The following is a 56,772-nucleotide window of genomic DNA, read 5'->3' as shown; positions in this document are numbered from 1 at the left end:
CGTCCGCGGCACCGCGCTGCCAGTCGACACTCACGCCGGCACCCCTCTGCAGAACGTGTTCCGCCAGCTGGCGCCGGCGAGCCGGGAGCTCCTGCTGGCCGACGAGACTGAGCTGCGGGCCCGCATTCCCTCCGATCTGCCCGAGCTGTTGAGGCTCGACGAGTGGAACCAACCGGACGACTTCTGGGACGCCATGCCCAGCGGGCATGAAACCTTCCAGATGATCGCCGAGGTATTGGCCTCCGGAGACCCGGCCCTATACCGGCCGACGCTCGCAGCGAACACCCACTGGTCCCATTGGCCGGACGCCGGGACTCTGTGACGCCTGCCTGACCACCGCCGACACAACCGCGCTCCCGGCCCTGCGGGCTTGCGACACCCGGTCACCGTCACCCAGGATCGCCACCCGCCCGCAGCGGCGGTCGAAATCGGCAGCGCGCAGCACCCGGGGCGGAAGGCGTGCGGTGCGGCGAGCGGCGTCGCATGTTCGGCAGGTTCGGGTGTCGTCCCCCGGACCAGACCGCCGGCGGGGGCACGTGCAGGCCGGTGCGTGGTGAGTCCCGGACTCGGTCATCGGACGGCCCTCCTCGTGCTCGAGTCTTCCCGGTGCCCGGGCCTGCTGCGCCCATGTGCTGTCTGCGAGGCTGCTTCGGGGTCAAGGGGTAGCGTGCCGACTGACCCGGGTGGGTTCGCTCGGCAGCGCGGTGGGCGCGGGCAGAAGCAGGTTCAGGTGGCTGTAGGCCAGATGTGCAGCAAGGGTCGGTCAGTCGTGCAGGCGGGCCCGCAGAAGGAGGCCGCGCGGGCGGTGCGCCTGCCCTGGCACGGTGACGGGGAGATGGCCGAGCGCCGGTCCCCTCACGGACCAGAGCGGACGACTTCCGCCAGTTCGCCGGCGGCCTCGGGAGTCAGGCGGTAGAAGCCCTGAAGGCTGATCGATTTTTCCAGACGCCCATCGACTATGTACTTCAGGCCGCGGGTCTGCCCCCGGCGATTTCGCCAGGTAAGTCTGGTGAGCAGTTCACCGGATACGGGTACATCGAAGCGCACGGGCGTCGCGTCCACGTGCACGGCCTGCGCCCCGCATCCGCCCGCGCCGAGCATCGACCAGGTCTCGTGGCCGGGATAGGCCGGGTCCTCCCAGGTGGCGGGAGCTGCCCCGCAGCAGTCGCGACGCTCACGGTCGACCACTCGCATCCGGCTCACCACGAACACCTCGCGTTGCTTGACGTGCAACGCGTACACCTCGTCCCCCGCACGAGCGCCCGACCACGCCGGCAGGGAGGAATGCACACCGCTGAAGGCAACCGGCGGTCGCTCCCCCACCCTCCCCGCCTCGCGCAGCGCTCGGCACGTGTCGTGGGTCCACAGGACGGTGAAAGCATCAGGCACGCCGTGATCGTACGATCATGGTCTGACAGGCCTGCGGGAAGCCGTCCGCGACCGCCACAACACCGTCAAGTACTGCCGTTGATGACCTGCAGGGCGCTTCAGCGGCGCCAGATGGTCGACCAGGGCCTGGGGAAGCAGGCAGAACGCACTCTGTATCACGGTGACCAGCAGCATGAGGGGCAGTTAGTCCTGCGTGCCGTGGCCGGCAAACATGTGGGCCAGGGACGCATGAGCAGTGGAGTTCCGGCCGCTTCAAGAGCGGGAAGCGGCAGTCTGGTTTCGGTGAAGGTAGCCGTCACTGGGGCACCCGACATCCGCGTCCGCGGTCGGACACATCCCAGGATCGTCTTCGTCACCGAAGAGGTAGGCGCCCACTTCGCAGTCTCCGGTGGAGAAGATCAGCGACAGGACGGTGCCGCGGGTTGCGGTCTCGTCAGCAGTGTGGAACCGGTCGGCTTCCGTCGGGGCATAGAACGCCCAGCGGCCGGACGACAAGGCCGAAGGCTCCTCGCAGTCATGTGCGACGGGCAACTCGTTGAAGTGCTCGGCGGTGAACGTGTGATTCTCGTGGAAGACCAGGGATGTGCCCGCCTCGCTGGTCCATCGCCCCTCGACCTGATCCGCTGAGATCTCTGCGGCATAGATCGCCGCGGCCCAACCGCAGGACACCGTCAGGGCCACCAGCGCCCCGATAACAGCGATTCTGCGGCACAACTGTCGGCCCATGCCACCCCTTCCCGCACCTCCAGGCAGATGCTCTGCGCCTGCCTCTTCTGAACACGAAACCATATTTGAACGCGCTCAAAATAGCGTAGTGGGTAGCCGTTCCCGGGCAGCAGCGCGCAAGCTGCCCGCCCCTCGTCGTCCGCCGCCCGAGCGGCGCGTTCGCCCGCTCGCAGCGTCTGACCGAACAACTCGCCATACGGGAGGGGCGGCTGCCGCCGCTCAGCTGCCACCGAGGGGGGTGTGTCAGCCCGGCAGCGCAAGCGCGCCTCGACAGCATCGGCAACGGACCCCGGGGCGTAGACGCCGCGGGGAACGGCGTGGCCCGGCTTGCCGGGGCATACGGCAGCCACCGACGTAGGCCGGCCCCGGCGGCACGCCGGAGGGCCGGCCCGAGGACAATGGACAGATGACCAGGTTCGACGTCTACGGCACCACTTCCTGCTCGATTGAAGAGTTGTCGGCCGTGCTCGCCGACAGGCTCGCCGTGACCTTCACCGAGCGTGAGAGCGACTACCTCGGCAACTACCTCGTCACCGCACTGGCCGACGGGACCAGCCTGAAGATCCAGCCCAACACCATCCCGGGAGACGACGGCGCAGACGATCTCTACGAGGTCGAGCACCCCGACGTGCCCGTCCTGGTGCTCGTCACCTCACCGACTGAAGACGGGCCGCTCAGCGAGAAGGTGCTGGCCGCGGCTGGGCTGACTCTGCTGAGGTCGGAGCTCAACGGCCGCACCCGGCTGGCCCGGGGCAGTTGGCGCGCCTCGCTCTGACCGGTTCCCGCGTTCGCCAGGGCCCCGCTGCCGCGGCGACGGGCCCTATGTCGTGCGGCCGAGGTGGGCCAGCGCTGCACGAAAAGTTCTTGTTCGCCAGCGTGACGACCAGGCCGCCGTCCCGGAACACGTTCACGACGCGGCCCGCGGAGACACCAGCGCCGTCGCGACCCCACCCAGCACAGCCCCTGACCAGGCTGCTTCCATCGCGCCCCGCATGGCTCCCCTCCGCCCCGGGCGGACCGCCCTCGGTCGGCGCTGCGCCGGGGCGCCCGCCCTGCGTCCCTGAGAAGATCCCACTCGGTATCCGGCCTGGTCCGGTCCGGGCCTCCGCTCCATTTGCTAGGTGCCGGTATCGGCATGTAGCTCGAGTGAGGGGTACGGGCAAGCAGACGAACATCCGCCTGGACGAGGTCGTGAAGGCGGCAGCCGAGGAGCGGGCCAAGAGCCGGGGCCTGAGCCTGCAGGGGTATGTGGCCGACCTGATCGAGGCGGATGTGAACCAGTCCCGCGCGGCCTTCTTGGCCGGCGCCGCCTCGTTCCTGTCCGCGTACGCGGAACGTGCTTTCCGTGGACAGCCTGCGGTCGTGGGGGCCATGGGCGAGAATGCCTATGGTGGGTGGCCTTGTTGTGGCCTCGTGGTGGTCCGGACCAGCCACGGAAACGGGGAGGGCGGATGGAGTTCCGGTTGACGTTCGCGCACGGCGGGAGCGAGAAGGACGCCGGGAGCAGCGACTGCGCTGACTGCGCTAGCTCACTTTACCGTTGGCTGGTGGCAGATCCTGAGCTGCGAGGCCTTGCCGAGATCACCGTCGTGCCCTCCCAAACGCGCCCCGGGCACATGGGGGACGCACTGGAGATCGTCAACGTCGTGCTCAGCAACACGATCGCTCTGAGCAGCCTGTTGGTCGCTGCGGCCACATGGCGCGGCACACGTCCCCGACCGACTGAGGTGCGGCTCGAACGTGACGGCGTCATCGTCACAGTCCGGGACCCCTCGCCCGACCTGCTCGACCGGATCCTCAACGCTGGGGACGAGGACGACTCCGAGCGCAGTCCGGATGACGAGGGCGCGGAGTAGACGGTGGCGGAGTTACCGGACCCGGCTGTTTCCCAAGCTCTCCTGATAGGGGTGCACTCGTATAAGAGTTTGGCCGATTTGCCTGCGGTCGCTCAAAACTTGAAGGGCCTGCGCAGTGTACTGACCGACCCCGCGGTGTGGGGTCTGCCGGCCGAACACTGCCGCGTGCTTTCTCAACCGCTCAGTGCCGAAATGGTGCTGGGTGCAGTGCAGGAAGCGGCCAGCCGAGCAAGAGACACCCTGCTGATCTACTACGCCGGGCATGGTCTAACCGATCCCTACACCGATGAGCTCTATCTGGCCCTGCCCGATTCGAGACACGACCGCGAGTACACGGCTCTGCGGTACGAGTATCTGCGCCGAGCCGTGCTGAGCTCGCAGGCTACTGCTCAACGGACCGTGGTGATTCTGGACTGCTGCTTCAGTGGACGAGCACTCGTCGGGAGCATGAGCGCGAGTGAGCAGGTCGCCGACCACGCGATAGTGGAGGGAACCTGCCTGCTCACGGCGTCCGCCGAGACGCGCGCAGCCGTCTCCCCGCCTGGAGAGCGATATACGGCGTTCACCGGGGAACTGATCACCGCGCTCGCCGACGGAATCCCGGGAGCACCGGACCCGATCGACATGAGCACCCTCTACCGGCACCTCCACCGCTCGCTCGCGGCAAAGTCCCGGCCCCTGCCGCAACAGCGCAATCGCAATAGCGGAGGGCTCATCGCCTTGGCGCGCAACCGCGCCACCGCACCCTCCGCTCCACCACTGCATGGCGACGCGCCCTCTTCGCTGGAGGTGCCGTCCTCCGGCACGGACGGCAACAGTCGGCAGTCCGACGTAGCTGCCGACGGCGAAGCGTCCGAGGAGTCTCTCCTGAAGCAGGTCGTGGTGGACCGCATCCGTGTGCTGGGTCCTGATCACCCCGACACCTTGGAGGCTCGGCACAAGCATGCCTACTGTCTCGGGGAGTCCGGCAGTCGTGAAGAGTCGGCCCGTCTGTTCGGTCGCCTCATCGAGGACCGCATCCGCGCGCTGGGCCCCGATCACCCCGACACGTTGTCCACGCGCCATCAACATGCCCACGACCTCGGCGAAGCCGGTCAGCGGCTGAAGGCGATAGAGCTACAAGAACGCCTCGTCGAGGACCGCACCCGAGTGATCGGCGCGGACGACCCCGAGACCTTGAGGACCCGACACAACCACGCCCACAACATCGGCGAAACCGGCCGATGGAACGAGGCCGCATCACTCTTCCAGCGCCTGATCGAGGACCGCATCCGCGTGCAGGACCCTGAGCACCCCGACACCCTCGACGCTCGGCACAAGCATGCCTACTGTCTCGGGCAGGCCGGCAACCGCCAGCAGGCCGCCAGCCTGTTCGGTCACCTCGCCGAGGACTACTCCCGTGCACTGGGCCCCGACCACCCAAAAACCCTGTGGGTTCGGCAAAGCCACGCCTTCTACCTTGGGGAGGCGGGTCAGCGGCTGAAGGGGGCAGAGCTGCAGGAAGGCCTAATCGAGGACCGCACCCGAGTGATCGGCGCGGACGACCCCGAGACCCTGAGGACCCGACACAACCACGCCCACAACATCGGCGAAACCGGCCGATGGAACGAGGCCGCATCACTCTTCCAGCGCCTGATCGAGGACCGCATCCGCGTGCAGGGCCCTGAGCACCCCGACACCCTCGACGCTCGGCACAGCCACGCCAGCTGTCTCGGGCAGGCCGGCAACCGCCAAGAGGCCGCCAGCCTGTTCGGTCAACTCGCCGAGGACCACTCCCGTGCACTGGGCCCCGACCACCCGAAAACCCTGTGGGTTCGGCACAAGCACGCCGAAAACCTTGGGGAGGCGGGTCAGCGGCTGACAGCGATAGAGCTACAAGAACGCCTCGTCGAGGACCGCACCCGAGTGATCGGCGCAGACGACCCCGAGACCCTGAGCACCCGACACAACCACGCCCACAACATCGGCGAAGCCGGCCGACGGAAGGAAGCCGCATCACTCTTCCAGCGCCTGGCCGAGGACCGCGTCCGCGTGCAGGGCCCTGAGCACCCCGACACCCTTGGGGCTCGGTACAACCATGCCTACTGTCTCGGGGAGTCCGGCGGTCGTGAAGAGTCGGCACAGCTGTTAGGTCGCCTCGTCGAGGACTACATCCGTGTACTGGGCCCCGATCACCCTGACACGTTCTATACGCGCCATCAACATGCCCACGACCTCGGCGAAGCCGGTCAGCGGCTGAAGGCGGCAGGGCTACAGGAACGCCTGATCGAGGACCGCACCCGAGTAGTCGGCGCGGACGACTCCGAGACCTTGAGGACCCGACACAACCACGCCCACAACATCGGCGAAGCCGGCCGATGGAACGAGGCCGCATCACTCTTCCAGCGTTTGATCGAGGACCGCATCCGTGTACTGGGCCCTGAGCACCCCGACACCCTTGGGGCTCGGCACAAGCATGCCTACTGTCTTGGGCAGGCCGGCAACCGCCAAGAGGCCGCCAGCCTGTTCGGTCAACTCGCCGAGGACCACTCCCGCATACTGGGCCCCGACCACCCCGACACCCTCGACGCTCGGCACAGCCACGCCTGCAACCTCGGCGAGGCCGGCAACCGCAGACGAGCCGCACAGCTGCTTGAGCATCTCGTCGAGGACCGTACTCGTTTACTGGGCCCCGATCACCGCAACACCCTCGACGCTCGGCACGACCACGCCTACAACCTTGGGGAGGCGGGTCAGCGGCTGACAGCGATAGAGCTACAAGAACGCCTGATCGAAGACCGCACCCGAGTGATCGGCGCAGACGACCCCGAGACCCTGAGCACCCGACACAACCACGCCCACAACATCGGCGAAGCCGGCCGACGGAAGGAAGCCGCATCGCTCTTCGGGCGTTTGATCGAGGATCGCATCCGTCTGCTGGGTCCAGCTCACCCTGACACCCTCGGGGTTCGGCACGCCCACGCCTACTACCTCGGGCAGGCCGGCAGCCGTGAAGAGTCCGCCCGCCTGTTCGGTCGCCTTGTCGAGGAACGCACCCGAGTGATCGGCGCGGACGACCCCGAGACCCTCAGGACTCGACACAACCACGCCCACAACATCGGCGAAGCCGGCCGGCGGAAGGAAGCCGCGTCACTCTTCGAGCGTTTGGCCAAGGACCGGATCCGTCTACTGGGTCCCGATCACCCCGACACCCTCGGGGCTCGGCACAACCACGCCTACTACCTCGGCGAAGCCGGCAACCGCAGACGAGCCGCACAGCTGCTCAAGCATCTCGTCGAGGACTGTACCCGTGTACTGGGTCCCGATCACCCGGACACCCTCAGGGCTCGGCACGACCACGCCTACAACCTTGGCGAAGCCGGCAACCGCAGACGAGCCGCACAGCTGTTCAAGCGCCTGTTCGAGGACCGCGCCCAGGTGCTGGGTCCTGATCACCCCGACACCCGAAGTGCCTGGAACAACCAAACATACTTCTCCCGCATCACATGAGGTGAGCCCAGCCCGCCGACACGACGTCCAACGACTTCACCAGCCGCAACGATGCGCTCAGCCAGACCGGAGCCCGCGTCTACGAACGGCGCCAGCTCCAGGCACGAGGCAATCGGGCCGGGCGCTGTGAGCGGGGGTGGCCAATACGGCGGCGGGGTCTGGGCACGAGCACGGGTTTTCTCCGATCCGGGTGGGCAGGGCTGTGCCCGCCAGCGAGGTCGTGCCGGCGGGCCGCTGGTTCAGGAAGGACGGGGTGCCGGTTGTGGCCGGGCTGCGTCTCGTGCTGCGGAGCAAGGGCGGGGCGCTGGGTCAGCGGTTGCTGATGCGGCCGAACAGGCCGCGGACGATCTGCTCGGTGTGGGTCGAGTGGTGGGTGACCGGGGCGTTGTAGTGGTGCGTGTGCGGGGCTGCGGCAGTGCAGGCGTGCTGGACGGCGCTACCGATCGCGGGGGCGAGGGCGGCCAGGGGCAAGGTGACCATGAGGACGGAGGTGAGGGTGACGGCGGCGAGGCCGTGCAGCACGAGCCAGGCGCCGCAGCTGACGCCGGTGACTCCGGCGCCGATGCCGATGGAGGCGTTACCTGTCTGCATCAGCACCAGAAGCCCGGGCTCTTCTACCTCATCGCTATTCATCGTTCCATCGAATCCCCAAACCGCCTTACTCCGCTCACCAAGTTTAGGGAAACCCTCCACCCTCTTGGCGCCAGGCAGCGGCTTCACGTGCGGGGCATAGTGAGCCTCTTCCAACCTGAAGTGCCATCTCAGGGGCCTCAGCTGGCGTGGGCTCAACCCTGAAGAAGCCTCCGTGGACGGTCTCGCCGTAGGGAGTCGCCATCACATACCCCCGTCCGGTTGTGTTGATGTGGGCCAGACCCTCTGGCAGGGTACGGATGTCAAACGGGGAGGGACCCATGCTGAAGCAAGTCGCCGAGGGTGTGCTGATCCACCGGAGTGAGTTGCTCGAGAACAACACCGTTGTCGTGCAGGGCAGGGACGGCGTGCTGCTCGTGGACGCCGGGATCACCGGCGCCGAAATGACCTGCCTGGCGAACGACCTTCGTGAGCTGGGCCAGCCCGTGGCGGCGGGTTTCTCGACGCATCCTGATTGGGATCACGTGCTCTGGCACGCCGAACTCGGCGATGCGCCTCGCTACGGCACAGCCCGCTGCGCGGCCTTCATGCGGGAGGTGTTGTCGAACGCAGACTGGAAGGTCGGCGTCACCGAAGGGCTGCCGCCGGAAATCGCCGAGGACACATCGCTGGACCGGTACGGCCTCATCACTGGCCTGCCCGCTGAAACCACGCAACTCCCCTGGAACGGCCCCACGGTGCGGATCATCGAACACACGGCGCATGCCCAGGGCCATGCGGCATTGCTGATCGAAGAGCGCCGGGTTCTCATCGCCGGCGACATGCTCTCCGATGTCTTCGTTCCCATGCTCGACGACGCGGATAACCCGATTAAGGACTACCTCGTCGGGCTGGGACTGCTCGAGGGCGTAGCGGGCGACGTCGATGTCCTCATCCCCGGACACGGGTCCGTCGCCAAGGGCGATGAGGTACGCGCGAGGATCAAACTGGATCGGGCGTACGTGGAGGACCTGCGTGACGCCCGGGTCTCCAGCGACCCACGGGTCGTATCACCCAAGCCCGGCTGGGAGTGGGCAAGCGCCATTCACGAAGGGCAGACCCGAAGCCTCGCCCGAGGAAGCGAGCGCGAGGGGACGCCTGACTAGTGCCGTAGCAGGCAACGTTTGCCCTGTTGTGATGTGACGCGCCGTCCTGGTGCTGTGCTGGGCGGCGCGTGGCCGTCACTCTGTCCGAGTGGCAGAGCGAGTACGGGTACGCGAGATCGACGATGACGAGGGCAGACGGCTGCTGAGGATCATCCGCAGGGGCACGGGGTCGGTGGTGACCTGGCGGAGGGCCCAGATGGTGCTGCTGTCCGCGCAGGGCATGCCGGTGGCGAAGATCGCCGAGGTGTCGTTCACCAGCGATGACCGGGTCCGGGACGTGATCCACAACTTCAACACTGACGGCTTCGACTCGCTGTATCCGAAGTACAAGGGCGGCCGGCCGAAGACCTTCACTCTGCCCGAGCGGCGCGAGATCAAGAAGATCGCCAAGTCCAAGCCGACCGAGCACGACCTGCCGTTCTCGACCTGGAGCCTGACCAAGCTGGCGGACTTCCTGGTCGCCGAGGGGGTGGTCGACGACATCAGCCACGAGGGACTGCGCATCCTGCTCCGCGAGGAAGGCGTCTCCTTTCAACGCCTGAAGACCTGGAAGACCTCCCGCGATCCGAACTACGCGGCCAAGAAGGCCCGGGTCGAGCACCTCTACGCGATCGCCGACGGCGAGGTCATACCCGAGGACCGCGAGCCCGAAGTCGTCTTCTGCATGGACGAGTTCGGCCCCCTCAACCTGATGCCACACCCTGGACGGCAGTGGGCCGAACGCGGTGGCAAGCACAAGGACCCGGACCGCGAACCCCGCCGACGGCGCCGGGCGACCTACAACCGCTACGGCGGAGTGCGACACCTGTTCGCCGCCCTGGACCTGGCCAAGGACAAGCTCTACGGCCACATCAAGCCCATCAAACGGCGCACCCAGTTCCTGGAGTTCTGCCGCTACCTGCGCACGCTTTACCCGCCTACGGTGCGGATCGCGATCGTCTGCGACAACTTCTCCCCGCACCTGACCACGAAAAGATGCCAACGGGTCGGCACCTGGGCGGCGGCGAACAACGTCGAGATGGCCTACACGCCGACGAACTCCTCCTGGCTGAACCGGATCGAAGCCCAGTTCACGGCCCTGCGCTACTTCACCCTCGACGGCACCGATCATGCCGACCACAAGGAGCAGGGCAGCATGATCCGCCGCTACATCATCTGGCGAAACCGCCACGCCGACGACCGGCGCCTACACGCCGTCGTCAACAAGGCAAACGTTGCCTGATCCGGCACTAGAGAGCTGCTTCCGCCACAAGACGCCCCTGCCAGTGAGCCTCTTCTCAGCTGGCGGCGCTGATGGCGAGTTGGACCGTCCTGCGCAACGACGAAGCTCCCGGTAGACGGGTTCTCGACCAGGAAATCCCGTGTCCGCCAGGAGCTTCGCGTGCTTGTCTATCCGTCCTCGATCGACTTGTCCACCCGCACCCTGCGGTTCCTGACCGGACAACTGACGGCCAGGCGCCGGGACATCGGGACGCGGTGGCGGCGGCTTCCCGTGGCACGTCAGGCCCTGCTCGCCCTGGCCCACCTTCGGTGCGGTGACACCTACGCCCAGCTCGCAGCCGGGTTCGGCATCGGGATCGCAACCGTCTACCGCTACATACGTGAAGCCATCGAGGTTCTGGCCACCCTCGCCCCGACCTTGACCGAGGCGATGAAGACACTCCGGACCAAGGCGTTCGTCATCCTCGACGGAACCCTGCTGCCCATCGACCGCATCGCCGCCGACACCCCCTACTACTCCGGGAAACACAAACGCCACGGCATGAACGTCCAGGTCCTCACCGATCCGCTCGGACGGCTGCTCTGGGCCTCGCCGGCTCTGCCCGGCTCGACCCACGACCTGACCGCCGCCCGGCAGCACGGGATCATCGACGCCCTCGCCGCAGCGGGCCTCAAGTGCTGGGCGGACAAGGCGTACCAAGGAGCCGGTGGGCACGTCCGGGTCCCGTTTCGGGGCCGCCGCCTCAAGCAGTGGAAGCGCCGCCACAACACCACCCACGCCAAGATCCGCTGCCTTGGCGAGCAGGCCATGGCCACCCTCAAGGGCTGGCGGCTCCTGCGGAAACTCCGCTGCAGCACCAACCGCATCACCAACGTCGTGAAGGCAGTAGTCGTCCTTCACCACGCATCAGCGTGAGGTTGGAAAACGCTCAGTGGTGCCATCCTTGAATAGCAGCCTCACGAGTTGGGAAAACTACGACACTCACACCTGGCGGAGGTCACGAACGACGGAGCATGACGCAAACGTCGGAGAGGCCCCACCGCCCGTGCGGTGAGGCCTCTTATTTGTCGGACGCCGTGGCTACTTCCCGATGCGCACCTTGTCGTTGTCGAGCAGCGACGTGTGTGTTGCCGCAGCGACGATCAGCATGATGATCAGGAAGCCGACGAACGGGGACTCGCTGTCCGGGTCGGCGAAGGCCGTGCTGATGCCGAGCACGAGCACCTCGGCGGCGACGTACACGCCGGCCAGCCAGGGCTTGATGACGCCCTTCACCGCGGCCACGACGAACGGGACCGCTGCGCCGACGCTGATGGTGACGATCGGGACGAGGGTCCAGATCACCTTCGCTGCGGTGGTGTTGAACATGCGCGGCCGCCCGGTCGGGAGCGGCGTGTTGACGTACGGGCTGGGCTGCGGCTGGTACGGGTTGCTCATGGGCTGCCCTCGGTTCGGATGCCTGGTGGTCAGTCGTCGTCGCCGAGGTTCACGATGAGGACCTTGACCTTGCCGGACGTCGACAGTTCGGCGTAGACGTGCCGGCTGCCGTCGACTTCGTTGGCCCGGGCCTTCTGTACGAACGCCTCCAGCTCGTCGAAGGTCATGTCCTTGTCCTCGCCGGTGAACCTCAACTCCAGTGCCATGGCGGTAGTGTGCCGCGCCGGCATGGCCCGTGTGAGGGAAATGACGGAGCCGTTGCCGCGGGGTGCGGCAGGGGCTCGGGGCGGGTGCGGTCAGTGGCTGTGCGTGGACGGGTACCACCAGCCGCAGGGGACGCAGTAGTACATCGGCGCGTCCGCTCCAAGGGCGGCGAGGAGTCGTAGGATCATCGGTCAGTCACCTCCCCACCGCGTGATGCCGTTGGACGTCGGCAGGGTCGTGGACGACTGCACCGGCCTGGCCGATGGCTACTACACGGAACCCCTCTCCAACCCCCTTCTCCGGAACGTTGTTGGCGTTGTCGTTGTCGCCTGACCTGCAACAACAACCCTCAACAGGAGTCGCGGCCACAGGAGGGGGAGCGGTCGGGATGTCGTCCATGTGGATGCCGGGCGGCCCGTTAACCGGGCGCGGCGAGCCCGCACCCCTCCCCCGCCACCTCACCGGTCCCGCCCTGCGCCGCGCGCGGGTGGCGCAGCGGATCGCCGTTCGGATCCGGCGCGAGGCACGGCACCTGCCGCTCGGCCCCCGAGGCTGACACACCCGGGCGCCGGGTGCCGTCGGCGGCGGGTCCCGGCGCGGATATGTCTCGTGCTCCTGGTGCCCGTCACCGGCGGCGGCGCAGGAAGACGGCCGCGAGTTCGGGCAGCGCGCGCACCACGGAGACGGTGTCCGTGCGACGTGCCCGCAGGAGCGCGACGACGCACACCACGGTCAGACAGATCACGCCGAGCGCGAGGATCAACGGCACAGCGAAGAGCATCGCCGGGTCAAAGGTCATGGAGTCCTCCACAGGTAGAAAAAGCCGTCCCACCCGGACAGGCCGGGGCGGAACCCCCACTGCAGGACCAGCGAGTCGAATGCCGGCAGCCGGGCCTCTCTCCTCCCTCTGCAGTTCTTGCGGTTGTCGCCCGGGACCGGTGACGGGGCCGGTGCAGGACCGCGGCCAGAAACCCGGCACCCGGGTATCGCACCGGCACCCAGGTATCACAGGGCGGCTCGGCGGACACGGCTTCCGCAGGCGGTGCGGCCGGCCGGTCGCCGGGAACGGCTGTCCGTGGGCTGTGCGGGGGCGGGGGCCGGCGGATCTCCTTCTGCTTCTGCCGGCCCCCGGACAACTCGTGATAGCGGAAGGCTGCTGCCCGATGGTCAGGTAATACCGAGGGCCGCGTCGACGCCGCAGTGCGAACACGCCTCGACGCCATCGGCCGCTGCCTGGGCCGCGGCCGCCAGCAGCGCTCGACGGCGGGCAGTCCGCGGATCGCCGACGAGCACTACCCCGACGCCCCGCGGGGCGAGCGCACCCCGAAGCCCATCAACCCGGCCGAGGCCCAGTTCCTGACGATCGGCCCCGAGCGGGGCCTGGCTGGTCGAGGCCGCGGCGACGGGCATCCGCCGGATCAGGGCGAAGATGACCGACGCGGTCGCGCTCGCCAAGCTCTACGGGACCGCCGACGTCGACCGCGCACTCGGCACCGCCGCGACGGTCGGACGCTTCGCCAGCGGTGACCAGCTGTCGATCCTGGACCGCCAGGGCGAGGACAACCGCACCGAGCCGATCCGCCGCAGTGAAGCCCACAGCCTGCAACTGGGCACCTCCGCCTGGTCGGGCTTCGGTAACTGAGCTCGCCGGCGCGTCAGGTCGCAGAACTGGGCGGATCCAGGTCCTCGTCCGGGAAGCCCCAAGCAGGCCTGCGGCCCCACTCAGGGCCAGCGAGAACCCGCACGTCGAACGGGCTCATGTCGTTGTCGTGGTCCCGGGCGGTGAATCCGGCCGCGGACAGGATGGCGATCACTGCGGCGGCCATCGCGATCTGGGTCTCGCCGGACTGCCGGATCGCCGGGGTCACCCCTTGGTGCTGCCGCGCGTCTCGCATCGCGTTGCTCCGCAGCCGGGAGCTGACCTTCCAACTCACGACAACCTCGATCTCTTCGCCGTGAAAGTGGTGATTCCACGCGTCGACACGGACCATCGCGCCGATGGCCAGTTCAGGGGCAAGGCCGGGAGAAGCGACGGGCAGGCCGGCCGCCGTGAGTTCGTCACGGACCTGCTCGGCCAGCCGCTCAGCCTCGGCCACCCCGTTCTCGGGCCTTGACCCCGAATCCTGAACACGGGTTATGCGGCTTGGGCCAGCGTAGTTGGTGTGAGCTGGAGAGCTTCCTCGAAGGCGATCGGTGATCGTTGCCCGAGGTAGGAATGTCGGCGTCGGGTGTTGTAGCGGTGGAGCCATCGGAAGGCGTCGAGCCGGGCCTCGCGCTCGGTGGACCAGCTTTTCCGTCCCTGCAGGGTCTCGCGTTTGAAGGTGGCGTTGAAGGACTCGGCGAGTGCATTGTCCGCGCTGGACCCGACCGCGCTCATGCTTCGCCGCACCCCTGCTGACCTGCATGCTTCAGCGAAAATTCTGCTCGTGTACTGGGCTCCGTGGTCGGTGTGCATGATCGATCCGGCGAGGCTGCCGCGGGTGCGGATCGCCGCGGCCAGGGCGTCGGTGACGAGGTCCGCGCGCATGTGGTCGGCGATCGCCCAGCCCGCCAGGCGTCGTGAGGCAAGGTCTATGACGGTCGCCAGGTAGCAGAACTTCCCGCCCTCGATGGGCAGGTAAGTGATGTCGCCGACGTACTTCGTGTTCGGTTTGTCCGCGGTGAAGTCGCGGCCGATCAGGTCCGGGGCCTTGGCCGCGGCCGGGTCTGGGACGGTAGTGCGGTGCCGGCGACGCAACCGGACCCCCTCGATCCCGGACGCCCTCATGATCCTGGCGACCCGCTTGTGGTTGACCACCTCACCGTTCTTCTCGCGAAGCTCGGCAGTGATCCTCGGGACTCCGTAAGTGCCGTCCGATTCCTGGTGCACCGCCCGTATCCGGGTCGCCAGGCGGGCGTCGGCTGATTGCCGGGCGGCGCGGTCAGCGGCTGTCCGGCGCCAGTAGTAGAAGCTCGAGCGGCTGACGCCGAGGATGCTGCACAGCCGCTTCACGCCGTGACGGCGCTGGAGGTCGGCGACACACTGGAAGCGGTTCACCAGCGCGTCTCCCCGGCGAAATACTTCGCCGCTTTGCGCAGGATCTCGCGTTCCTCCTCCAGCTCACGGACCTTCTTCCGCAAAGCGGCGTTCTCCGCCTCCAGCGGGGCCGGCGGCGGATAGGGTTCCTGCGTCCGCCGGCCCCGGGGACGACTCACGCCGGCGGCCCTCACCCAGTTCCGCAGGGTCTCCGGATTGATCCCCAGATCGGCGGCGACCGACCTGATCGTCGCTTCCGGCCGCGACTCGTACAGCGCGACCGCGTCCGCCTTGAACTGCGGCGGGTAGTTCTTCATGACCACGAGATGTCCGTTCTCAGATCCTCAGGATCCAGTGTCTCGTGTGTTCAACATCCGGGGTCAAGGCCCCTCCTCACTCGTCTCTGCCATGCCCCGCAACCTATCCGACCCCTCCGACACGAAAGACAGCACCAATGACCAGCACTCCAGCAACCACGACGCCAGCCCCGGCCCGGCTGGCGGCACCTGTGTCGGCGGTCGCCGCGACGTCCGGCGCCGCGTTCGAGGAGGCGATCACCCTGACCCGAAGGTTGGAGCTGCCACCATCCGCCGAGCGATGGCGGAGATCATCCCCACCGCGAAAGCCCAGCGCTGGGATCCTGCCGAGATCGTCCTGGCCCTACTCGCGGAGGAAGCCGCTGGCCCACCGCGGCCAATCTCCGCACCCGCCGCACGCCGGCTGCGTTCCCCAACCGGCAAGACCTTCCGTGACCGGCGACCCTGACCGAGCCCGCCGTCGGACGGCGCAGCCCTCACATGGCAGTCAGCGTGGTGGTCTTGCCGGCGCCGTTGGGGCCCACTATGCCGTAGAACATTCCGGGCGCTGATCGGTCCCGGCGGTGAACGTGATGAGGACAATTGGCCCCGCATTGACTGTCTGCGGGGGGCTGACGTGGGTTTGCTCCGATGAGGAGCCTCAGTCTCCGCAGGGCCGGAGGCTCGTGGAGGGGCCTCTGTGAGGCGGGGTGGGCCGGCAGCAGCGATCCTGCCGGCCCACCTGCGGCTCCTCTACGGCTTGGGAACGGTGCAGGTCAGTGTGGCCTTGGGGGCGCCGCAGTGGCCGAGCTGGGGGATCACGCAGTAGGGGTCCTTGTCGAGCAGGCGGTACTTGCCGGACAAGCCCGAGCTGAACGCGCCGCCCATGGAGGTGTAGTTGATCCAGCTGGACATGGCGGAGCGACCGCAGACCTCCGTCCACGTCGGTGCCGCACGACGTTCGTCGTCATACAGGTGCCACTCGCCGCGCTTGACCCGGGTGGCGTAGGTCTGCACGCACCAAGCGCTCGTGTACGGCAACGCGCCGACCATCCGGACCGGGTGCGCCGGTATCCGTCGGGCATGACATACGCGGAGTGGGCGGCTGGCGTACGAGCACACTATTTCGGGCGGCCGGAGCGGGAACGACGGGGACGGGACTGTCGGAGGCCTCGCGTAGGTTGAGCGCCGTCGCAGTCGAACGGAACGAACGAGGAACAAGGTGAAGGCATACAACCTGGGGTTCGGAGAGTCCATGGACGCCCTGTCGGTCCGGCCGGGCAAGCCCGTCGAGATCGATCTGCCCGGGGCCCGCGTCGCCGGTTGGTGTGGCGGTCGTGCGCCCGGAATCGGAAAGGCCTCCTGGCCCCGGAGCCCTGTCACGGGGCTGCCGATGACCCATGTCATCACCCTCGAACTGCCCGAGGACTACCGGCGCAAGGGCCAGGACCTGGTAGCCGTCTCCTTCTTCCACGCCGACGACCACGTCGCCGACGACGTCGAGGGCGTGGACGAGCTGCTGGCGGGCACCGTGCCCACCCCGGAACAGGCCGCCGATCCGTTCCTCGCCGCGGTGGCCGCGACGGCCGCAGCCCGCCACCCCCGGCAACAGGACCTGCAGGACCTGATCGGCGGCGCGCACGCGCTCATCTGGCTCACCGCCGAGGAGTTCGCCGCGCCCCGAGTAGATCCCCCGGCCGACATCCGGCCGGACGGCCTCGGCGACGAGTACAGCCGCGGCCAGAACGCCTGGGACGACAGCGCCCCCGAAATCACGGTCTGGATCGGGGAGCGCACCGGCGACCCGAACACCGGCATCGCCCCGGCGGACCACGGCGAGGGCGATTACGTGCAAGCCTGGTCCTCGAACGACAAGGATCTCGAAGCGTTCTGGCCGTCCGTCGAGGGCATCTCGCACCTCGGCGGAACGGTGATGCCCTGCCAGACGTTGCCGAAGGGGCTGACACCGTACGTCTTCGAGCTGGAGGACGGCGTCGGCGGGGTCAACTTCGGCGGCGGCAACGCCCAGATCGACCTGGAGTCGGGCGTCTTCGACTGGGCGCAGTAGCGGACAGCGGAGCCCGCTGCCCACGACGGCGCCGAGCGTGAGCGCGGCTGCGGGCAGCCCCGCGCGGAACCGAGCAGTACGCGACGAGCGGCGCGCCGAGGGCGTATGGACGTCGGCTGGATGCGCCGGGCAGGCGGCCGCGAAGCAGCGGGTGGACGGTGTGCGATGCCCGAAGCCCGCCCCCGTGGCGAGGTCGGCGGGGGCGCAGGTGGGGGGGGGCAGGGTGACGCCAAGGTAGGCGGCCGCCGAGGTCGGAGGCCATCCGGTTTCTCGCGTCTCAGAAACGTCACCAGCTTGCCGGACTGTCCCGGGCTCGCCAGGACGGTTCCGTCGCCGTGATCACTCCAGTCACGGTGAGACCTTCTCAGGGCGGATCATGCCCCGGCCCTTTACTCGGCCAGTGCGGCACTTACCCGGGCCAGGCCGTCGCCGGGCAGGGCGAAGTCATTGGCAGGGTTGCGGAACGAGTACCTGCCGTCGTTGCTCCGCGTGCCGTTGTCGGTCGTTGCCCAGCGCACCGGACCGGTGGGTCCTTGCTCTTCGAGCATGGCTGTGGCGAGCGGCGCGGCGGACTGCACGCCCAGGCGGGCGTGCAGGGCCGCGGCCAGGCGGTCGACTGCCTCCGGAGGTGTGGCCGAGTCCGCGAACGCGGGCAGCAGGAGGCGGGCGTGGGGGTCTGTGACGGTGCCGCCGGGCAGACCATTGTCCGCAGCCGCGACCAGGTCCGGCCAGGACAGTCCGGGGCCCATGAAGTGCCCGTCGGTGCGCGCGAGGAGTTCGGCACGGTCCCAGTCTGGATGGTGCACCAGGCAGTCGACCCCCTCCTCGTCAGGAACGGCGCGGTAGACGACGTGGAGCTGGTGGCCGCCAGCGAGCGGGATGGTGAAGAGGGGCCATTCAGGCCGCCGCCACAGACGCTCTCGGTGGGCCCGGTGGTCAGCCCAGGCGTAGCCGGGGCCGAACATTAGCGCACCGGCTCTGCCCTGGGCGCAGGGGTAGAGGTGCCCCATCCAGAACAACCTCTCGTCCAGCAGCTCGGGGCTCAGACCGAAAGGACCGTCGTAGAAGCCGGCTATCCGTATGGGGTGTGCATGCGCGTCACTGCTCACGCGGCCATCATGCAGCGTCACCGTCAGGTCGGCGGAGCTGAGGCCTGAGCGGGAGATCTTTGCGGGACAGGGACTCCAGCTGCAGATCGTGATCCTGATCGCGGTGCGGTCGCCGGGCGTTGAGCGGTCTCATGCTGGGGCGGGGGTGGCTGCTGGGACACTTCATGGACGCCTCCGATCCTCGCGCAGCGAGGACCTGGAGATCAATGGCGTTCACCCGCAGCGCGATGAGCGGGCTCGGTGGGTGACCGGCGAAGGGCGCACCACCTTGCTGACCTTGCCCCCGGGATCTCTCCGCGTTGTTGAACGGCGAAGCGAGTGGTACGTGGGGCGTCCTCGGCCGGCTTGAGTGCTCGGGCCGTAGTTTCATGAGTGTCGGTGTCTTCATGGCGAGTTCTGATGCTTGTGCAGTGCCGTGGCGGCCCGGAAGCGGAGCCGTCCGCAGCGGTCCTTGTCCTCGTCGGTCGCGTCGTCGGCGCAACAGCAGTGCCACGCGAGCCGACGCAGGTCCTCCGGGTCCAGCCAGAGAGCGATGCGGCCTTGCACGGTCTCGGCCTGCGGGTCCGTGGGTTGTGGTGATTCCATGGGTCAGGACTGTACGGCCGGTCCCGGAGCGCCATGGCCGGGCCGCGGTGGAGTTCGTACGCGGTGCCGCGATCGCCACTCGGCGACAGCGCTCTCTCGTCGACGGTACTCCGTTTCGTGGCTCCGGGAGGGAACGGACGGGCCGCCGGTGGATTCACCGGGTTACGGATGCCTGCGGAGGCGATCACGGCGAGGACGGGAAGCCGGTTCGCCCGTGCGGATCACCGCAGTTCGAATGCCAGATCTCGCGACCGCACACGCTCGCGTGGACCGGCCGCACGCAGGACGACGTCCAGCACCCGTGCCGGATCGGCTGCGTAGGCGTGCGAGAACCACGCCATGTTGGCCTCCACCACGGCCCAGCGGTGTCCTGGGCGGTACGGGTCCAGCAACTGCCCGACGTCCACGACGACGGCGCTCGGCAGCGTATGTCCGGCTGCTGCGGCCAGCCGGTCGGCGAACTCGGTGATCTGCGCGGTGACGGCACGGTCGGCGCGCTCCGTGCCGAGCGGGCGGGGGTCGAGCCGACCGAACACCGCGTACCGGCTCGCCGTGACGATCCGGCCGTCCAGAAGGAACAGCCGGTACTCGGCCGCGAAGGTCACCACATCGGACAGGAGCACCGGTGTCGTCGGGTCCAGTGAGAAGGGCAGCCGGGAGCCGTCGGTGTACACGTCTGGCGGGAAGGACTTGTCACGAGGCGGCTTGATGAACGTCGGCCGATCGATAGCCCATGCGTCCGCGACGGTCCCGGCCCGTACCCGGCGGCCGGTGAACTCCTCCGGCAACTCGGCGAGCCAGTCGTCCACCGGCTCCAGCAGGGCGAACCCGAGCCGGCCTGCCAGCTGGGCACCCGCGACCGGTCCGCCGTACCAGTGAGCGGGGCCCGCGAGGCCGGGCTCCTCGGCCTCCCTGACCGGCATCCCCCGGTCCGTCGCCTCAACGGCCAGCAGTTCCATCGTTGACGTCCGCCGCCCGGGCATGACCAGCACCGCACTCCCCTTGCACTCCGCAAAACCGCCATGCTACGGGGCTGGTCGTCCAGTGCGATGGTGGACCTGACCCGAGGCAGGCTCGGCAGTGTCAGGGCCGCAGCCGACGGAAGAGGATCGTTCGATGGCGACATACGACCTGGGACCGGCTGACCGAGTCGGCCGGTCCGGGTCCAGTCACGCGAGTAGGACGGGACGTCGTGGCAGGCCGACGGATCCGGGACTTCGGGCCGAGGCTTGCGGGTGACACACGCGGTGCGCCGAGGATGGCCGCCAGCCGCTGCGGCTGAAGTGGCAGGTACCGTACGGGGCGATGCGTACCGCCCGCGCCCGAGATGGGCAGGTCGCCGTCGATGACGAGCCAGGTGCGGATGCGGTCCAGTTCGTCTCACAGCCGGCGCGGGCCGCCCTAATGGACGGTGGGCAATTCCCGGGCCCTGGGCGCCGTGGCGCAGGCTCAGGAGCCGTCCGGGTGCAGCATGTAGGTGGTGCGGGTGCCGTCCGCGGGTGTCTCCATGCGGTGTTCGATGCCAGGGACGGTGAGCTCGAGGGTGGAGCGTACGTCCCAGGTCCGGCTGATCCGCGTCACCGGGTAGCGGCCGGTGGTGTCGCTTTCGCCGTCGGCGTTGCGCGCGGTCGCCCACAGACCGGCGTTGTCGACAGCGGGAGGTAGTCGTCGCCGTGCGCCAAGCGATGTGGTTGTAGGCTGCCAGACCCCGACGAGGCCGACAACGCCGCCTTCGCGCCCGCGGATCCCTCGTACCCGCCGCCACCGGGCGGGGTGAAGGGGAGCGTTTTCGGGATGACGGCGACCTGGTTCGCCTGGTGGATGCTGTGGCTGGTCCGCGCGTCCGTGCTGGTGGAGGGGGACGCTCGTCGTCGTCCGGTACGTCGGACCGGGAGATCTGTTGGAGTGACGAGCACGGCCGGCACGAGTGCGGCCGGCACGAACGCCGTCTGCAGCTTTTGAAGGATTCCTGAAGGAGGCAGCCGCACCATGGCGCTGAACGGAGTCGCGCGGTACGGAGGGCGGAGTTCTGGACGAGGGGCGACCGCACCGGCCCGGACCGGCCGCCGTCCCGGTGCGCGAGTGCGGCGAGAGGCTGGTGGATCTGCGTGACGTGCCCGCCCTGCTGATCACGGGGCGGGGGCCGGTCTTGCTGCGACTGGGCGTGGTGGACCGCCTGGTCACGGCACAGACGATGCTGCCCGAAGGGCTGCGGCTGCTGGTGATCGGCGGCTACGGGACCGGTGCCGGACTCCGGTGCGCCGGGCACGAGACAGGTGCCGCGGCGGACCTGACCCTGTGCCGCGCGGACGGCGCGGAGCTGTGGCCAGGAGCGGCGGACCCGGTGGCTGTGGAGCAACGACACACCCTGAGCAAGGCGTTGAGCATCGCGGGACTGAGCACATACGCTCAGACCTGGTGGCATTGGTCCCACGGCGACTGTTCTTGGGCGTATCAGCGGAGTGCCGGGCATGCACGGTACGGTCCGGTCGAGCGCTGAGTGACACCGTTCGTCGGCGTACGCCGCCTCACAGCGTTGTTGAGGGGGCAACATGCTGCACGTGCGACTGCTCGGGCCCATTGACGCCGTGGGGGCGCGGGGCCGGATCGACCTCGGCGGGGCGAAGCCCCGCGCTCTGCTGGCGGCCCTGGCACTGGAGCCGGGCCGGGTCGTGTCCGCCACCCGGCTCGTGGACGTCGTGTGGTGCGACAACCCGCCGGCTAGTGCCCGCGCCCTCATCCAGACCTACGTCTCCACCCTGCGCAGGGCCTTCGCCGAAGCCGGGCACGACGGCGTCATCGTCACCCGGGCTCCCGGCTACGCCCTGCGCTCCGAGGCCGTGTCCGTCGACGCCGACCGCTTCGCCCGGCTGCTGTCCCGGGCCGGTGAGGCAGCCACCGCCGAGGACTTCGCCGAAGCGGCGGCCCTGCTGCGCGAGGCCAGGGCCCTGTGGCACGGTCCGGCACTCTCCGGCGTCGCGGACCCGCCGCTCGCAGGGGAGGCCCGGCGGCTGGACGAGATGCGCTTGTCGGCCGCCGAGCAGCTCTACGCCGCTGAGCTGGCAGGGGGCCGACTGGACCATGTGGCGGAGCTGACCGCCCTGGTTGACGCGCATCCGGTCAACGAGCGGCTGCGCGGCCAGTTGATGGTCACGCTTCACCGCCTGGGCCGGAGAGCTGACGCCCTGGCCTGCTTCCGGACGGGCCGGGACGCCCTCGTCGGAGAGCTGGGCATCGAGCCCGGACCGGAACTGCGCGAGTTGCACAGATCGATCCTGCAACCGCCCGACGGCCCGCCGCCCGGCGAGCCGGACCGGACGGCAGGCGCGGCCAATCGCCAGCCGCCGGCCCATCTGCCTCCCTCCCTGCCGGACTTCACCGGCAGGGAAGGGGAACTGCGTCTGCTGGCGGAGGGCCTGGCCTCCACCGCTCCGGTCCATGTCGTCGCCGGGCCGGGAGGCAGCGGTAAGTCCGTCCTCGCCGTGCACGCCGCCCACCAGGTGGCGGCCCGCTTCCCCGACGGGCAGCTGTACAGGGAACTGCGGGGCATGACCGGCAGCCCGGCCACCACCGGTGAGGTCCTCGGTGGCTTCCTGCGCGCGCTGGGCGTACCGGAACGGCGGTTGCCGGAGTCCGACCAGGCCAGGGTCGAGCTCTACCGCACCCTCGTCGCGGGCAGGCGGCTGCTCATCGTGCTCGACGACGCCGCGAACGAGCAGCAGGTGCGCCCCCTGCTTCCGGCCGGCAGCGGATGCGCGGCCCTCGTCACCGCACGGGACCGCCTCGGCGGCCTCGCCGGGGCCCGGCTGACCGAACTGGGCGCGCTGGTGCCGGATGAGTCCATGGAACTGCTCACCACCATCGTCGGAGCGGACCGGGTGCGTGCCGAGCCCGACGCAGCGGCCCGCATCCTCGCGGCGTGCGACCATCTGCCGCTGGCCCTGCGCATCGCCGGGGCCCGGCTGGCGATGCGCAGCCGGATGCCGCTGGCCACCCTCGCGGAACGCCTGGACGACGAACGCCGCCGTCTCGACGAACTGTGCGCCGGCGACCTGGCGGTACGCTCCACCATCAGCCTCAGCTTCGGGACACTGAGCGAGCAGGCCCGCACGGCGCTGGGCCGTCTCGGCCACCTCGGGCTGCCGGACTTCTCCGCCTGGGTCGTCGGCTGGCTGCTGGAACTGTCGGACTCGGGCGCGCAGCGGGTCCTGGACTCACTCGTCGATGCCCAGCTGGTGGAGTTCACCGGGGTGGACACCACCGGCACGGACCGCTACCGCCTGCACGACCTGATACGCCTCTTCGCCCGCGAGTACGCGGAGAAGACGGAGCCGGCGCACGTCCTGAGGAACACCGTCGAGGCGCCGCTGCACGGCTGGCTGGCGCTGCTGCGGGCGGTGGCGGCGACCCGGCCGCCCGCGGCACTGATCTGGCAGCCGTCTGCGACCGTGACCGTGGCCAAGCCCCCCGCCGAGCGGACCCGGCGCGTCCTCGCCGGTGTCGCCGACTGGATGGAGGGAGAGGAGCCCGGCCTCGCCCACACTCTCGAACGCGCCGCCGAACTCGGACTCGACGTGCTGGTCTGCGAGGTCCTCTCGGCGCACACCGCCGTCGAACTGGGCGACAGCCGCTACCGGTTCGGGGAGCGGATCACCTCCCTCGGCGTCGCGGCCGCCCAACGCGTCGGCGAGCAGGGCACCAAGGCCGCCATGCATGCCGAACTCGCCCGCCTCCGCTACGCCCAGGACCGGTTCGCCGAGGCCCGCGCGCACTACGGCGAGGCGCTCAGCGGCTTCAGGATCGAGCACGACGTGCGGGCCCAGGCCGCCGCACTGGCCGGTCTGGGGGCCGCGTGCCGCGAACCGGGCCACCTCGCCGAGGCCCTGCACTTCCTCGACCAGGCCAGCATCCTGGTGCGAGCCCTCGACAACCAGCGCGGCATCGGTCACGTCCACCGCATCCGCGGCTCGGTCCGGCTGGAACAAGGGGACTACGAGGGCGCCAGGGACGACATCGGCACAGCCCTGTCGGCCTACCGGGAGGCGGGCAGCAACCGCGGCATCGCGCTGGCCCTGCGCACCGAAGGGCTGTACCACCGGGCACGCGGCGACTACGAGGCGGCGCTGGGCGCATGTGCGCAGGCAGCGGACCTCTTCGCCGCGCTCGGTGACCGGCTGATGCGCTCCTATGCCGTACGGGCACATGCCAAGGCGCAGTTCAGGCTCGGGGCGCACCAGGAGGCGCTGCCCCGGCTGGAGTGGGCGCTGGGCGTGGCGACCGCGTCGGGCGACCGTTTCGGGCAGGCGGTGGCACTGCGGTCGATCGGCCAGCTCCACCTGGCGCGGGGACGACTCGACCAGGCGCTGAGCCGCCTCGACTCCGCGATGGTGCTGTGGGAGGCGATGGACGTCCAGGTGTGGCGGGCGCGTACCGAGTACGACCTGTCGCTCGTGCACGCGGCCCGCGGTGACGCGACGGCGGCGCAGGCGTGCCGCACCCACGCCATGGGCGTGTTCCAGGAGCGCGGAGCCCGGGAGTTCGCCGAGATCAGCGGTTCTGCAGAAGCAGGTGCAGAGCGGCTGAAGCACAGTTGAAGGAGCTTCTCCCAGTGTGGTCGGCACAGCGAACGACCGACTCCCGAGGGGGAACTGTCCATGCGTATCAGCCTGCGCCGCCCGGTCACCGTGCTCACCGGTGCCCTCACCGCGTCCGTGCTCGGCCTCACGGCCGCCGTCGTCAGCGAGGTGGCCGCACCGTCCACCGCGTACGCCTCCTCAGTCGGAGGGGCGATCAGCCGCGCCGAGATCCTGAACCGTGCGGAGTGGTGGATCGACACCTACGGTGCGATCTACAGCCAGGACCAGGCCGACGCGAAAGCGTCCGTCACCGGGGAGAAGTACCGTCCGGACTGCTCGGGCTTCGTCTCCATGGCCTGGCGCCTGCCGAAGGACGGCGGCTGGGACCGCAACACCCGCAACCTCACCTCGTACGGGGACACCGCCGGTGTCTCGCTGGACGACCTCAAGCCGGGTGACGCGATACTCGACTCCGTCGACGGGCACGTCGCCCTGTTCCACAAGTGGACCGACTCCAGCAAGACCAACATGTGGGTCTACGAGGAGTACAGCACCGGCGACGCGGGCCGGCACGTCGTCAAGTCCAAGTCGGCCTATGCCGACTCCGGTTACCGCGGGATCAGCTACGACGAGGTAGTCGGCTCGACGGGCTCGGCCTCCGTCTACGGCACCATGAGCGACGGCCGGCTCACCTACACCCGCATCGACACCGAGACCGGGCGGCGGAGCCACGGCGCGGTCGTCTCCACGGCGAAGCTGGGCTTCACCCCCAAGGCCATGGCCACTCTCAACTTCAACACCGTCCTGGTCACCTCCACGGCCGGACAGCTCTACCGGGTCGACGTCATCACCAACAACGACTCGCTCAGGTTCGAGACCCCGGTCCACCTGGGTGGCGGCTGGACCCACGACCTGCTCACCTACGACGGCAGCGGCCACCTGTACGGCATCGCCGACGGCACCCTGCGCCGCTACACCATCGGCGCCGCCAAGCCCAACGCCTCGCACATCACCGGGAACACCATGATCGACACCGGCTTCGCTCTGAGGACGCTCACGTCCACCGGGCCGGACTGGCTGCTGGGCACCACAAGTGCCGGTGAACTCCTCTCGTACCGCATCCGAGGCGCCGGTGACTGGTCGCGCTACGAGCTGCGCTCGTCCACCTGGCAGACCATGGACAACCTGATCGCCCCCGGCGGCGGCGCGTTCTACGGCCACCGGGCCGATGGCGGCTCGGTGCACGCCTACCTGGACACCCTGCCGGATAACGGCAGCGGCGCCGACCTGACCGGCACCGGTACTGTCGACGCCAGTGGCTGGACGCAGACCCTGCTGTCCGCCCAGCCCCGCACCGCCCAGTAGGCACACGGCCGGCGACCGGACGCCCCGGCAGCCGGGAGATTCGTCACCGCACGCGCTGTCGGGGCCAACAGGCTCCGGCAGCGCGCGGCGGTGTCAGCCGGGGGGAGCGGCGCGGCGGAACTCCGGATGCGGAGACTCCGCGAACGTCGAGGAGGCGCAGACCGGGGGACGGAATCACCCGTTCGATGAAGCCGCTCTGTGAGGACAGCCGGTTTATGACCGGATCAGCGGATCCTCTTCGCATCCTCAGCATGCTTGTCGCGTGGGTCGCCACGCCGTGGCACTCGCCCCGCCCTCCCTGGTCCTTGCCGTCGGGTCGGTGATTGTGCTGGTCACCGCACTGGCAGTCTTCGTCACCCCTGGAGACAACGGGATGGAAAGAGAAAGGATCCTCGTCCCGGTCCCGGGAGCGGTGACCATCTGCGTGGTCCTGATCCATCTCTTCGCGGCGATCCTTTCCTCCTGGGTGGCGTGGCCGACGTGGGCAGCGGTCGTTGTGACGGCCCTGGCCGCGACAAGTCTGATCGCCGAGCAGCCCCGCTGGCGAAGCCTGCTCGCCGGCCAGGTGTCCAACGACGAGACCCGGCACAGCAAGACGCGGGGGGAGACACACTGGTCTCGGAGCAGGGTCAGGAACCGGACGATGAAGGCGGCACAGAGGGCGACGGCGATCGAGCCGAACGCCGGCGGACAGGACGCTGCGGTCGGGGCGGTCGCAAGTTCCGGCTGCGGGCGCGCCCCCTGCTGTCGCCACGGCACGGCTGATGGCATCCTGACCCGGACAACTGCTGCCGGTGCGGCTGACGTTCACCAAAGCGGCACCCCGGGCGGGACCCGGGGGGCCGTGGGGCGACCGCACCCCGGCAAGCGACGAACGACGGGGGACTGATGAAGGCACGCCTGACCTGGGCCTGGGCGGCACTGCTGACGGGCGCACTCGCCGCCGGCGGCTGCGGAACGGCCGAGCGAAGCAGTGGTCCGGCCGGGGGTCCGTCCCCCGGAGCCACGGCGTCGAGCACCTCTCCCCCGGACCCCGCCGCCACGCTCGTCGAGCTCTCGGTCACGGGCGGGTTCGCCGGTGTGCGCGATGTCGTGGTCGTCCGGGAGGACGGCACGTACGCCAGCTACCGCAAGCAGGGCAAGGGCGACTCGGGACGGATGGAAGGCGCCGAACTGGACCGCCTGAAGGACGCACTCGACGCGGCCCGGTTCACGGCCCTGCCGGCGGAGGTGACGTCCGCGCCCATCGCGGACGGCTTCACCTACCGCATCACCCACCGCGGCCACGCCGTGACGACCTCCGACCCCGTGCCGCTCCCCGAACTCAAGGCTGTGCTCGCCGCCCTCCCGACCCGCTGAGCGCCGCCTGGCGGGCCCCAGCCCTACCCGCGCCTGCACCAGGCGTGGGACCTGATCAGGATGCAGGTTAGGCGCCGGGGTGAAGCCGAGAGAGGTAAGCGCGGTGGGTAGCCGGCCTGCTGGCGACGACCGGCCCTGCCTGGTTGGTGTCGGCAAGGTGCAGCGCCTGGTGGACGAGGCGGCCGTCTGAGACGGGGGCGACCAGGCGGTGCTCTCGGCGAACCAACCGCCGGTGCTGACGGCCTGGAGCTGGAGCGGGCCGCCGATGGCGACGACCTGCGTCCTGAAAAGCCGGGCGGCTTCGGCAAGAGCCGGGCGGCGGCGCGGTTCGTCGACCATGGGCGCCTCGTCGACGGCCAGGACGTCAATGCCGCGCAGCCCGTCGCCGAAGTCGATCGCTCCAGCCGGGAAGCGACCGTGCCCGTCGGGATCCCGCAGGCATCACCGAGCCCCTGCGCTGCGACCGCTGGTGAGCGTCACGCCCGCGTGTGGTACTGGTCGCGTCCCAGTCGACCCTGCACTCCTCCATGAGTGAGGACCCGCCCGCGCCTGCGGCGCCCATGACCTACTCCACGCCGTCCCGGCGGTCAGCACCCGCTCCACGACGAGCCGCTGACCGCCGGAGAGGACGACACTGATCTCCCCTGTATGCGGTGCTCGGTCTGAGCCAACCGTCGTGCGGCTCCACCGACCACGGCGACGTCCGCATCAGCGCGGCATGCTCGGTGGCGACCCGGGCTCCTCCTCGTCCTCCTCCCGGACGTCGTCCCCACCCCCGCCCGTGCCGTCGTCCTGTTCCTCTCCGCGTTCAACCCCGCACACGACGACCAACCCCCGGCCTTGCAGCTGCGACCACCAGGTCCTTCATCGTCGCGTGCCGAATTCGCGATGCGGCCGGTGCGAACGCTGCCGTCCAGGCTGTCCCAGGCGGCCACGATCGCGGGGTCGGTGAGCATCCGGACGAACGCGGTGAGCGAATTCGGGCGGCCGGAGTCGAGGAGGGCGCCGGTGGGAGTCATGGAGAACGTGTCGGGTTCGTGCTCCTCCAGCAGGCCCATACCGGCGAGGGCGCGCAGCAGCTGTGTCATGGGCGGGTGCGCTGTCCGCGCCTACCTCCAGCCGTTCGCACCATCCCGGCCGCACCGGCTGCCCGACCGCCATCGCCGCGGACCGTCGCCGGGTGGATCCTGACCCACCCGGAAGCCCTGCCGGAGAGCGAACGACTCAAGCTGAAGTCAGTGCTCGCGCACTGCCCTGAACTGGACGCTCTCGCCAGTCATGTCCAGACGTCCGGGAGGATGATCATCGCACTCCAGGGCGACCGGCTCCCGCAGGGGATCAAAGCGGTCCGCGCCACCGACCTGCCCAACCTCCAGGCCTTCGCCAACGGCCTCGACCGCGATCTCGCCGCCGTAACCGTCGGCCTGACACTGCCGTGGAGCTCCGGCGTCGTCGAAGACCACGCCAACCGGATCAAAACGATCAAGCGCCAGATGTGCGGCCATGCCAGCTTTGCGTACCTCGGAAGGGAGTCCTACTCGCCAGCTGAGTTCTCAGCTTCTGCGCGCAGGTCGTGAATGTCGTGAACAGAGAAGGTCACCGGCGAAGGGTTCGCGTCGCATTCCCGGCCGTGCAGATCCTCCGGGCGCAACGACCAGGCGATGGCCTCGTCGGGGCCGCAGTACGACGGGTCCAGCTGGAATGTGGTCCGTGTACCGGAGGGCTTGGATGTGGCGAACTCCTCCCAGTCACCCGCCGACAGCGCCCCGGCCAGTTCCTGGCGGAAGCCTCGCCCGTCCAGCCGCACCTCAACAACGGTACGGACGCTGAGGGCCGCGGCCGTTGCGGGCGCCCATCGCTCCTCGTCGAGGAGGGATCCAAAGAATCCAGGGAGAGGCTTTCCCTGCTCGTCGCCAGGGCGGCGCTGGTCATCCTCCACGCTGAAGACCAGGTCCGATTCGATCTCCACTCTGACCTGGCCATGCGTACCGTCGCGGTGATGCAGCGCGTCCCACACCACCTGCTGAAGAATTTCTGTCGGCAGCTCAGGACTTTCCCGGGCGACCCGGAAGTACATCGCAGGACGCGCCCGCACGTGCTCCTCGAAGCTGAATACCTGGATCTGTTCAGCCGTGTAGCGCTCCACGGAGCCGATCATCGCACCCCGGGCGCTGCGCATCATCGGTCGCATCACCATTCCTCCCCACCAGGCACGCGCTGTCGAAGCGCTGACCGCCGTCCTGGCAGCAAGCACGACCCCGCATCCAACCCATCGGACAGGAACGCTGGGAGATCGAGCTCGCCTTCGACAAGATCAAGAACCACCCCGGGCCGGGCGGCCCGATCAGATCGCGGACACCGGAGGTCCTCCGGTGAGCCGTTTCAGGGGTGGGGTGGCGGATGTGCGGAGTCCGGCCGTACAGGGCCATCCCCGGGACGACGTTCACGCAGGGCACGATGCTGGTACAGCAGGCCGCAGAGAACTCCGGCGCTCCGCGCCTCCGGTCAGGGAAGGCCTTCGCCCCCGCCCTGAAGGGCGAGCACCGGCCAAGATCAGAGGTAGAGTGGACTGTCGAGATCGCCATTCGAAAGAAGAGTCATGCCCCGCAAAACGGCGGCTGCTCTACGTCTAGACACTGCCTGCCGGTCCCATCTTCGGGACTACCGGCGCCGGTCCTCACAGTTCTCACCCCATACGCGTCGTCAGGCGGCCCGGTTTGAGGCCGAGCGCGGCCTTCCTGTTCAAGCGCTTGAGCACGCCGTCCAATGCTGGCGGGGCTTCGTGCACCGTCCAGGATGGCCGCTCTACCTGCCCAGACCGCATCTACCCGGCTACGACATCTGGGACGACCGCCTTCTGATAGAGCGAGCGATCGGCGCTCTCGACAGACGAGCAGCCCGGGAAATCGCGTCAGCCGTCAAAGATGCCGACGCCGACTTCCTGGCACGTACACTCCCCGACCCTCACGCTCCTCCTGCCTGGCCATGGTGGCGTGGCAGATGCCAGGACCTGGGCGACATCATGCATGTTCCATCACAAGCGCATGTTCCCGCTCGGCCATCGGCTGGATCGACTAGCGCCGACCATCCCGCATCAGCCCCCGCAGATAACACCCGCCCCACCGCCGCTGATCCCGCCGCGCAACGACCCGAACACATCGGCAACGAACTACGCCATCTCCCCCCTCCCCGGAGCCGTTCCACCTCCCCCAGTCTCAGGACCAGAGGATGCCCTCCACCAGGCATGACCGCCCCACGTAGCGAAGACCAATAAGGGCTGCCGATGCGGCGGGGGAAGCACGCGGCGGCCCTGGCCGATGGTCCACGGACCCCCAGCGCACCGTGGTCCCCTTGTCTCAGCGGTGCCCCGAGACCGGTTCATATCCCGATGGTGGCGCCCCGCGGCGGCACCTTGGCGCTATACGGCGGGCCGTCCGACGAAGCGCCTGGACCCAGCACGCCTGCGCCGACCGGTCCGTGATCACCCGCGTCGGGCCGCACCACGCGGACCTGGCCGAGTACGCCGACGGCCCGGCCGGGCTGCCTACTTTGTCCGCGACGCTGCCCAGCCTCATCGTCCGTATGTCCGGCGGCGGTCTCGCCGTCGACGAGGCTGGCATGTCAGCCCCTCGGCCCAGGCCCGGGAGGCCAGCTCGTCGATCAGTCGGTCACCCACCACCCTCGCCGGCTGAGGCTCGTCCGTCTCGCTGCTCTCGCCTCGGTCACATCTCACTGGTCATCGGCGCATCCTTCATGATCGGGAGTTGCACCGACCGATTTGCAGTCCCGCCCTGCGTCAGAGGATTCACCGATCGGCGGCAGAGGCATCGCTCCTTCCGATTACCCTCTCGGACCTGGGTAAAGGGCAGCGTGCCGTCGTGTGGCGGGGTTTGCGAAGGCTGTGATCGCCGGGCCTGCTGCGTCGAGCCGCGTCTGGACGCCGGGGATCAACCGAAAGTAGACGAGAGCAGCAACAGCAGCACGAACACGGCCATGGGCGAGAGCAACATCGTCGACACGTGAGCGAGCAGAGCTTTCGGTAGGCGCAACAAGGCAAAAGACGTCGCACCTATGACGAGCCAGGCGAAGTACAGCTGACCGGCAGACTGCCAAGCAGCGGTTTCCTCCTCCCGGGTGGTTGGCTCCGTGCCGATGACTCCTATGGATGCTAGGAGCAGCGCGGCACACACCAGCAAGTCGCCAAGAACGACGATCGCAGCCGCATGCTCGCCCGCAAGCTTGGCCTGGCCCCAGGGCCGTTTCACACTCATAGGATCCGGAGCCTACCCATCCCCAGAACGGCCCGTCAGTCGAGCACGCTGAACTAGAGGTCCGGAGCCAGCACGCGATGCACGCGGCAACGTCTTTGGCGGTCACGCGCCATACCTCGCCGACGGTGATGCACCCCGCCTGGCCGACGGGCACGAGACGTCGGTGGAGGAGCCACACTGGGACCGCACCAGCGAGGGCCGGCCGTGTGGGTGGGCAGCGCGCCCGACCACTGGTGAATGCAGCGGCCTGACGCTGCAAGCGCCGGACCTGCGGGCATGTTCTATGGGGCTTCGCGGTCCAGGAGTCACCCGATCCACGGAGCCCGTTCCCTACCCCGCGTCGGGGAATAGCGGTCCTGTGCCTGTCCGCCGAGCAGCAGGTCGTCTTCCACCAAGGCTACGGGCCCGCTCAACGCGACTGGCAGGGCATGGCATGGCTGCGCACGACCTTCGGCGGGCCCATCGGCTTCTGACGGGCTACCAGAGGGTGGTGAATCCCAGCCGGAGGCGGGCGTTCGCCTCGCTCTCGGTCAGGGAGCCGCCGCGCACGCTGTTGATCTGGGTGGGATCCAGCGCCGTGTTGTAGAGGCGCACGTCGTCGATCGCGCCGCCGAAGTGCTCCAGGCGGTCCGGTCGGGTCCCGAGGTGGATGTCGTAGGGCCCGTCGGGGCTGACGTCCCCGGTCCTGCCGCTCGCGATGGCGGTCGTAGCGCCGTCGACGGTCAGGCGCAGCGACTCGCCCTGGCGGACGAGGGCCACATGGTGCCACTGGCCGTCGCGGTAGGAGGAGTCGAGCCTCGCTTCCAGGTATCCGACGCTCCCGCTGACCACACCGCGGAGGGCCTCGGTTCCCGTGGCTGCGTCGCGCTCCGCTTTGAGGAACACCTGCTGCGCTCCGGTTCCGTTGCCGTAGGCCCAGAAGATGGGTTGGGCTCCGCCGGATTCGGTGTGCCGGAAGTGGGCGGTGACGGTGAAGTCGCCGGCCGACAGATCCAGGTCGGGTGAGCAGCTGGAGAGCCGGAGGTGGTCGTCCTGGCCGTCGAGCGCGATGGCCGTGCCGGAGCCGCGGGGAGTCAGCGCGGCACCGCCGTGGACGGCCGCGTCGTCACGGTAGGCGCCGACCGGGTCCGAGGTGCGGGGCAGACGCACCTGGGTCGTTGCACCGGTGACCTGGGACGGGCTGAAGGTGGTGAAGTCGATGTTGCCGTGCGAGGTGTTGACGGCCGTCTCGTAGACCAGGGCCACCGAGTCCGCGCTGATGAGGCTCATGTCCGAGTACCCGGCACGGTCGGGGCCGACCAGCAGGCCGGAGGCCGACCAGTTGGTCCCTTCGTCGCCGGACGAGCGGATGGCGAGTTGCTGCCGGTCCGACACGCTGCCGCCGGAGCGGGACGGAGCCGAGAACAGTATGCGGTCCTGGGTGCCGCCGAGGTCCTTGGGCGGCAGCCTGAGCAGGGAGCCGAACACGGGCGGGGCGTCGAGGACGGACACCGGCACCCGGTCGAAGGGTGCGCGGACCGAGCCGGGTACCGAGGGGTCGGAGAGCCCGGAGAAGGACTGGCCGCCGTCGGTGCTGAGCGCCGCGAGCCGGCGCTCGTCGTAGCCGCAGGCCGCGCTGCTGCGGGCGTTCACGTACAGCGACCCGTCGGTGCGTTCCACGACCGCGAGCTCGCCCGGGTTCGTCACCGTCACGGTGGTGCTCCTGATGGAGGTGGCGTGGCGGGCGCCGAGGTTCCAGGTGAGGCCGCCGTCGTCGCTGTAGTACAGCTGGCCTCCTCCGATGTCGTCCGACGCGTCGAGCGGGGTCCCGAGGTCGTCGCGGTGGTCGCCGGTGACGACGAGCCTGCCGTGGTGGGCGCCGCGGGTCAGCTGGATGCCGTGGCCGGGGCCGGTGGAGACCCAGTTCCAGGTGTCGCCCTTCAGATGAGGGAGCGGTCTGTCGTCGCGCCAACCGGCACCCTCGTCGATGCTGGAGACGACGCGTAGGTTCCGTACACCGCGGTCGCGGGTCCCGTTTTCTTTCAACTTCCAGTCGCTGGTGGCGTAGAGCACGCTGATGCGGCCGGTCACCGCGTCCACTACGGGCGAGGGGTTGCCGTGGGCGTCGTCGTCTCCGGCCGCCGCCCCGGCCACTACGGTCAGCGCGCCCCAGGTCCGCCCACCGTCGACTGATTTCTTCACCACGATGTCGTTGTGGCCTATGTCGTCGCAGGTGTCTACCCGGCCCTCGGCGAAGGCGAGCAGGGCACCGGACCGGGTCGTGATGATCGAGGGGATCCTGAAGCAGGTGTACCCGTCGGCGCCGACCGCGAAGGGTCGGGACTTCGCGGCCACACCGGCGGCTGCGGCAGGTGCCGGAGGCAGGAGGGTGGCACCGCCGAGGAAGGCGACCCCGGCGGCCCCCAGCACGGCGAGCCGGCCGGCCCGGCGGACCCGTCCGCGCCACGCGCCAGCCGGTCGTAACGTGCCTCTCCGGCTCGAGGGGCTCAGCGAACTCAACGAGCTTGCCGGGGACGGCGATTGGGTCGGGCGTTCGGATCGCATGCTGCTCCTTCGTTGCCTGGGCCAAGGCTCGGAAGAGTATGGACGATCACTGTGCGCCCGCCCCGGTCGGCCGCCGGTCGATCAGGTGAACATCTCGAGATAGTGCTTCTCGTGGACCGGGTGGTAGTCGCCAAAGTCGACCTCGGCCGGGTCGCCGCCGGTCTCGGCGGCGACGAGGCGGTCGAGGTAGTAGTCCCAGCCGGGGCCCACTCCACCCGCCATCGCAGGGTCGTCGCCCACGGACTGGCTGAAGGTGAGCCTGGTGGTGCCGTCGTGTTCCACGAGTGTCAGGGTCATGTGCCAGCTGTGGTCCTGGCCGGGGACGTGCGATACGAGGACCAGACGGTGCGGGGGCCGGCACTCCCTGATGGTGAGTACCTCGGCCTGGTGCTCGTCGCCCTCGAAGAGCATCCGGAAGTCGACCGCGCCGGACGCCGGGTCACCGGTCCACGCGCCGATCCAGCGGGCCAGGCGGTCCGACTCGGTGACCGCCGCCCAGACGTCCTCAATGCCGGCGCGGAACGTGCGGTCGAACGCGATGCTGTCCAGGCCGTCGATGGTCTCGCGGCGGCCGGTGGGAGTGCTGTTCATGCGGATTCCTCCTGAGGTCGTTCTCCGTCGGGCACGGCGTCGCCATCGCCCCTCCGATCACGGACGGCTCTGCGTACTTCGAGATCGAGGGCGTCGAACGCGCTTTCAAGGATCGGGGGGCGGCGCCCGCTGAGCTCGTCTACCAGATCCCGGACCGGATCGAGGCCCTCGCGGGCGAGGGCGTAGTGGCGCTCCCGTCCGCGGTCCTCGACGGTGGCGAGGCCGGCCTCGGTGAGCAGTCTTAGATGCTTGCTCACCGCGGGACGGCTGATGGGGTGCTGCGAGGCGAGGTCGACCACCCGGGCGGGGCCGGAGGCAAGCGCGCGCAGCAGGTCACGTCGTATGGGGTCGGCGAGGGCCATGAACGGGTCCACCCCCAATTAGTAACCCACAAGTTACCAATTGGCAAATGCGGGCGCTGCACCGTCCGGTGTATGCAGCCCGCGGTGCCGTGGTGGTCGGGCTTGTCCCGCAGGACGATGTGCGCGCGCAGGCAGTCCAGAAGCGTTGTCTGGGCCGGTGAAGGGCGGCCGCCATCGACCGCATCGGCCAGACTTCGATCGCCTCAAGTCCCGGCACGCACGTCAGCCCAGGGCAGAACGGGGTCATCCCGCCGGACCTGGCAGCGCTTGGTCGGCACAGGCGGTCAGCCGAGCATCATGGCAGGGCACGAAGACCTTCGGGCGGCGTATGCCCGGCCGGCTCCACCACACCGAAGGTCGTCGCCAGGATCAGGACCCAGTATGTCGGCAACGCGCGTGATCAGTACCGGTAGTTCTCGCTCAGCTCGTACACATCGCGGCCGAGGTCCCGCAGGAGGCGCACCAAGGAGAACGCGGCGTCCGCCTCTCGGCGGTGCCAGCGGCGGGCCGGACCGCTCCTCACCCCGCTCGCGTGCAACATGTCCAACGCCTCGTGGTCCAAGGCTTCCAGGGTGTCTTCGGTGAGCCGGTCGTAGCGGTGGCACAGGGGGGCGATGTCCCGGTCATGGCTCTCCCTGCGCTTGTCGAGTACGGGATCGAAGGTACGGGCGACGGCGTCACGGAAGGCGGTCAGCGTCCTTTCCTGCACATGGAGCAGGCCCATTGTTCTTACAAGGGACGGCGGGAAGAGCGGGGAGTGCCTGTGGTCGTCCTCGAAGGCCGAATCGATCATGGTTTCCCCGATCTCTCGCCAGGTGCGCAGTTCGGTCATGACCTGCTGGAACCGCAGGAGGATGGCAGGGGGAAGCGGCACCTCGCCGGAGGGTTCCCCCTCCCCCACCGCCACGAACGCTCGCCGCACGCCCCGTGTCACGGCCCGCTCCAGCAGCGCCGGGGAGGTGAGACGGTTGCCGATCTCGTCGAGGGAGCTGCGCACCCCGGTCGTCTGGCGCATCAGCTGGCTCATCCGGCTCTCGATCAGCGCGATGCGGTCGTCGTTGAAGGTGGCTTCGAGACGCTGCATCAACCCCTTGATCGCCGCGGAGAAATCGTCCGGGAACCGGCGGGGCGCGTAGCCGAAGACGCGCTCGAAGGGTTCGGTCACAACCTCCGAGAGGTTTCCCGCGAGATATCCGTTGACCACGAGGACGACGAAGGACGGACCGTTCGCTGCCGCGGACGCCGCCTCGCCCTGCGCCGCGACCCTCAGCGCCTCCTCGTCGTTCAGGATGGACTGGCTGAGGACGATCCCCAAGCCGGCGCCCTCCCCGCCCACCGGCAGCCAGAAGTCCACCACCGCCGCCCCGGGCTCCCCGGGCCCGCCGGACTCACCGGCGTCCCCGGACTCACCCGCGGTCTCGAATTGGTGGTCCTGTGCGAAAGCCCAGCCACCGCTGTCGAGGACCCGCACGATCTCGGCCCGCACATCCTGCGGCGAGGACGCCTCGAACTGGTCCCGCGCCACTTCCCGGAGCATTGCACGGGTGATGTCGGTCCCGGCCGCCGCCGCGGTCTGGTACGCGTGATAGCAGAGCCGGATGACCTTGCGCGCGTTCCCCCCGGCGAGTTCGACGAGGTAGGCGATCACCTCCTCACTGAACGGCCCGAGGTCCGCGCCGTGGCCACCTGGAGGGCCATCCCTCCGCCCGAGGGCGTGCCGGATGTACCCGCGCGTGTCCTCAGCGGACAGTGCCGTTGGCCGCACCACACAGGAGATCCGCTGCCGCGCGTCCCCGGGCAGGATCTCCATAAAGTCCGGGAGCCCGCTGAGAATCAGCAGCGAGCGGGTCTGTGCGAAGACCTCCAGCAGCTTCTTGAAGGCGAGGACCGACCCTTCGTGCTGCGCGCTGCGCGTCCCTCGCGAAAGAACCTTCTCGAACTCGTCGACGGCCAGCACGAACCGGTGTCCCTGCCTGCCGTATAGGAAGGCGAAGACACCGATGGCCTCAAGGGCCGAGATGTCGGTGTCGATCGTGCGCACGACGCCGCGCTCCTTCAGCACGGGGTCGGCGGGGTGGCCCGCGAGCCATTCCCAGACGGCCGCCTCGAACTCGGGACGCAGGAACAGGGCGAGGGCGGTGCCGAAGTCGCTGTGCTCGGTGATGTGTCCCAGCCGGGCCTGGAGCGACTGGAGGAAGGCGGATTCGCTCAGACCAAGCCGGCGGACGACCTCCTGTGGGTGCAGCCGGCGGTCCTTCAGCATCCTCGCGGCGTCCGCGGTCAGGGGTGAGTCGGCCAGTTCTTCGGCCACGACGTCAGCGTAGTACTCGGTGACCCGGCGGCGGACGTCGTCCTTGTCCAGCTTCGGGAAGAAGCGGTCCTTGTAGAGAGCCTGGAAGGTGTCGGAGGGCGCGTCGACGTACAGCGTGTGCGTGGCGTCCTCGCCGTGGCCCTCGATCCAGCGGAGCAGTTCGACGGTGAGATGGGTCTTCCCCGTACCGTACTCGCCGACCACGGCGACCACATGGCCGCTGCCGCCGGAGCCGGGGGCGTCCGGCTGTTCGCCGGAGGTGCGGAGGAAGGAGCGGACATGGTCAAGGGCCTGGCGCACCGCCGGGGTGGCGATGCTGAAATCGGGGCCGTCCGAGGGCGAGTGCCGGGCGACAGCACTGACCGGAAAGGGGTTGCCCCGGAAGGCAGGGGTGGGGGTGTGTTCTCTCGTCACAGCATCGCCTTCGCCACGTAGTACTCAGTGAAATCCGAGTAGCTCACCTGGTTGCGGCTCGCCCGTATCGCGGTGTCGAGGACGTGCTCGCAGGTGATCTGGAGTTCACGGATGGTGGTGCGGCCCCGGCCCTTGATCCGCGTCCGCATGAACTGCTGGATGGTCGACTCGTCGATGGCGGGTACGGCCAGGCCGTTGGCGTTCGCCAGGGCTAGCCGGTGGCTGACGAACTCCCAGCCGTCGCTCTCGTCGAGGACGTCCACGGCGAAGTGGGCGAGCGGCTTCGCTCCGGCGACGGACAGGGAAACGGCGGCCTGGGCCACGTTGTCGTAGGAGGACTCGCAGAAGAACAGAACACGCCTCTGAACCAGCCGCAGGTACTGATGCACTTCCTCCGCCAGCTCGGAGGGCGGCAGCAGGACGAGGAGGCCGAGGTCATGGCCCCGCACGATCCCGGAGAGGTAGGGGCAGAATATTGCCGGGTCCTCCCGCCGCCTTTCCAGCCCTTCCAGTTCCCGAGCGTTCAGGACGCCCAGGAGATCCAGCTCGTCCAGGAGCCTGCCGATGACGTGCCGGATGCGGGTCGCCATGTCATCTCCGGCTCGCCCGTCCTTCGTCAGATCGACGATGTGGACGGTGAGCGGCGCGGGTTGCCCTTGGAGGAAGTTCTTCGTCCACGACGCGGCACGGTGTGTCCAAGCGGTCTTCCCGCAGCCCTCAGGGCCGGTGATGAGGACCACCTGCCCGGCCTGTCTGATGTCCGGGTTCTCGCGGAGGTGCGTGACGTACGCCTGGTACGCATCCTCCGAGTGGTCGACTGGGGCATACCACGCGTCGTGGGCGGGCGTCTCCCACGGGCAGAGGGGACGGTTGTCCGCCGGTGTGCGCCCCGGGGCGGTGAAGGGGTTGGGCATGATCTCTCCGGATACTCCTGCCTGCTGGGGCGTCGTCTGCACCGTTCGGGCAGCGACCTTCCTCGAACTCATCGAACGGGGCACAGAGGGGACGCCGGGTCCTCCTTCCGCATGGGGCGGCGCCTCAGGGGGGTCAGCCCTTCGGCCGCCATCGCGATCCGCTCGACGTCGGACTCCAGCGCACCGAGCAGTGCCCCAACGCGCTCACCCCGTTGCGGAAGAAGGCCGGCCGTCCGATCGGCCTGCCAGCCTTCCTTCAGCTCGGCTCGATAGCGCGGACTGTCCAGATCGCTCACCAGCCGCTCGACGAACCGCCAGTTGCTGCGTCCGGCGGTCGCCCGCCGCAGCACGGCGACGAGGTGCCGACGGGTGGTGTCGACCTCTACCGGGGAGGGTCTGGCGCCCACTGTCGTCTCGGCCCACTCGGCGGCGTACGCGGAGACGGCGTCACGGAAGGCCGCCGTGGCCGTCCTGATCCCGTTCGCGTTCGCCAGGCCCCGATCCCGGGCGCTGCGGATCTCGGCGGCACCCATGGTGAGCAGCGCGCCGACCACCAGCGGCAGCAACCAGGACAGCAGGCCCGGCGCGGGGGCCGAAGCAGAAGGAGCGCCCCTGGTGAGGGCCTGGGCCTCGACGTGTGCCGCGCAGGCGCGCCGGAAGTCGGCGGGCCGGTCTTTCCGCCAGGCGTCCAGGGTCAGCGCTTCGGCCACGCCCCCTGCCGGGTCGACCGCAGCCGGTGTGCTGGCGGCCGTAACCAAGCCCAGCGCCGACGCCGCTTCCACGACCCCCTGGCGGCCGCTCGCCGAAAGGCAGACGACGTTGCGGGCGTCGTCCGGGGTGGCGGCGGACGCGGTGCCGGGCGTGAGCGCACCTGCCAGCAGGAGCACGGCACAAAGCCGGCGCCGTAAGTCTTCCCCCACACCCAACACCCCGTCCCCTGCGCGTGATCGGCCGCTCAGAGGCTACCGCTCGGCCCCGTGCCGTTCGACGGGATCGCCAAATCACGCCGACCGTCCGGCCCCTGCCCCTGGCGCCCCGGATGCGTCCGGGGCGGCGGTGGCCGCCGGTCCGGGCCGGGAACTCCTCGCGCCAGCCGTGCTGGCACCGCCGTCCGCCCGTCATCTCTCAGCACCTGCTCCAGCGTTGTCTGCTCCAGCCCGTGCTCGATCAGACGAGCACGGAACAAGCTCAGCACAGAGGCGTCGAACCCGGGATCATCCAGCTCCAGACCGAGATAAACTTCCAGTCCATCCGTGCCCGCACCTGGACAGCGGCCTGCCGGTCGGTGAGCCCCCTCCGTGAATTGCAACATCGACACCAGCGCCAGCGCCAGCGCTCCCGGCGATACGGCAGGGCGTCCCCGGGCCGAAAACGCCCCGGCAAACACCGCGTCTTCAAACAGCGGGCCCAACGCCTCGCGGATCCGCACCGCGAACGTCCCCTTGGGAAACGCAGCCAGTACCACCTGGACCGTAAGCTCCAACACCCCCACGTCAGCCCGAGGCTCCAGCGACATCCTTCCCGGCCCTCCCACGATCACAGCAACCATGGAAGACCAACGACACCTGCCTGCCCGAATCACGCCTTACTCAGCAGAGTCATGCACCGCGGAGCACTGGCCAGAATCAGAGGTAGAACACCTGCATCTGCTTGAGGACCTCGATGAGGGCTGCGGTGTCGTAGCTGCCGGGAATGGTTCGGCCGGCCCTTGGTCCCGAAGGGCCAGCATGACCCGGAAGGCGTCGGCTGGGCGGTCGTCAGGGGCTAGCCAGGAGCCGTTCAACAAGACTGACGAGGGCTCCGGCCGTGGCCCCTCACGATCGGCGAGGATCTCTCCGCCGGGCAGCCACTGCTGGCACCGCTCCCGGATGATCCCTTCGAGGCCGGGTCGGCTCTCCATTCCGCAGATCAACAGCAGGCCCGTGATCCGACAGGACGGCAGGCCTCACACGCATGGTTGCCCATCGCGGCCACCAAGTTCTGCGCCGCTGCCTTCACGGCTGGTCCCTGTCACTGGCCAACCTGTCTGCCAGACCCTGCCACCGAGCACGGCCTGGTGGGCTGTGCCTTGAACGTGCAGCCGAGGAGGATCATCATGTTCGAAGATCGTCAAGAGCAGCCGGATCACTCCGGAGCGGCTGGCGAGAGTTGGTCACCGCGAGATCTCACAGGAACGGAACCGCCTGTGTGGCCCCGTCGACAACGGGCAGCTCCCCAAGCGACAACGCCAAGATCACTCAACGCCGAGGCGCTGATCAGTGCATCGCCCCACGCCACCGTAGCAGCCGGCCCGGTATCTCTTCCGCCATTCCGTCCGCGTGGGTCAGCTCCTGCCCCCGAACGCGGCTCATGCCCGTGTGTGTCGTCCCCGCCGCGCACCCCGGTTCTGATAACGCCCAAGCAGCTCGCCCATCGCCATGCTGCGATCCACGCGCTGCCCAGGCAGGTCCACTCGGCAGGTAGCCGGTCTGCCGCCGAAGAATGAGTCGGCGCCAGACCCCGTAGCGGCCGTAGCCCTGGACTAGCAGACGGCCTGTTCCCGCGAGGCGCCGCGGGCAGGGCGTCAGTCACCGGGTGTGGCATCAGTCAGCATCGAGGCCGTCGATCAGGCGGTTCAGGAACCGGGTGAAGGTGGCATCGGGAGTGAGGGGACGCCCGGGGGCGGAAAGGGCTTCGGCAAGTTCCGGGTGGCAGCCGTCTGCGGCGACAGCGGCCAGGTAGCGGCCCTCGGCTGCGGCCCGACCCGGCGATCGTGAAACAGCGGCCTGCGCGATCTCATGGGCAACATGTCCGGCCACGAACGCGGTGATCTGGGCGAAGACCTCTAGCTTCGCCGCACCGTCCAGCCCAGTGGGCCGCAGGACGGCGAGCACGTGTTCGAGGAAGGCCAGCGTGTTGGGACCCGGTACGCGACGGGTGAACAAGGCCGCGGGCAGCCAAGCGTGGCTCAGCATGTGGGCGCGCTGCAGCCGGGCCACGGTCTTCAGATCGGTACGCCAGTCGCCGCTGGGAGGGTCCGTGACCGTGAGTTCGCCGCAGACGTGGTCGACCATCAGTTCCAGCAGCGTCTCCTTGTCCGGAACATAGCTGTAGAGCGACATGACGCCGGCCCCGACCTCGGCGGCCACCCGCCGCATGGTAACCACGTCGAGTCCTTCCGCGTCCGCCAGAGTGACGGCTGCCGCGATGATCGCCTCCCGGCCGAAGGAGGGTCTGCGGCCTTTGCGGGGCTCAGTGGGGCGCAGCCAGAGCTGTTCCGGATCGATGTCCACGGCATCGGGCTTTCCGTCGCGGGCCACGGCCTCGCACTCCTTCCCCTGGTTGTTGAGGTGACTTGTGCGAAGGCTATCCAATCCTCCTCTATTCTCGTACACAGTACGAGAATAGAGGAGGGGAACGATGCCACCACGCACGCCCGTCGACGTAGCCGGACCAGCCTGGGTGCCATCCGCCGGAAAGCCGCCACTGTCCTCCCGGATGATGAGGGCAACCTGGCGAGGCCTGCCGGCAAAACAACACGAAGTCCGATGGGCGCCAGGGCTGGTGGTACCGGCCGCCGACGGCAGCCCGCTGATCACTGACCACTACTTCCCGCGCGCCCAGGGCGACTTCCCCACCCTCCTGGTCCGCTCTCCTTACGGCCGAGGCCTGCCGTGGTCACCCCAGTACGGCATGCTCTTCGCCGAACAAGGCTTCCATGTAGTCCTGCAGAGCTGCCGCGGCACCGGCGGTTCGGGCGGCGTGTTCGACCTGTGGCGCAACGAGGCCGCCGACGGCCAGGCCACGGTTTCCTGGCTGCGCGATCAACCCTGGTTCAACGGAACACTGGGGACCGTCGGCCCCAGCTACCTGGGCTACGTGCAATGGGCCCTCGCTCTGGCCCCACCGCCGGAACTGAAGGCAATGGTGGTGCAAGTAGGGCTGCATGATCCCTACGCCCTGTTCCACGCAGACGGTGCGCTGCGCCTGGAGAACACCCTCGCCGTCGGCGTAGGCATGAACTACCAGCACCAGGGCATAGCACCCTTCCTCAGAGCAACGCTGCGCCTGCAGCGCCGTCTGCGCAACGTCACCACCGCGCAGCCCCTGCGTGGGGCGTACGTGTCAGCCTTGGGCAGCGAACTGCCGTGGTTGGACACGGTGATGACGCATCCGGACCCCGAGGACGCTTACTGGCGCGACGCGTCGCTGGCGGAGTCGGCGCAACGGCTCCGCGTGCCCACGGCTCTGATCACGGGATGGCACGACGCACTGGCCGACCAGAGCTTCGAGCAGTACGAACGGCTGCGCCAGGCCGGATGTGAGACCGCCTTGCTCGTCGGTCCCTGGACCCACACTTCGGCCTTGCAGCAAGGATGGCCGGAGGTATTCAGCGAAAGCCTCGCGTGGCTGCGTGCCCACCTGCACGCCGATCCCTCCGGCCTTCGTCCCACCGCGGTGCGTGTGCACATCGGCGGCGAAAACATCTGGCGGGATCTCGACGACTGGCCGCCAGCCGCGGCTGCCACCTCGTGGTACCCCGTCCTCGGCGGGCATCTCACCCAACAGCCCTCCGCAGATTCCGCACCCGTGACGTCGTTCCGCTACGACCCGGCCGACCCAACCCCCTCCCTCGGCGGCCCCCTGCTCTCCCGAACCGCCGGTCCCCGGAACAACGCCACCCTGGAGGCCCGAGACGACGTCCTGACGTTCACCGGCCCACCGCTGACCGAGCCCGTGGAAATTCTGGGTCCCGTCTCCGCACGGCTGAGCATCTCCACGGACACCGGACATGCCGATGTCTTCACCCGCCTATGCGACGTGGACACACGAGGCCGCTCCGTCAATATCTGTGACGGGTTCGTCCGAATCCGGACAACCGAAAAGGAGCCCTCGCAGGTCACCGTGCCGATGAGCTCTACCGCCCACCACTTCCCCATCGGCCACCGGATACGCTGGCAGATCAGCGGAGGCGCCCACCCACGCTACGCCCGCAATCCCGGCACCGGTGAGTCGCCGGTGGACGCCATCAACGTCACGCCGGTGCGCATCACGCTCCACACGAACTCGGCACTGATACTTCCCAGCAGCCCTGAGCTCGCGTAGTTCGTCAATCTCCGGGGAACGGTCAACGAGCCGGGCCGTCCGGCCCGGCTCACCCCTCCAGTCCTCTTCGCCGTCCAGGCCAGCCAAGTCAGGGGTACGCAGCGGCCCCCAGGAGACCACGGCTCAGTTCGACACGCTGAACGTGACAGAGAAATCGTCGGACACCGCCTCGAGCGGCGCGTCCAGAGACCGGAACGGGATGCTGGCCAGCTATGCGCAATCCCGCCACTCCGCCGCGTGACATCCGCTCCCTGAGCATACGGCGGCCGGCCGCGCATCCTCAGGGACGTTGCACGCCGGCTATTGCGCCGTACCGCTGCTCACGTCCGGGACGGATGTTAGCCCGCCCGAGTTCCCCTGCGTAGTGTGTGAGGACTCGGTGATCCATGACGTGCCGCCACAGCGGCGGAATCCAGGCGACGACGATCATGGTGGCGTAGCCCGAGGGCAGTTGCGGCGCCTCGTCGACATGGCGCAGCGTCTGGTAGCGGCGCAGCGGATTGGCGTGGTGGTCCGAGTGGCGTTGCAGTTGATAGAGGAAGATGTTGCTGGTGGTGTTGTTGCTGTTCCAGCTGTGTCGCGGGGCCACGCGTTCGTACCGGCCGTCCGGCCGTCGCTGGCGGAGCAGTCCGTAGTGCTCCAGGTAGTTGACGCTCTCCAGGAGCACGATGCCGGCCACGGCCTGCACCACGAGGTACGGGAGCACGGCGGAGCCGAACGCGACCGCGAGCGAGGCGAACAGCGCGAAAGTGCCCGCCCAGGCGGTGAGGACGTCGTTGTGCGGCGACCAGACAAGGCGTCCGCGGCGCCGCAATCTCCGGGCTTCCAGCTGCCAGGCGGAAACGGCTCCGCCGTACACCGTGCGCGGGAGGAAGCCCCAGAAGGACTCTCCGAGGCGTGAGCTCGCGGGATCCTCGCGGGTCGCGACCCTGACGTGGTGCCCGTGGTTGTGCTCCACGTAGAAATGGCCGTAGGCGGTCTGTGCCAGCGCGATGCGGGCGAGGAGGCGTTCGTTCGCCTCCTTCTTGTGGCCGAGCTCGTGGGCGGTGTTGATGGCGACACCCGCGACGACGCCGGTGGTGAGGGCCAGCCCGACGGCGGACGCCGGAGACAGCGTGTCCTGGGTCCACATCCAGCAGGCCCAGATCAGCGCGGTGTACTGCAGAGGCAGGTAGAGGAAGGTGCACCACCGGTAGTAGCGGTCCTCCTCCAGGCCTTTCATCGCCTCTTCCGGCGGGTTGCCGGCATCCGTGCCGATGACGTGATCGAGCACGGGGATGATTCCGAAGGCGAACACGGGCCCCCACCACCAGAATGCGTTCTGCCCGGAGAGTGCCACCAGGCCGGCGGCCTGGAAGGGGAGTGTCGGTACAGCGAGGCCGAGGAGCCACACGTAGCGTTTGCGGTCGCGCCAAGCGGCGGGAGGTGCTGGGGAGGGGTGCGGATCGGCTGCTGGCATGAGGACTCCCGGTGCATCGCGGCGGGGGCGGCGTGGACCTCGGCGAGTTCGGGTGCCCCGGCGGCCCACAGAGTGACACCCGTGTGCCCCGCGGCCAACAGGGGACAGCGCGTCAATGTTCTGACGCTCCGTCAGATACGTGCGGAGTCCTCGTGCCCCAGTGCGCCGAGGGCCGCTGCCGCCACTGTGCGCCCCGGGGCCGGATCCGCTCCCGGCGACGGCAGCAGGATCAGGCTGATCGTGAGCCGTACCGTGACGTCGGCCGCCGCGCCGCATGCGGCGGCGGAGCTGTCGGGGAACCTTGCGCGGAACCAGTTCGCGAGGAGTCTGCGCGCGGTCCCCACGACCGGTTCGGGTCGGGAGGTCAGGTATGGCAGCAGGCCGTCGGTGCCGTTGCCCGCCGCGTGCACGATCGAGGCGACCAAGGGGTTGGCCCGTGCCATGTCGAGTACCCGGTCGACCGACGCGGCGAGGGAGGCACCGGGGGAAGCCGCCGGACTCTCCAGCACGGCAGCGATCTCGGCGAGGAACGAGGCCGCCTCTTCCTGGGCGAGCGCCTCCGCGAGACCGTGCCGGCTGTGGAACTCCTTGTAGACCGAGGGTCGCGAGACCTGCGCCCGCACGGCGACGGTGTTCAGACTGACGGCGTCCCAGCCGCTCTCCGCGGCGGTCGCCCGCGCGGCGTCAAGCACGGCGCGGCGCATGCGCATCCTCCAAGCCGCGCGCGGCGGCGCCGGAGAGGAGGCGTCGGGCCCCGGTGACTCGTCGTGATCCCACTCGCTATGCCGGATATCCGCTCCCCTGCGCCTGCATGGCCCGTCCTGCGGGATGGGCTCACTGGAATGGCCGGTATGCCGCGTACGGGGCAGTGTGCTCAGACGAGCCCGATGCGGCGTGCCGTGTCCTCACCGTGCTGCATGTGCCGGTGCGCCTCTTCGCCAAGGGCCGTGAGAACACCCGCGACCACGGTTTCGACGACGGCGAGTGTCGGCACGAGGCTGTCGTAGGGCGACGGTGTCGACACCTGGCTGGGCAGGACGACTTCGGCGTGTGCGCTGACGGGTGAGAGCCAGGTGTCGGTGAAGACGACCACTCTGCCGCCGCGCTCCTGGGCGAGCTGGGCGATGGCGACCTTGTCGTCCTCGTACCGGCGGTAGTCGAAGACGACCAGGACGTCGCGGCGGGTGAGGGCCGCGAGGAGGGCGGTGCGTTCGACGTCCCGGTCGGGCAGGAAGCGGACGTCGTCGCGCAGTTGCATGAGGTGGAGGCCGAGATACCGTGCGAGGAGGTCGGTGAAGCGCCCCCCGGCCAGGGTGATCCGGCGCTTGCGGTCGCTGAGGAGAGTGACGGCGCGCTCGAGATCGTGGGGCGGGATCTCCGCGAGGGTCCGGGTCAGCGCGCCGCTGAAGAGCCTGGCGCTGCGGGACATGAGGCCGGCTGCGGATCCGTCATCGTCGACGGCGTCGTCTGCGGCTTCGTACAGGGTCAGCGGGGAGGCGTTGCGTTCGTCGAGCTCGCCGCGCAGTGCCGCCTGGAAGTCGGGGAAGCCGTTGTATCCGATCCGTCCCACGAAGCGCAGGACGGTGGGGGTGCTGACGGCGGCGCGTTCGGCGATGACGGCGACGGTCTCGAAGCCGGACGACGGGTAGCCGGACAGGATCACACGGGCGACCTTGCGTTCGGCGGGGCTGAGGTCGCCGAGCTTGGAGCGAATGTCGTCGGCGATCGTGCCGGCCATGTCCGTGTCCTCTTCCCTGGTGTGTGTGAGGAGAGCTTAGTGCCGCACGTGTGCGGGGCGGCCTCCTGAGGTCACGGCGCCCGGCACCGGCCGCCGTTCGACCGGCTCACCGGGGTGCGATGGCGATGTCCAGGCCGATGAGGGTCTGCGCGCTGGTCCTGTCCGTCGTCCAGGCGAGGAACCCGGGCTTCTTGGTGAAGGTGACGGTGAAGCGCGGCCCGGATTCGTAGGTGGTGGCGACGGCGCTGTTCTGGGCGCGGGTCGCGGCGAGGGCGCGCGCGGTCGTGCGGAAGGAATACGGGGCGCCGGAGGGGTTCGCGACGGAGAAGAAGACGTCCGTGTTCGCGGGCACCGGGCCGAAGCCGCGTGGAGTGAGGGGGCGCTTGCCCGCGGCTGGCAGCACGAGCCGGTGGCGGGCGTCGTAGCGGTCGCCGTCGGTGAGATAGGTGTACCGGGCTCCCTTCAGGGACCATCCGCGGGCGTCGGTGCCGGTGCGTGCGCGGCTGAGGTCGAGCACCGCCGCGCCATTCGGGCCGATGACACGCATCGTCTCGTGAGAGGTCCCGGGGTGGTCGACGACGAGTGCGGTGTTCTCCTCCAGGGCGTAGACGGTGTCGTGTCCGGTGTCGGCGGCCAGACGCAGCGCGCGGCCTTCGCGGCCGTAGGCGCCGGTGTGCGTGTCGACGAGTCCGCTGCGCAGGAAGCCGAAGCCACCCTCGGGGAGGTGGCCCAGCCGGGTGGGGTCGTCGAAGTAGCCTGCCGCGCTGCCATCGCGGAGACCTTCGTACGATTCGCCGCCGGTCACCATGTCGGGGCCGGCCGCGATCTGTGCGCCGGCGGAGGAGCCCGCGACAACGGCTCCCTCGGCGAGTTTGGTCCGGATGACGGCCAGGACCTTGGAGTCGGTGTGCTCGGCACCGCGCAGCAGGCTGGTGACGTAGCGGTACTGGTCGCCGCCGCCGAAGAAGAAGCCGGTCATCGAATTCACCTGGGCGACGACGGCGTCGGATTCGGCGTTGGCGATGTGATCGAGATCGATGGGGATCCACTGGGCGTCGGCGGCGCCGTGCCTTCGGAAGAGGTCGGCGTAGTAGGCGCCGTTGCAGGCGGAATTGCTGCACGTGTCCGGGTCGTCGGCGTTCGGGTCCTGGCTCTCGGGCACCGAGGCCGCCGTCAGCACCCCGATCCGGGCGCCCGCGCCGCCGGCCCGCTTGATGATCTCGCCGTACACGCGGGCGTTGTCGTCCTTGAGGGCACCGCCGACCAGGACCAGCGAGCCGGTGCGTGAGCTCGCCGGGGCACCGGTCGCGTGGACGGCCGGTGCCGAGGTGAGGGCCAGGACGAGTGCGGCGCAGCCTGCGGCGAAGGAACGGCGGCCGGGCCGGGAGGGAAGGGGCATGGTGTGCCTCCGGATGTCGGTTGGGGTGGCGGAGCGAGCAGGCGCGGACGAGGTCCGCGGGAAGGTTCGTGTCAGGGGCTGCCGGGGTGGCCGAGCGAGACGACGAGCGCGGCCAGGAGAGCGACGCGCTGGGGGACGGTCGAGGTGTCGAGCCACTCGTCGGCGGTGTGGTCGGCGCCTCCGACGGGGCCGAGTCCGTCCAGGCAGGGAACGCCGGTGCCCGCGATCAGGTTGGCGTCACCGACGCCGCCGGTCGCGGCGGCACCGAAGCTGAGGCCGAGTTCGGCCGCCGAGGTGCGAGCGAGGGCGAACATGTGCCGGGACCGGGATGTGTCCTCCATGGGCGGGCAGAGATCGAGGCGTTCGACGGTGACGTCCGTGCCGCGGACTTCGGGCCGGGAGGCGATGTCCCTGATGGCCTGTTCGGCGCGCCGGAGATCGGCCGTGGTGGCGGCACGGACCTCGACCCGCAGTTCCGCGTCGGGGCAGACGATGTTGGTCCGCTCCCCCGCGCGGACGACCCCGACGTTCACGGTGACGTCGTCCCAGTGGCCGTTGAGGGCCTGGAGCGCGACGACGAGGTGGGCGGCGGTGAGTGCTGCGTTGGCACCTCGCTCGGGTTCGATGCCGGCATGGGCGGCGCGGCCGGTGACGGCGAGGCGGAAGTCGGCGACTCCCTTGCGGGCGATCACCAGGTCGCCGTTCTCCCGGGCGCATTCGAGACCGAGACCGAAGTGCATGCCCCGCGCTGTCGCCTCGGTGACGGACCGGCTCGCCGGGGAGCCGATCTCCTCGTCCGGGGTGGCGAGGAAGACGAGCTCCGCGTACTCGTCGAGTCCCAGGTCGCGCAGGACTTCGAGCGCGACGAGGCCGGCGAGGAGTCCGCCCTTGTCGTCGCTGACTCCCGGGCCGTGGGCCAGGGAGCCGGTCGTGGAGAAGGGCCTGGCGGCGGCGGTGCCGTCCTCGAACACGGTGTCCATGTGCGCGGCCAGCAGGATCCTGCGCCCTCCCCTGGTCTCGGGCAGCGTGCCCCTCTTCCGGCCGATCACCACGTCCCCCGCGGGTGTGTGCCGCACCGGGGTGAGCGGGACGCGTTCGACGGTGAACCCGAGGCGGTCGAGTCGGGCGTGGACCCAGTCGGCGACGCGGTTGACTCCGTCGGAACTGTAGGAGCCGGAGTCGATGGCGACGAGCTCGGCCAGGTCGGTGAGGTACCGGTCGTGGAGGGAGCGGGCGTGGGCGAGGAGGTCGCTGATGCGGTGCCGGTTCCGCAGGGGGGCGCTCACAGGACCTTGGACAGGAAGGTGCGGGTGCGCTCCTGCTCCGGGTCGACGAGGATCTTGCGGGGGTCGCCGGCTTCGACGACGACGCCTTCGTCGATGAAGACGGCGGTGTCCGCGACCTCGCGGGCGAAGCCGATCTCGTGGGTGACGACGATCATGGTCATACCGTCGGCGGCCAGCCGGCGCATGACGTCGAGGACGTCGCCGACCAGTTCCGGGTCGAGGGCGGACGTCGGCTCGTCGAAGAGCATCAGCTTCGGTTTCATCGCCAGGGCCCGGGCGATGGCGACGCGCTGCTGCTGGCCGCCCGAGAGCTGGGCGGGGTAGTGGCCGGCGCGGTCACCGAGCCCCACCTGCTCCAGCAGCCGGTGCCCTTCTTCGCTCGCCTGGGCTCTGGAGCGCCCGATGACCTTCACGGGGGCTTCGGTGATGTTCTCCAGTGCGGTCATGTGCGGGAAGAGGTTGAAGCGCTGGAAGACCATGCCGATGTCGCGCCGCCGCTCGGCGACTTCACGTTCCCGCAGCTCGTGCAGTTTGTTCCTGTGCTGGCGGTAGCCGACGAGGTCACCGTCGACGGTGAGCTTCCCGCCGTCGACCTTCTCCAGGTGGTTGATGCAGCGCAGGAAGGTGGACTTGCCCGAGCCGGACGGCCCGAGCAGGCAGCACACCTGGCCGCGCTGGACGGTGAGGTCGATGCCCTTGAGGACTTCGAGGTGTCCGAAGTGCTTGCGTACGCCTTCGGCGCGCACCATGGGGGCGTTCATCGCGCTGCCTTCGTGCCGGTGGGGTTCTTGGTGAGGAGGCCGGCCGCTCCGCCGAGCATGCGCCGGAGCGGCGAGGCGTGGCCGGCGCGGGCGGTGCCTCGGCCGTAGCGGCGTTCCAGCCACGACTGGGGGATGCTCAGTAGGGTCACCAGGCCGAGGTACCAGATGCTGGCGACGGCGAGCATGGGGATGACCTGGTAGTTCTGCGCGTACACGTCCTGGATGTTGGACATCAGGTCGTGGGCCGCGATGACCGACACCAGGGCGGTCATCTTGAGCATGTTGATGGTCTCGTTGCCCATGGGCGGGATGATGACGCGCATCGCCTGGGGCAGCACGATGCGGCGCATGGTCAGCGCGGGGCGCATGCCGAGCGAGTGCGCGGCCTCGGTCTGGCCGGTGTCGACGGACTGGATGCCCGCCCGCACGATCTCGGAGGCGTAGGCCGCCTCGTTGAGTCCGAGCGCGAGGAGGGCAGCGATCGCGGGGGTGAGAAGGGAGTTGGTCTCGGCCCGGAAGAAGGTGACGTCGGTGAACGGGATGCCGATCATCACGTATTTGTAGAGCGCGGCGGCATAGCCCCAGAAGATGATCTGGACGAGCAGCGGTGTGCCGCGGAAGATCCAGACGAAGAAGGTGGCGAGGCCGTAGAGGACGGGGCTGGAGGAGAGCCGCATGACGGCGATCAGGGTGCCGAGGCCCAGGCCCAGGGCCATCGCGGCGGCGGTCAGCCACAAGGTGGTGGCCAGTCCGGTGAAGATGAGGTCGGCGAAGAGGTAGTCGCCGATGATGTCCCAGCGCAGGTTCCGGTTCCGGGCGAGGGAGCCGGCCAGTCCGACGAGGGCGGTGACGGAAGCCGCGGCCGCGAGCCACCTGGCGTAGTTGCGTACCGGGACGACTTCCAGGTCCCGGGCGGCGACAGCGGTTGCGGGGGTGTCGGCCGGCGTCTTGGTGTCGATCATGTCTAGTCGACCGCCGCGTTCTTCGTCGCTTCCTTCACGGCGATGGACGCGACGCCGTACTTGTCGAAGATCTTGGTGACGGTTCCGTCGTCGATGAGTGCCTGGAGAGCCTTCTGGATGGCGTCGGTGAGTTCCGGCAGTTCCTTGGTCACGGCGATGCCGTTGGGTGAGGCGTTGTAGCCTCCGGGGGCCTGCGCGTCCTCGACGAGGTCGAACGTGCTGCCGTCGTCCGCCGTCTTCGCGACCCAGCCGGCCGCGGGCTTGGTCAGCACTTGGGCGACGACCTTGCCGGAGCGCAGCGCGAGTTGGGCGTCGGAGTCCTTGGGGAAGGTCTGGATGCCGATCTTCCCCTTGCCGGCCTTCGCGCAGGCGGCCTGGTGCGACTTCAGCAGGTCGAGCTGGTTGGTGGCCGTCTGGACTGCGACCTTCTGTCCGCAGAGGTCGTCGAGGGTGGCGATCTTGGCCGGGTTCTTGTCGGCGACGAGGATGCCCGAGCCGGACTGGGAGTAGTCGACGAAGTCGACGACCTGCTGGCGTTCCTTGTTGTCGGTGATCGCCGACATCGCTGCGTCGAACTTGCCGGCCTGGATGGCGGGGACGATGCCGTCGAACTTCTGCGGGGTGAAGGCGAACGTCACGCCCAGCTTCGCGCCGAGTGCCTGGCCGAGGTCGTAGTCGAGGCCGGTCAGCTGGCTCTCCCCCTCCTTCACGAACATCTCGAAGGGCGGGTACGGCACGTCGGTCGCGACCCTGACGGTGCCGGACTTCCTGATGGAGTCGGGCAGCGCGTCGTGCAGGGCCTGGTCCTTCTCGACGGTGACACCCGCGACGGAGGCCTTGTCCGCGGGTGGGGTGGCGCTCTCGGGGTTCCCGCAGGCGGAGAGCGCCGCGAGGGCCGTGGCCACCATGGCGGTGGCTGCCAGGGGGCGGGTGAGTCGAACATGCATCGCGGTAGCGCCTCTCGGGTGGTCCCTGCCGACGGCGACGCCGTCGGCCACAGACCAGAAAGTACATATGAACGCCAGGCGTGACTAGATGTATCGCCTGTTACTTTCCTGCAACGCCGCACGACTGCACACAAGAAAGCTCATCAAATCCCCCAAAGATGGATATATCCCCGAGCAAGGCAGTCCCGGGCATAGACCTCGACCTACATCTATCCATCAAATGCTTCAGCTTGTATGTTCCGTTACATCCACCGCCTCGCCTCTCCCGGGCCCATGCCCCCACGGAGGAACCATGAATCAGCGCCCCGTGCTCCGGCCTGCCGCCTCCGCCGCGGTTGCTCTCCTCACCCTTGCCGGCGTCCTAACCACCGCACACTCGGCACAGGCAGCCGCAAACCGGATCCGGCTCGGCAGCCCCACCGACGTCGATCGCGCCGCCTGGAACGGTCCCGCCTTCACCATGAACGGTGCCGGGTCCGTCGTCGCGGCATCCATGAGCAGGGCGATCGACGCGATCCGCGGCAACAGCGGCAGCCTGGACGTCGTGGTGCCCGCCGGGTCGGCCCCGACGTCGGGGAGCAGGACCCCCGAGTGCGACACCGTCATGGGTCTCGCGGGAGTCAACTCCTGCACCACCTGGACACTCACCAAGGCATCGGACGGCAACAACACCCAGGTCAACACCGACGTGCGCAAAGCCGAGTTCGTCGACTTCGCCGGCGGCGACCAGTGCCGCTACACCGGGTGGAAGGGCACCGCACTGGAGACGTCCGTCGAGTCCGTGGTCGCCAAGGGCGGCGGATCCGGGGGCGGCAGTGCGGGGCACCACATCAACAGCCCGGTCGTCTACGACGCCTGCAACGGCAGCGTCACCAGCGCCGAAGCGGTCGCCGATCCGTACGACAGCTACATCAGCTTCACCACGGGCATGTTCGACTGGGCCCATTACGGCGGAGTCGTCAACGACTCGCACTTCGTCACCCGCGACCGGATGGGGCGGACGATGGCCTTCGTCGCCCGCGCCGTCGAAGACGGACTGGCCGGCGGCCAGAGCGCCTGGGGTGTGGGTGTCGAGGAGGGCGGCGGCTCCCTGTACATCGACCGCAACGGACTGGCCACGCTCTACGGCGAGGACGCCTATGTCGTCCTCGCCGACCACCGGCCGGAGCGGGCCGTGCCCGGCCGGTCCCTGAGCTACTCCGGCTTCAAGATCTGGCACCTGACACCAGGCAGCACCTTCGACTTCAAGAACCGGCCCACCTGCGGCTACTACCTGCGCAGCGTGACCAACGGCGTGCCCGATCCCAACCTCTACAACGGCACGCCCAGCACGTGCGGCTCCCGGAGCGGTACCGCGCCGACGGAGTCGTAGAAGGTCAGCGCTTGACCACCCGGCCGAGCGGGCCGCGCCGGTCTCGCGACGAGCCGTGGGGAACAGTCGGGTCGTGCTGTGCGAGGGGCAGCGCGACGTCGACGACTTGGCGGTTGGAGGGGAAGGTGCCGACGAAGGTGGTCTCGCCGTCGAGGATGCCGACCTCAAGTGCGACCGGCGTGCCCTCGGACGGAGCAGCCATGCCGAGTTGCGCGCCCTCCCTGACGTGCGGGCCGGGGGGGCACGCCGTGCGCACGACCACGGTGGCGTTCGGCATGACGGGGTCATCGGTCCGTCGCGGCAGACTCCGGGAACTGCCCGGGCGGCAGAGTACGGCGGACCCGCTCCTTGCCTCGCCGGACGGCAGGAGGTCAGGCGTGGGACCGGAATCCTTCGGTGGCTGCGGTCAGCCGGTCCCTTCCCCCCTCACCGGGCGGCATCGCCCTGGCGGCGATGATCGCCGCCTGCACCCGGCGCTCCACCCCGAGCTTGGCCATCAGCCGCGAGATGTTGTTCTTGACCGTCTTCTCGGCCAGGTAGAGCTCCGTGCCGATCTCCCTGTTGGTCAGTCCCTGCCCCACGAGTGCGAGAACCTCCCATTCCCGTTCGGTGAGGCCGGACAGACCCTGCGGACGACGGTCCTCGTCCGACGCGGTCTCCCGCAGTCTGGCCATGACGCGGGTCGTCGCGACCGGGTCGAGGGTCGACTGGCCGGCGGCCACCGTGCGGACCGCGTGCACGAGTTCGCCGCCGGTGATCTGCTTCAGGACGTAGCCGGAGGCCCCGGCCAGTATGGCGTCGAGCAGGGCGTCCTCGTCGTCGAAGCAGGTCAGCATGAGGCAGGCCAGCCCCGGCAGTCGCGAGCGCAGTTCCCTGCAGACATGGATGCCGTCCCCGTCCGGCAGTCGGACGTCGAGGATTGCCACTCGTGGCCGGAGCGCGGGGATGCGGGCCAGGGCCTGGGATGCCGTGCCGGCCTCCCCCACCACGCGCAGATCCGGTTCGGCCTCCAGCAGATCACGCACGCCGAGGCGCACCACCTCGTGGTCGTCGACGACGACGACGGTGACAGGCCCGGCCTCGCGATCGACGCTCCCGTTGTCCGGCATAGCACAGCTCCACGGACATCCCGACACGCCGGCCTCCGCCGCCGGAGGAGAGCGTGGCCCCTATGTACAAGGCGGCTCGCGGGCCGCCCCGGCTCCTTCTCCAGGATCCCACCGCCTCGCCGGTCCCCCAAGTCAGCGACGGGCACGACGGGCGAGAGCCCGCCGGCCCCTGAGCCGGGAACGCCACCTGACAGGGGCACCCGGCACCCGGCCGCGAGGGACCATTGGGCCCTCCCCTCCCCGGCACCGCGCAGTCACGATGGTGGAGGGGAGCGGTACGCGTACGCGGGCGGTGAGGCAATGGTGGAGGAACCGGCGGCGAAGAGCGGCGCACGCACCGGCGGTCGGCATGCTTCCGGGCGACGCACCGTGGTCGCGGACGTGATGTCGCGAGCACCTCTCACGGCTTCGCCCGGGACGACCTTCAAGGAGCTCGCCGCGCTGCTGCTCGGCGAGAACCTGTCGGCGGTTCCCGTGGTCGACACGGCCGGCCACCTCGTCGGCATCGTGTCGGAAGCCGATCTGGTCCACCACGTCTCCGCGCTGTCGCCCGCCGGCGGCCGGGCCTCCTCACCCGCACGGACGGAAGCGGCCTGCACGGCACGTGCTCTGATGAGTGCGCCGGTCGTCACCGCCCGTCCGGACTGGAGCCTCCAGGAGACCGGTCGCACCATGGAGCGGATGCGGCTCAAGAGGCTGCCCGTGCTGGACCGTACGGAACGTCTGATCGGCGTCGTCAGCAGGTCGGACCTGCTGCTGCCGTTCCTCCGCAGGGACGAGGACATCGCCGCCGACGTGAAGGCCGTGGTGGAGGGGTCGATGGGACTGCCCGAGGGCAGCGTTCACGCCACCGTGCACAACGGAGTCGTGTATCTGACGGGCATGGTGCAGGAGCGGGCCGACCTCCCCGTGCTGGACCGGCTGTGCCGCAGGGTCGACGGAGTCGTGACCGTGCGCGGAAGCATCCGCTGCATGTACGACAACCGTTCCCTCGACGTGGAGCCCCCGCACGGGCACGAGGCGAGAGGAGCAGTCATGAAGCGGGTGAGATCGGTCGCCGATGTGATGACCCACGCGGTGATCACCGTGGACGGCGACACGCCGTTCCGGCGGATCGCCGAGACGATGGAGCAGTGGCATGTCAGCGCGCTCCCCGTGCTGTCCGAGGAGGGCCGGGTCGTGGGCGTCGTCTCCGAGGCCGATCTGCTGCTGAAGGCGGAGGGCGGTGACGAGGCGCGCGCCGTGCGGGCGCGGGAGCTGATGACCCGTCCCGCCGTCACCGTGGCGTCCGGGGCGTCGATCGCGGAGGCGGCGCGGCTGATGGCACGGGGCCACCTGAAGCGGCTCCCCGTGGTCGACGACGGGCGCCTGGTGGGCATGGTCAGCCGGGGCGACCTGCTGAAGGTATGGCTCCGCCCGGAGGAGGACCTCGCGGCGGAGGTGCGGCTCGTGCTCGTGTCCGCCGACGCCCTGGACGTGCGCGCCGGCGTCGTCGACGGCACGGTGGTCCTTTCCGGCACCGCGCCCCCGGCGTACCCGGCGGACGTGCTGGTCAGGCTGATTCGCGCGGTCCCCGGTGTGGTCGATGTCGACTCCCGTCTGACAGCCGCGCGGCCGGATGCGTGAACGGGAGAACGTGACACATGCGCCACCTCCTGAACCGGAGGTGGGCGGAACTGCCCCTCCGGGAGGGTGAGCGGGATGACGGATGCCACCACGACCGATCTGTACGAGGTGACGATGGCGCTCTCCTATCTGCGCGAAGGACTCCGTGACGCCGCCACGTTCAGCCTCTTCGTCCGCGCGCTGCCACC

Annotated in this window: 53 protein-coding genes and 2 pseudogenes (2 of these 55 running past the window's edge); 19 read left to right on the top strand and 36 right to left on the bottom strand. The window is 69.2% G+C overall.

What is annotated here, in order from left to right:
* Positions 1-322: the 3' portion of a DUF7003 family protein gene (locus JE024_RS37905; RefSeq protein ID WP_372449915.1), read on the top strand. It extends 314 nt beyond the left edge of the window; the window shows 322 of its 636 coding nt (coding positions 315-636); the start codon falls outside the window, past its left edge; its stop codon occupies positions 320-322.
* 533 nt (positions 323-855) lie between these two features.
* Here JE024_RS37905 and JE024_RS37900 read toward each other — a convergent pair.
* The gene (locus JE024_RS37900; protein WP_205378349.1) at positions 856-1,389 is read right to left on the bottom strand and encodes a hypothetical protein; all 534 of its coding nucleotides are present in this window, start codon (positions 1,387-1,389) and stop codon (positions 856-858) included.
* 252 nt (positions 1,390-1,641) lie between these two features.
* Positions 1,642-2,115 carry a hypothetical protein gene (locus JE024_RS37895; protein ID WP_205378348.1) on the bottom strand — a complete coding sequence of 158 codons (474 nt, stop codon included), beginning with the start codon at positions 2,113-2,115 and terminating at the stop codon, positions 1,642-1,644.
* Positions 2,116-2,521: 406 nt separating this feature from the next.
* On the opposite strand from JE024_RS37895, the gene JE024_RS37890 reads away from it, so the two are divergent.
* From JE024_RS37890 to JE024_RS37875, 4 genes are all read left to right on the top strand, one after another.
* Positions 2,522-2,890: a hypothetical protein gene (locus JE024_RS37890; protein WP_205378347.1), complete on the top strand. Its 369-nt coding sequence runs from the start codon at positions 2,522-2,524 to the stop codon at positions 2,888-2,890.
* A 371-nt stretch (positions 2,891-3,261) separates the two neighbouring features.
* The gene (locus JE024_RS37885; RefSeq protein ID WP_205378601.1) at positions 3,262-3,582 is read left to right on the top strand and encodes a hypothetical protein; all 321 of its coding nucleotides are present in this window, start codon (positions 3,262-3,264) and stop codon (positions 3,580-3,582) included.
* The gene (locus JE024_RS37880; protein ID WP_205378346.1) at positions 3,567-3,971 is read left to right on the top strand and encodes an effector-associated constant component EACC1; all 405 of its coding nucleotides are present in this window, start codon (positions 3,567-3,569) and stop codon (positions 3,969-3,971) included. Before JE024_RS37885 ends, JE024_RS37880 begins: the two co-directional genes overlap by 16 nt.
* A 3-nt stretch (positions 3,972-3,974) precedes the next feature.
* Positions 3,975-7,460, top strand: coding sequence for a caspase, EACC1-associated type (locus tag JE024_RS37875; RefSeq protein WP_205378345.1), 3,486 nt, complete (start codon positions 3,975-3,977; stop codon positions 7,458-7,460).
* Positions 7,461-7,769: 309 nt separating this feature from the next.
* Here JE024_RS37875 and JE024_RS37870 read toward each other — a convergent pair whose 3' ends face one another.
* Complete coding sequence (locus tag JE024_RS37870) at positions 7,770-8,093, bottom strand: hypothetical protein (RefSeq protein ID WP_205378600.1); 324 nt, start codon at positions 8,091-8,093, stop codon at positions 7,770-7,772.
* 278 nt (positions 8,094-8,371) lie between these two features.
* Between JE024_RS37870 and JE024_RS37865 the strand changes: the two genes are divergently transcribed.
* The 3 genes from JE024_RS37865 (at position 8,372) to JE024_RS37855 (ending at position 11,333) form a co-directional block, all read left to right on the top strand.
* Positions 8,372-9,196, top strand: coding sequence for an MBL fold metallo-hydrolase (locus tag JE024_RS37865; RefSeq protein WP_205378344.1), 825 nt, complete (start codon positions 8,372-8,374; stop codon positions 9,194-9,196).
* Between the two features lie 88 nt (positions 9,197-9,284).
* A complete protein-coding gene (locus JE024_RS37860; RefSeq protein ID WP_205371596.1) occupies positions 9,285-10,418 on the top strand; it encodes an IS630 family transposase in 1,134 nt (377 codons plus the stop codon).
* 159 nt (positions 10,419-10,577) lie between these two features.
* The gene (locus JE024_RS37855; RefSeq protein WP_205378343.1) at positions 10,578-11,333 is read left to right on the top strand and encodes a transposase family protein; all 756 of its coding nucleotides are present in this window, start codon (positions 10,578-10,580) and stop codon (positions 11,331-11,333) included.
* Between the two features lie 165 nt (positions 11,334-11,498).
* Here JE024_RS37855 and JE024_RS37850 read toward each other — a convergent pair whose 3' ends face one another.
* The 4 genes from JE024_RS37850 to JE024_RS37835 form a co-directional block, all read right to left on the bottom strand.
* Entirely contained in the window at positions 11,499-11,855 is a 357-nt protein-coding gene (locus tag JE024_RS37850) for a hypothetical protein (RefSeq protein WP_205378342.1), read from the bottom strand.
* Positions 11,856-11,884: 29 nt separating this feature from the next.
* A complete protein-coding gene (locus JE024_RS37845; RefSeq protein WP_205378341.1) occupies positions 11,885-12,061 on the bottom strand; it encodes a hypothetical protein in 177 nt (58 codons plus the stop codon).
* Between the two features lie 623 nt (positions 12,062-12,684).
* Positions 12,685-12,858 carry a hypothetical protein gene (locus JE024_RS37840; RefSeq protein WP_205378340.1) on the bottom strand — a complete coding sequence of 58 codons (174 nt, stop codon included), beginning with the start codon at positions 12,856-12,858 and terminating at the stop codon, positions 12,685-12,687.
* A gap of 368 nt (positions 12,859-13,226) precedes the next feature.
* Positions 13,227-13,469, bottom strand: a complete 243-nt coding sequence (locus tag JE024_RS37835) for a hypothetical protein (RefSeq protein WP_205378339.1) — start codon at positions 13,467-13,469, stop codon at positions 13,227-13,229.
* A 19-nt stretch (positions 13,470-13,488) separates the two neighbouring features.
* On the opposite strand from JE024_RS37835, the gene JE024_RS37830 reads away from it, so the two are divergent.
* Positions 13,489-13,701, top strand: coding sequence for a hypothetical protein (locus JE024_RS37830; RefSeq protein WP_205378338.1), 213 nt, complete (start codon positions 13,489-13,491; stop codon positions 13,699-13,701).
* A gap of 13 nt (positions 13,702-13,714) precedes the next feature.
* Here JE024_RS37830 and JE024_RS37825 read toward each other — a convergent pair whose 3' ends face one another.
* The 3 genes from JE024_RS37825 to JE024_RS37810 form a co-directional block, all read right to left on the bottom strand.
* A complete protein-coding gene (locus tag JE024_RS37825) occupies positions 13,715-14,155 on the bottom strand; it encodes a hypothetical protein (protein ID WP_205378337.1) in 441 nt (146 codons plus the stop codon).
* Between the two features lie 38 nt (positions 14,156-14,193).
* A protein-coding gene (locus JE024_RS37820) for an IS3 family transposase (RefSeq protein ID WP_205378336.1) occupies positions 14,194-15,398 on the bottom strand; the annotation gives its coding sequence in 2 pieces (ribosomal slippage) (positions 14,194-15,107 and positions 15,107-15,398; 1,206 coding nt in all).
* 726 nt (positions 15,399-16,124) lie between these two features.
* Positions 16,125-16,286 carry a hypothetical protein gene (locus tag JE024_RS37810; RefSeq protein WP_205378335.1) on the bottom strand — a complete coding sequence of 54 codons (162 nt, stop codon included), beginning with the start codon at positions 16,284-16,286 and terminating at the stop codon, positions 16,125-16,127.
* A 478-nt stretch (positions 16,287-16,764) separates the two neighbouring features.
* Here JE024_RS37810 and JE024_RS37805 point away from each other — a divergent pair, with 478 nt between their 5' ends.
* Positions 16,765-17,439, top strand: a complete 675-nt coding sequence (locus tag JE024_RS37805) for a hypothetical protein (protein ID WP_244883540.1) — start codon at positions 16,765-16,767, stop codon at positions 17,437-17,439.
* A 389-nt stretch (positions 17,440-17,828) separates the two neighbouring features.
* Here JE024_RS37805 and JE024_RS37800 read toward each other — a convergent pair whose 3' ends face one another.
* The 4 genes from JE024_RS37800 to JE024_RS42025 all read right to left on the bottom strand — a co-directional run bounded on the left by JE024_RS37800 (position 17,829) and on the right by JE024_RS42025 (position 20,714).
* Positions 17,829-18,548 (bottom strand): hypothetical protein, encoded by a 720-nt coding sequence (locus JE024_RS37800; protein ID WP_205378333.1) that lies wholly within the window; start codon positions 18,546-18,548, stop codon positions 17,829-17,831.
* Between the two features lie 384 nt (positions 18,549-18,932).
* Positions 18,933-19,133, bottom strand: coding sequence for a hypothetical protein (locus JE024_RS37795; protein WP_205378332.1), 201 nt, complete (start codon positions 19,131-19,133; stop codon positions 18,933-18,935).
* Positions 19,134-19,354: 221 nt separating this feature from the next.
* Complete coding sequence (locus tag JE024_RS37790; RefSeq protein WP_205378589.1) at positions 19,355-20,092, bottom strand: ATP-grasp domain-containing protein; 738 nt, start codon at positions 20,090-20,092, stop codon at positions 19,355-19,357.
* Positions 20,093-20,582: 490 nt separating this feature from the next.
* On the bottom strand, positions 20,583-20,714 hold the full coding sequence (locus JE024_RS42025; RefSeq protein ID WP_280521590.1) for a hypothetical protein: 132 nt from the start codon (positions 20,712-20,714) through the stop codon (positions 20,583-20,585).
* 517 nt (positions 20,715-21,231) lie between these two features.
* Here JE024_RS42025 and JE024_RS37785 point away from each other — a divergent pair.
* The 4 genes from JE024_RS37785 (at position 21,232) to JE024_RS41575 (ending at position 27,433) form a co-directional block, all read left to right on the top strand.
* Positions 21,232-21,633, top strand: a complete 402-nt coding sequence (locus tag JE024_RS37785; protein WP_244883539.1) for a M15 family metallopeptidase domain-containing protein — start codon at positions 21,232-21,234, stop codon at positions 21,631-21,633.
* Between the two features lie 52 nt (positions 21,634-21,685).
* A complete protein-coding gene (locus JE024_RS42020) occupies positions 21,686-24,727 on the top strand; it encodes an AfsR/SARP family transcriptional regulator (RefSeq protein WP_205378331.1) in 3,042 nt (1,013 codons plus the stop codon).
* Between the two features lie 60 nt (positions 24,728-24,787).
* Positions 24,788-26,074: an NlpC/P60 family protein gene (locus JE024_RS37775; protein WP_205378330.1), complete on the top strand. Its 1,287-nt coding sequence runs from the start codon at positions 24,788-24,790 to the stop codon at positions 26,072-26,074.
* A gap of 888 nt (positions 26,075-26,962) precedes the next feature.
* Positions 26,963-27,433: a protealysin inhibitor emfourin gene (locus JE024_RS41575; protein WP_244883537.1), complete on the top strand. Its 471-nt coding sequence runs from the start codon at positions 26,963-26,965 to the stop codon at positions 27,431-27,433.
* A 216-nt stretch (positions 27,434-27,649) separates the two neighbouring features.
* On the opposite strand, the pseudogene JE024_RS42465 reads toward JE024_RS41575, so the two are convergent.
* From JE024_RS42465 to JE024_RS37755, 4 genes and pseudogenes are all read right to left on the bottom strand, one after another.
* Positions 27,650-27,793 (bottom strand): annotated as a pseudogene (locus tag JE024_RS42465) (AAA family ATPase); the annotation flags it as partial.
* Positions 27,794-28,668: 875 nt separating this feature from the next.
* Positions 28,669-28,938 carry a hypothetical protein gene (locus JE024_RS37765; RefSeq protein ID WP_205378328.1) on the bottom strand — a complete coding sequence of 90 codons (270 nt, stop codon included), beginning with the start codon at positions 28,936-28,938 and terminating at the stop codon, positions 28,669-28,671.
* Positions 28,939-28,967: 29 nt separating this feature from the next.
* Positions 28,968-29,624, bottom strand: coding sequence for a hypothetical protein (locus JE024_RS37760; RefSeq protein WP_244883535.1), 657 nt, complete (start codon positions 29,622-29,624; stop codon positions 28,968-28,970).
* A 1,756-nt stretch (positions 29,625-31,380) separates the two neighbouring features.
* Positions 31,381-31,704, bottom strand: a complete 324-nt coding sequence (locus JE024_RS37755) for a hypothetical protein (protein ID WP_205378327.1) — start codon at positions 31,702-31,704, stop codon at positions 31,381-31,383.
* Positions 31,705-32,051: 347 nt separating this feature from the next.
* On the opposite strand from JE024_RS37755, the gene JE024_RS42460 reads away from it, so the two are divergent.
* Positions 32,052-32,177: a nucleotidyltransferase domain-containing protein gene (locus JE024_RS42460; protein WP_372449914.1), complete on the top strand. Its 126-nt coding sequence runs from the start codon at positions 32,052-32,054 to the stop codon at positions 32,175-32,177.
* A gap of 4 nt (positions 32,178-32,181) precedes the next feature.
* Here the strand turns inward: JE024_RS42460 and JE024_RS37750 are convergent, their stop codons facing one another.
* The 8 genes and pseudogenes from JE024_RS37750 to JE024_RS37715 form a co-directional block, all read right to left on the bottom strand.
* The gene (locus tag JE024_RS37750) at positions 32,182-34,038 is read right to left on the bottom strand and encodes a sialidase family protein (RefSeq protein ID WP_205378326.1); all 1,857 of its coding nucleotides are present in this window, start codon (positions 34,036-34,038) and stop codon (positions 32,182-32,184) included.
* Between the two features lie 291 nt (positions 34,039-34,329).
* Positions 34,330-34,839: an SRPBCC family protein gene (locus tag JE024_RS37745; protein WP_205378325.1), complete on the bottom strand. Its 510-nt coding sequence runs from the start codon at positions 34,837-34,839 to the stop codon at positions 34,330-34,332.
* Positions 34,836-35,213: an ArsR/SmtB family transcription factor gene (locus JE024_RS37740; RefSeq protein ID WP_205378324.1), complete on the bottom strand. Its 378-nt coding sequence runs from the start codon at positions 35,211-35,213 to the stop codon at positions 34,836-34,838. Before JE024_RS37740 ends, JE024_RS37745 begins: the two co-directional genes overlap by 4 nt.
* Before the next feature lie 388 nt (positions 35,214-35,601).
* Positions 35,602-37,926 carry a hypothetical protein gene (locus JE024_RS37735; RefSeq protein WP_205378323.1) on the bottom strand — a complete coding sequence of 775 codons (2,325 nt, stop codon included), beginning with the start codon at positions 37,924-37,926 and terminating at the stop codon, positions 35,602-35,604.
* Complete coding sequence (locus tag JE024_RS37730; protein ID WP_205378322.1) at positions 37,923-38,840, bottom strand: P-loop NTPase family protein; 918 nt, start codon at positions 38,838-38,840, stop codon at positions 37,923-37,925. Before JE024_RS37730 ends, JE024_RS37735 begins: the two co-directional genes overlap by 4 nt.
* A gap of 68 nt (positions 38,841-38,908) precedes the next feature.
* Positions 38,909-39,727, bottom strand: coding sequence for a hypothetical protein (locus tag JE024_RS37725; RefSeq protein ID WP_205378321.1), 819 nt, complete (start codon positions 39,725-39,727; stop codon positions 38,909-38,911).
* A gap of 281 nt (positions 39,728-40,008) precedes the next feature.
* A pseudogene (locus tag JE024_RS41565) lies at positions 40,009-40,356 on the bottom strand (transposase); the annotation flags it as partial.
* Between the two features lie 1,066 nt (positions 40,357-41,422).
* A complete protein-coding gene (locus JE024_RS37715) occupies positions 41,423-42,139 on the bottom strand; it encodes a TetR/AcrR family transcriptional regulator (RefSeq protein WP_205378319.1) in 717 nt (238 codons plus the stop codon).
* 181 nt (positions 42,140-42,320) lie between these two features.
* Here JE024_RS37715 and JE024_RS37710 point away from each other — a divergent pair, with 181 nt between their 5' ends.
* A complete protein-coding gene (locus tag JE024_RS37710) occupies positions 42,321-43,925 on the top strand; it encodes a CocE/NonD family hydrolase (RefSeq protein WP_205378586.1) in 1,605 nt (534 codons plus the stop codon).
* Between the two features lie 280 nt (positions 43,926-44,205).
* Here JE024_RS37710 and JE024_RS37705 read toward each other — a convergent pair whose 3' ends face one another.
* The 8 genes from JE024_RS37705 to JE024_RS37670 form a co-directional block, all read right to left on the bottom strand.
* Positions 44,206-45,384 (bottom strand): alkane 1-monooxygenase, encoded by a 1,179-nt coding sequence (locus JE024_RS37705; RefSeq protein WP_205378318.1) that lies wholly within the window; start codon positions 45,382-45,384, stop codon positions 44,206-44,208.
* A gap of 131 nt (positions 45,385-45,515) precedes the next feature.
* Positions 45,516-46,088, bottom strand: coding sequence for a TetR/AcrR family transcriptional regulator (locus JE024_RS37700; protein WP_205378317.1), 573 nt, complete (start codon positions 46,086-46,088; stop codon positions 45,516-45,518).
* A 170-nt stretch (positions 46,089-46,258) separates the two neighbouring features.
* Positions 46,259-47,122: a MurR/RpiR family transcriptional regulator gene (locus JE024_RS37695; protein WP_205378316.1), complete on the bottom strand. Its 864-nt coding sequence runs from the start codon at positions 47,120-47,122 to the stop codon at positions 46,259-46,261.
* A 106-nt stretch (positions 47,123-47,228) separates the two neighbouring features.
* Positions 47,229-48,521: a cyanophycinase gene (locus JE024_RS37690; protein WP_205378315.1), complete on the bottom strand. Its 1,293-nt coding sequence runs from the start codon at positions 48,519-48,521 to the stop codon at positions 47,229-47,231.
* A gap of 71 nt (positions 48,522-48,592) precedes the next feature.
* Entirely contained in the window at positions 48,593-49,807 is a 1,215-nt protein-coding gene (locus tag JE024_RS37685) for a M20 family metallopeptidase (protein ID WP_205378314.1), read from the bottom strand.
* A complete protein-coding gene (locus tag JE024_RS37680) occupies positions 49,804-50,556 on the bottom strand; it encodes an amino acid ABC transporter ATP-binding protein (protein WP_205378585.1) in 753 nt (250 codons plus the stop codon). The genes JE024_RS37685 and JE024_RS37680 overlap by 4 nt, the downstream gene beginning before the upstream one ends.
* A gap of 8 nt (positions 50,557-50,564) precedes the next feature.
* Complete coding sequence (locus JE024_RS37675) at positions 50,565-51,530, bottom strand: amino acid ABC transporter permease (RefSeq protein WP_205378313.1); 966 nt, start codon at positions 51,528-51,530, stop codon at positions 50,565-50,567.
* Positions 51,531-51,532: 2 nt separating this feature from the next.
* Complete coding sequence (locus JE024_RS37670; protein ID WP_244883533.1) at positions 51,533-52,477, bottom strand: ABC transporter substrate-binding protein; 945 nt, start codon at positions 52,475-52,477, stop codon at positions 51,533-51,535.
* A 292-nt stretch (positions 52,478-52,769) separates the two neighbouring features.
* Here JE024_RS37670 and JE024_RS37665 point away from each other — a divergent pair, with 292 nt between their 5' ends.
* Positions 52,770-53,849, top strand: a complete 1,080-nt coding sequence (locus JE024_RS37665) for a hypothetical protein (protein ID WP_205378312.1) — start codon at positions 52,770-52,772, stop codon at positions 53,847-53,849.
* A gap of 4 nt (positions 53,850-53,853) precedes the next feature.
* Here the strand turns inward: JE024_RS37665 and JE024_RS37660 are convergent, their stop codons facing one another.
* Both JE024_RS37660 and JE024_RS37655 read right to left on the bottom strand, forming a co-directional pair.
* Positions 53,854-54,126: a hypothetical protein gene (locus JE024_RS37660; RefSeq protein WP_205378311.1), complete on the bottom strand. Its 273-nt coding sequence runs from the start codon at positions 54,124-54,126 to the stop codon at positions 53,854-53,856.
* Positions 54,127-54,220: 94 nt separating this feature from the next.
* Positions 54,221-54,958 carry a response regulator gene (locus JE024_RS37655; RefSeq protein ID WP_205378310.1) on the bottom strand — a complete coding sequence of 246 codons (738 nt, stop codon included), beginning with the start codon at positions 54,956-54,958 and terminating at the stop codon, positions 54,221-54,223.
* Between the two features lie 384 nt (positions 54,959-55,342).
* On the opposite strand from JE024_RS37655, the gene JE024_RS42215 reads away from it, so the two are divergent.
* Together JE024_RS42215 and JE024_RS37640 are read left to right on the top strand one after the other, a co-directional pair.
* Entirely contained in the window at positions 55,343-56,584 is a 1,242-nt protein-coding gene (locus JE024_RS42215) for a CBS domain-containing protein (RefSeq protein ID WP_307840738.1), read from the top strand.
* A gap of 75 nt (positions 56,585-56,659) precedes the next feature.
* Positions 56,660-56,772: the 5' end (the start) of a nicotinate phosphoribosyltransferase gene (locus tag JE024_RS37640; RefSeq protein ID WP_205378309.1), read on the top strand. 1,252 nt of this gene lie beyond the right edge of the window; 113 of the gene's 1,365 nt are visible here — the first part of the coding sequence; its start codon is at positions 56,660-56,662; its stop codon lies beyond the right edge, outside the window.

The sequence above is a fragment of the Streptomyces zhihengii genome, assembly GCF_016919245.1.
Classification (GTDB): domain Bacteria; phylum Actinomycetota; class Actinomycetes; order Streptomycetales; family Streptomycetaceae; genus Streptomyces; species Streptomyces zhihengii.
This window is presented reverse-complemented; position numbering and strand designations above follow the sequence as displayed.

What these genes read in the sequence shown, in the direction of transcription:
- JE024_RS37895 (WP_205378348.1), bottom strand. Translation starts at nt 2,115, where the DNA reads ATGGGCCGACAGTTGTGCCGCAGAATCGCTGTTATCGGGGCGCTGGTG.
- JE024_RS37890 (WP_205378347.1), top strand. Translation starts at nt 2,522, where the DNA reads ATGACCAGGTTCGACGTCTACGGCACCACTTCCTGCTCGATTGAAGAG.
- JE024_RS37880 (WP_205378346.1), top strand. Translation starts at nt 3,567, where the DNA reads ATGGAGTTCCGGTTGACGTTCGCGCACGGCGGGAGCGAGAAGGACGCC.
- JE024_RS37870 (WP_205378600.1), bottom strand. Translation starts at nt 8,093, where the DNA reads ATGAATAGCGATGAGGTAGAAGAGCCCGGGCTTCTGGTGCTGATGCAG.
- JE024_RS37865 (WP_205378344.1), top strand. Translation starts at nt 8,372, where the DNA reads ATGCTGAAGCAAGTCGCCGAGGGTGTGCTGATCCACCGGAGTGAGTTG.
- JE024_RS37850 (WP_205378342.1), bottom strand. Translation starts at nt 11,855, where the DNA reads ATGAGCAACCCGTACCAGCCGCAGCCCAGCCCGTACGTCAACACGCCG.
- JE024_RS37845 (WP_205378341.1), bottom strand. Translation starts at nt 12,061, where the DNA reads ATGGCACTGGAGTTGAGGTTCACCGGCGAGGACAAGGACATGACCTTC.
- JE024_RS37840 (WP_205378340.1), bottom strand. Translation starts at nt 12,858, where the DNA reads ATGACCTTTGACCCGGCGATGCTCTTCGCTGTGCCGTTGATCCTCGCG.
- JE024_RS37835 (WP_205378339.1), bottom strand. Translation starts at nt 13,469, where the DNA reads ATGCCCGTCGCCGCGGCCTCGACCAGCCAGGCCCCGCTCGGGGCCGAT.
- JE024_RS37830 (WP_205378338.1), top strand. Translation starts at nt 13,489, where the DNA reads ATGACCGACGCGGTCGCGCTCGCCAAGCTCTACGGGACCGCCGACGTC.
- JE024_RS37810 (WP_205378335.1), bottom strand. Translation starts at nt 16,286, where the DNA reads ATGTCCAGCTGGATCAACTACACCTCCATGGGCGGCGCGTTCAGCTCG.
- JE024_RS37805 (WP_244883540.1), top strand. Translation starts at nt 16,765, where the DNA reads ATGACCCATGTCATCACCCTCGAACTGCCCGAGGACTACCGGCGCAAG.
- JE024_RS37795 (WP_205378332.1), bottom strand. Translation starts at nt 19,133, where the DNA reads ATGGAATCACCACAACCCACGGACCCGCAGGCCGAGACCGTGCAAGGC.
- JE024_RS37790 (WP_205378589.1), bottom strand. Translation starts at nt 20,092, where the DNA reads ATGGAACTGCTGGCCGTTGAGGCGACGGACCGGGGGATGCCGGTCAGG.
- JE024_RS42020 (WP_205378331.1), top strand. Translation starts at nt 21,686, where the DNA reads ATGCTGCACGTGCGACTGCTCGGGCCCATTGACGCCGTGGGGGCGCGG.
- JE024_RS37775 (WP_205378330.1), top strand. Translation starts at nt 24,788, where the DNA reads ATGCGTATCAGCCTGCGCCGCCCGGTCACCGTGCTCACCGGTGCCCTC.
- JE024_RS41575 (WP_244883537.1), top strand. Translation starts at nt 26,963, where the DNA reads ATGAAGGCACGCCTGACCTGGGCCTGGGCGGCACTGCTGACGGGCGCA.
- JE024_RS37765 (WP_205378328.1), bottom strand. Translation starts at nt 28,938, where the DNA reads ATGGCCGCACATCTGGCGCTTGATCGTTTTGATCCGGTTGGCGTGGTC.
- JE024_RS37760 (WP_244883535.1), bottom strand. Translation starts at nt 29,624, where the DNA reads ATGCGACCGATGATGCGCAGCGCCCGGGGTGCGATGATCGGCTCCGTG.
- JE024_RS37755 (WP_205378327.1), bottom strand. Translation starts at nt 31,704, where the DNA reads ATGAGTGTGAAACGGCCCTGGGGCCAGGCCAAGCTTGCGGGCGAGCAT.
- JE024_RS37745 (WP_205378325.1), bottom strand. Translation starts at nt 34,839, where the DNA reads ATGAACAGCACTCCCACCGGCCGCCGCGAGACCATCGACGGCCTGGAC.
- JE024_RS37730 (WP_205378322.1), bottom strand. Translation starts at nt 38,840, where the DNA reads ATGCCCAACCCCTTCACCGCCCCGGGGCGCACACCGGCGGACAACCGT.
- JE024_RS37710 (WP_205378586.1), top strand. Translation starts at nt 42,321, where the DNA reads ATGAGGGCAACCTGGCGAGGCCTGCCGGCAAAACAACACGAAGTCCGA.
- JE024_RS37705 (WP_205378318.1), bottom strand. Translation starts at nt 45,384, where the DNA reads ATGCCAGCAGCCGATCCGCACCCCTCCCCAGCACCTCCCGCCGCTTGG.
- JE024_RS37700 (WP_205378317.1), bottom strand. Translation starts at nt 46,088, where the DNA reads ATGCGCCGCGCCGTGCTTGACGCCGCGCGGGCGACCGCCGCGGAGAGC.
- JE024_RS37695 (WP_205378316.1), bottom strand. Translation starts at nt 47,122, where the DNA reads ATGGCCGGCACGATCGCCGACGACATTCGCTCCAAGCTCGGCGACCTC.
- JE024_RS37690 (WP_205378315.1), bottom strand. Translation starts at nt 48,521, where the DNA reads ATGCCCCTTCCCTCCCGGCCCGGCCGCCGTTCCTTCGCCGCAGGCTGC.
- JE024_RS37680 (WP_205378585.1), bottom strand. Translation starts at nt 50,556, where the DNA reads ATGGTGCGCGCCGAAGGCGTACGCAAGCACTTCGGACACCTCGAAGTC.
- JE024_RS37675 (WP_205378313.1), bottom strand. Translation starts at nt 51,530, where the DNA reads ATGATCGACACCAAGACGCCGGCCGACACCCCCGCAACCGCTGTCGCC.
- JE024_RS37670 (WP_244883533.1), bottom strand. Translation starts at nt 52,477, where the DNA reads ATGCATGTTCGACTCACCCGCCCCCTGGCAGCCACCGCCATGGTGGCC.
- JE024_RS37665 (WP_205378312.1), top strand. Translation starts at nt 52,770, where the DNA reads ATGAATCAGCGCCCCGTGCTCCGGCCTGCCGCCTCCGCCGCGGTTGCT.
- JE024_RS37660 (WP_205378311.1), bottom strand. Translation starts at nt 54,126, where the DNA reads ATGCCGAACGCCACCGTGGTCGTGCGCACGGCGTGCCCCCCCGGCCCG.
- JE024_RS37655 (WP_205378310.1), bottom strand. Translation starts at nt 54,958, where the DNA reads ATGCCGGACAACGGGAGCGTCGATCGCGAGGCCGGGCCTGTCACCGTC.
- JE024_RS42215 (WP_307840738.1), top strand. Translation starts at nt 55,343, where the DNA reads ATGTCGCGAGCACCTCTCACGGCTTCGCCCGGGACGACCTTCAAGGAG.